Source organism: Ectothiorhodospira lacustris (assembly GCF_022227785.1).
GTDB classification, from domain to species: Bacteria; Pseudomonadota; Gammaproteobacteria; order Ectothiorhodospirales; family Ectothiorhodospiraceae; genus Ectothiorhodospira; species Ectothiorhodospira lacustris.
Genome location: NZ_JAJNQM010000012.1, coordinates 1 through 56,589 on the forward strand (window position 1 = coordinate 1; position 56,589 = coordinate 56,589).

The 56,589-nt window shown below is 62.6% G+C and carries 42 protein-coding genes and 1 tRNA gene; 21 read left to right on the plus strand and 22 right to left on the minus strand.

From position 1 onward, the window contains the following. A partial coding sequence (locus LQ952_RS03940; protein ID WP_238621360.1) for an MOFRL family protein occupies positions 1-923 on the plus strand: 923 nt, incomplete at its 5' end. A 64-nt stretch (positions 924-987) separates the two neighbouring features. Next, positions 988-2,445: an HDOD domain-containing protein gene (locus tag LQ952_RS03945; protein WP_238621361.1), complete on the plus strand. Its 1,458-nt coding sequence runs from the start codon at positions 988-990 to the stop codon at positions 2,443-2,445. Positions 2,446-2,486: 41 nt separating this feature from the next. On the opposite strand, the gene LQ952_RS03950 is transcribed toward LQ952_RS03945, so the two are convergent. Then, on the minus strand, positions 2,487-3,206 hold the full coding sequence (locus LQ952_RS03950; RefSeq protein ID WP_238621362.1) for a UDP-2,3-diacylglucosamine diphosphatase: 720 nt from the start codon (positions 3,204-3,206) through the stop codon (positions 2,487-2,489). Between the two features lie 10 nt (positions 3,207-3,216). After that, the gene (locus LQ952_RS03955) at positions 3,217-3,789 is read right to left on the minus strand and encodes a peptidylprolyl isomerase (protein WP_238621397.1); all 573 of its coding nucleotides are present in this window, start codon (positions 3,787-3,789) and stop codon (positions 3,217-3,219) included. A 151-nt stretch (positions 3,790-3,940) separates the two neighbouring features. Here LQ952_RS03955 and cysS point away from each other — a divergent pair, with 151 nt between their 5' ends. Continuing rightward, a complete protein-coding gene (gene cysS / locus LQ952_RS03960) occupies positions 3,941-5,323 on the plus strand; it encodes a cysteine--tRNA ligase (protein ID WP_238621398.1) in 1,383 nt (460 codons plus the stop codon). 174 nt (positions 5,324-5,497) lie between these two features. Here the strand turns inward: cysS and folD are convergent, their stop codons facing one another. Further along, a complete protein-coding gene (gene folD / locus LQ952_RS03965; protein ID WP_238621363.1) occupies positions 5,498-6,373 on the minus strand; it encodes a bifunctional methylenetetrahydrofolate dehydrogenase/methenyltetrahydrofolate cyclohydrolase FolD in 876 nt (291 codons plus the stop codon). 505 nt (positions 6,374-6,878) lie between these two features. On the opposite strand from folD, the gene LQ952_RS03970 reads away from it, so the two are divergent. The 4 genes from LQ952_RS03970 to LQ952_RS03985 all read left to right on the plus strand — a co-directional run bounded on the left by LQ952_RS03970 (position 6,879) and on the right by LQ952_RS03985 (position 11,461). Beyond that, entirely contained in the window at positions 6,879-8,429 is a 1,551-nt protein-coding gene (locus LQ952_RS03970) for a 2-isopropylmalate synthase (protein ID WP_238621364.1), read from the plus strand. A gap of 6 nt (positions 8,430-8,435) precedes the next feature. Further along, the gene (locus tag LQ952_RS03975; RefSeq protein WP_238621365.1) at positions 8,436-9,164 is read left to right on the plus strand and encodes a uracil-DNA glycosylase; all 729 of its coding nucleotides are present in this window, start codon (positions 8,436-8,438) and stop codon (positions 9,162-9,164) included. Positions 9,165-9,181: 17 nt separating this feature from the next. After that, entirely contained in the window at positions 9,182-9,649 is a 468-nt protein-coding gene (gene rimI, locus LQ952_RS03980) for a ribosomal protein S18-alanine N-acetyltransferase (protein WP_238621366.1), read from the plus strand. Between the two features lie 108 nt (positions 9,650-9,757). Next, complete coding sequence (locus LQ952_RS03985; RefSeq protein WP_238621367.1) at positions 9,758-11,461, plus strand: PAS domain-containing hybrid sensor histidine kinase/response regulator; 1,704 nt, start codon at positions 9,758-9,760, stop codon at positions 11,459-11,461. Here the strand turns inward: LQ952_RS03985 and LQ952_RS03990 are convergent. Next, positions 11,416-14,553: an ATP-binding protein gene (locus tag LQ952_RS03990; protein ID WP_238621368.1), complete on the minus strand. Its 3,138-nt coding sequence runs from the start codon at positions 14,551-14,553 to the stop codon at positions 11,416-11,418. The two genes, LQ952_RS03985 and LQ952_RS03990, sit on opposite strands and share 46 nt — an antisense overlap. A gap of 191 nt (positions 14,554-14,744) precedes the next feature. Between LQ952_RS03990 and LQ952_RS03995 the strand changes: the two genes are divergently transcribed. The 5 genes from LQ952_RS03995 (at position 14,745) to LQ952_RS04015 (ending at position 18,535) form a co-directional block, all read left to right on the plus strand. Then, positions 14,745-15,287 carry a hypothetical protein gene (locus LQ952_RS03995; protein WP_238621369.1) on the plus strand — a complete coding sequence of 181 codons (543 nt, stop codon included), beginning with the start codon at positions 14,745-14,747 and terminating at the stop codon, positions 15,285-15,287. A 43-nt stretch (positions 15,288-15,330) separates the two neighbouring features. Further along, on the plus strand, positions 15,331-15,936 hold the full coding sequence (locus LQ952_RS04000; RefSeq protein ID WP_238621370.1) for an RNA polymerase sigma factor: 606 nt from the start codon (positions 15,331-15,333) through the stop codon (positions 15,934-15,936). After that, entirely contained in the window at positions 15,933-16,319 is a 387-nt protein-coding gene (locus LQ952_RS04005; protein ID WP_238621371.1) for a hypothetical protein, read from the plus strand. Before LQ952_RS04000 ends, LQ952_RS04005 begins: the two co-directional genes overlap by 4 nt. Next, positions 16,316-16,864: a DUF3106 domain-containing protein gene (locus tag LQ952_RS04010; protein WP_238621372.1), complete on the plus strand. Its 549-nt coding sequence runs from the start codon at positions 16,316-16,318 to the stop codon at positions 16,862-16,864. Before LQ952_RS04005 ends, LQ952_RS04010 begins: the two co-directional genes overlap by 4 nt. Positions 16,865-16,939: 75 nt before the next feature. After that, positions 16,940-18,535: a peptide chain release factor 3 gene (locus tag LQ952_RS04015; protein ID WP_238621373.1), complete on the plus strand. Its 1,596-nt coding sequence runs from the start codon at positions 16,940-16,942 to the stop codon at positions 18,533-18,535. Here LQ952_RS04015 and LQ952_RS04020 read toward each other — a convergent pair. Next, on the minus strand, positions 18,525-19,433 hold the full coding sequence (locus LQ952_RS04020) for a diguanylate cyclase (protein WP_238621399.1): 909 nt from the start codon (positions 19,431-19,433) through the stop codon (positions 18,525-18,527). The two genes, LQ952_RS04015 and LQ952_RS04020, sit on opposite strands and share 11 nt — an antisense overlap. Positions 19,434-19,466: 33 nt before the next feature. Beyond that, positions 19,467-25,217 (minus strand): PAS domain S-box protein, encoded by a 5,751-nt coding sequence (locus LQ952_RS04025; protein WP_238621374.1) that lies wholly within the window; start codon positions 25,215-25,217, stop codon positions 19,467-19,469. 156 nt (positions 25,218-25,373) lie between these two features. Between LQ952_RS04025 and LQ952_RS04030 the strand changes: the two genes are divergently transcribed. Beyond that, positions 25,374-25,643, plus strand: coding sequence for an Lrp/AsnC family transcriptional regulator (locus tag LQ952_RS04030; protein ID WP_238617601.1), 270 nt, complete (start codon positions 25,374-25,376; stop codon positions 25,641-25,643). Between the two features lie 66 nt (positions 25,644-25,709). On the opposite strand, the gene LQ952_RS04035 is transcribed toward LQ952_RS04030, so the two are convergent. Then, on the minus strand, positions 25,710-25,907 hold the full coding sequence (locus LQ952_RS04035) for a YjfB family protein (protein ID WP_238621375.1): 198 nt from the start codon (positions 25,905-25,907) through the stop codon (positions 25,710-25,712). A 171-nt stretch (positions 25,908-26,078) separates the two neighbouring features. Between LQ952_RS04035 and arfB the strand changes: the two genes are divergently transcribed. Next, positions 26,079-26,492, plus strand: a complete 414-nt coding sequence (gene arfB / locus LQ952_RS04040; protein WP_238621376.1) for an alternative ribosome rescue aminoacyl-tRNA hydrolase ArfB — start codon at positions 26,079-26,081, stop codon at positions 26,490-26,492. Between the two features lie 7 nt (positions 26,493-26,499). On the opposite strand, the gene LQ952_RS04045 is transcribed toward arfB, so the two are convergent. Further along, complete coding sequence (locus tag LQ952_RS04045) at positions 26,500-26,805, minus strand: hypothetical protein (RefSeq protein ID WP_238621377.1); 306 nt, start codon at positions 26,803-26,805, stop codon at positions 26,500-26,502. A 102-nt stretch (positions 26,806-26,907) separates the two neighbouring features. Here LQ952_RS04045 and LQ952_RS04050 point away from each other — a divergent pair, with 102 nt between their 5' ends. Further along, a complete protein-coding gene (locus tag LQ952_RS04050) occupies positions 26,908-27,501 on the plus strand; it encodes an NUDIX domain-containing protein (RefSeq protein WP_238621378.1) in 594 nt (197 codons plus the stop codon). A 45-nt stretch (positions 27,502-27,546) separates the two neighbouring features. On the opposite strand, the gene acs is transcribed toward LQ952_RS04050, so the two are convergent. From acs to dksA, 10 genes are all read right to left on the minus strand, one after another. Continuing rightward, a complete protein-coding gene (gene acs / locus LQ952_RS04055) occupies positions 27,547-29,490 on the minus strand; it encodes an acetate--CoA ligase (RefSeq protein ID WP_238621379.1) in 1,944 nt (647 codons plus the stop codon). Between the two features lie 215 nt (positions 29,491-29,705). Beyond that, on the minus strand, positions 29,706-30,746 hold the full coding sequence (locus LQ952_RS04060) for a DUF294 nucleotidyltransferase-like domain-containing protein (protein WP_238621380.1): 1,041 nt from the start codon (positions 30,744-30,746) through the stop codon (positions 29,706-29,708). Between the two features lie 199 nt (positions 30,747-30,945). Beyond that, the gene (locus LQ952_RS04065) at positions 30,946-32,712 is read right to left on the minus strand and encodes a sodium:solute symporter family protein (RefSeq protein WP_238621381.1); all 1,767 of its coding nucleotides are present in this window, start codon (positions 32,710-32,712) and stop codon (positions 30,946-30,948) included. Between the two features lie 21 nt (positions 32,713-32,733). After that, positions 32,734-32,988, minus strand: a complete 255-nt coding sequence (locus LQ952_RS04070; RefSeq protein ID WP_238621400.1) for a DUF4212 domain-containing protein — start codon at positions 32,986-32,988, stop codon at positions 32,734-32,736. Between the two features lie 276 nt (positions 32,989-33,264). Then, a complete protein-coding gene (locus LQ952_RS04075) occupies positions 33,265-35,193 on the minus strand; it encodes a putative nucleotidyltransferase substrate binding domain-containing protein (RefSeq protein WP_238621382.1) in 1,929 nt (642 codons plus the stop codon). Between the two features lie 149 nt (positions 35,194-35,342). Further along, on the minus strand, positions 35,343-36,665 hold the full coding sequence (locus LQ952_RS04080; RefSeq protein ID WP_238621383.1) for a sigma-54-dependent transcriptional regulator: 1,323 nt from the start codon (positions 36,663-36,665) through the stop codon (positions 35,343-35,345). Further along, positions 36,662-39,625 carry an ATP-binding protein gene (locus tag LQ952_RS04085; RefSeq protein WP_238621384.1) on the minus strand — a complete coding sequence of 988 codons (2,964 nt, stop codon included), beginning with the start codon at positions 39,623-39,625 and terminating at the stop codon, positions 36,662-36,664. Before LQ952_RS04085 ends, LQ952_RS04080 begins: the two co-directional genes overlap by 4 nt. After that, positions 39,615-39,794: a hypothetical protein gene (locus LQ952_RS04090; RefSeq protein WP_238621385.1), complete on the minus strand. Its 180-nt coding sequence runs from the start codon at positions 39,792-39,794 to the stop codon at positions 39,615-39,617. The genes LQ952_RS04085 and LQ952_RS04090 overlap by 11 nt, the downstream gene beginning before the upstream one ends. Before the next feature lie 67 nt (positions 39,795-39,861). Then, positions 39,862-40,722, minus strand: coding sequence for a tRNA glutamyl-Q(34) synthetase GluQRS (gene gluQRS / locus LQ952_RS04095; protein WP_238621386.1), 861 nt, complete (start codon positions 40,720-40,722; stop codon positions 39,862-39,864). 95 nt (positions 40,723-40,817) lie between these two features. Next, positions 40,818-41,273 (minus strand): RNA polymerase-binding protein DksA, encoded by a 456-nt coding sequence (dksA, locus tag LQ952_RS04100; protein ID WP_238621387.1) that lies wholly within the window; start codon positions 41,271-41,273, stop codon positions 40,818-40,820. Between the two features lie 126 nt (positions 41,274-41,399). Between dksA and LQ952_RS04105 the strand changes: the two genes are divergently transcribed. Then, positions 41,400-42,176 carry an HAD family hydrolase gene (locus tag LQ952_RS04105; protein WP_238621388.1) on the plus strand — a complete coding sequence of 259 codons (777 nt, stop codon included), beginning with the start codon at positions 41,400-41,402 and terminating at the stop codon, positions 42,174-42,176. Positions 42,177-42,354: 178 nt separating this feature from the next. Here LQ952_RS04105 and xseA read toward each other — a convergent pair whose 3' ends face one another. Further along, on the minus strand, positions 42,355-43,689 hold the full coding sequence (gene xseA / locus LQ952_RS04110) for an exodeoxyribonuclease VII large subunit (protein ID WP_238621389.1): 1,335 nt from the start codon (positions 43,687-43,689) through the stop codon (positions 42,355-42,357). Between the two features lie 152 nt (positions 43,690-43,841). On the opposite strand from xseA, the gene guaB reads away from it, so the two are divergent. Beyond that, complete coding sequence (guaB, locus tag LQ952_RS04115; protein ID WP_238621390.1) at positions 43,842-45,302, plus strand: IMP dehydrogenase; 1,461 nt, start codon at positions 43,842-43,844, stop codon at positions 45,300-45,302. A 5-nt stretch (positions 45,303-45,307) separates the two neighbouring features. After that, entirely contained in the window at positions 45,308-46,894 is a 1,587-nt protein-coding gene (gene guaA / locus LQ952_RS04120) for a glutamine-hydrolyzing GMP synthase (RefSeq protein ID WP_238621391.1), read from the plus strand. A gap of 21 nt (positions 46,895-46,915) precedes the next feature. Here guaA and LQ952_RS04125 read toward each other — a convergent pair whose 3' ends face one another. Then, the gene (locus tag LQ952_RS04125) at positions 46,916-47,779 is read right to left on the minus strand and encodes an HDOD domain-containing protein (RefSeq protein WP_238621392.1); all 864 of its coding nucleotides are present in this window, start codon (positions 47,777-47,779) and stop codon (positions 46,916-46,918) included. Positions 47,780-47,852: 73 nt separating this feature from the next. On the opposite strand from LQ952_RS04125, the gene tadA reads away from it, so the two are divergent. Further along, positions 47,853-48,350, plus strand: coding sequence for a tRNA adenosine(34) deaminase TadA (tadA, locus tag LQ952_RS04130; protein ID WP_255722475.1), 498 nt, complete (start codon positions 47,853-47,855; stop codon positions 48,348-48,350). Here tadA and mltF read toward each other — a convergent pair. Continuing rightward, on the minus strand, positions 48,333-49,805 hold the full coding sequence (mltF, locus tag LQ952_RS04135; RefSeq protein ID WP_238621394.1) for a membrane-bound lytic murein transglycosylase MltF: 1,473 nt from the start codon (positions 49,803-49,805) through the stop codon (positions 48,333-48,335). The genes tadA and mltF overlap by 18 nt on opposite strands. 99 nt (positions 49,806-49,904) lie before the next feature. Here mltF and LQ952_RS04140 point away from each other — a divergent pair. Further along, positions 49,905-49,994 (plus strand) — tRNA-Ser (locus tag LQ952_RS04140). A gap of 175 nt (positions 49,995-50,169) precedes the next feature. Continuing rightward, positions 50,170-53,295, plus strand: coding sequence for a chemotaxis protein CheB (locus tag LQ952_RS04145; RefSeq protein ID WP_238621395.1), 3,126 nt, complete (start codon positions 50,170-50,172; stop codon positions 53,293-53,295). A gap of 8 nt (positions 53,296-53,303) precedes the next feature. Here LQ952_RS04145 and LQ952_RS04150 read toward each other — a convergent pair. Continuing rightward, a partial coding sequence (locus LQ952_RS04150) for an EAL domain-containing protein (RefSeq protein WP_238621396.1) occupies positions 53,304-56,589 on the minus strand: 3,286 nt, incomplete at its 5' end.

Here is a 56,589-nt window from a genome sequence, read left to right on the forward strand (position 1 = left end):
TCATCCGGCTGACCCCCGAGCAGGGACATCTGGTATTTCTCATCAGCGGTGGTGCCTCCAGTTTGGTGGAGGTTCTGCCGCCGGGGGCAGGGCTGGGAGAACTGCAGCGCATCAACGGTTGGTTGCTGGGCTCCGGTCTGGATATCGTGGCCATGAACCGGGTGCGCACGGCGATTTCCTGCATCAAGGGCGGGCGCCTGCGAAGCCGACTGGGGCAGCGGCGTACCGAGGCCTATCTGATCTCGGATGTGCCGGGGGATGATCCGGCGGTGATCGGCTCCGGTCTGCTGGTGCCGCCTTCGGTGCTGCGCCCTCTGCCCGAGCTGCCGTCGGGCATCCGTGAGTGGGTGACCTCGATGGCGGCCCGGGTGCCGGATTGCGCCGATGCCCCGGTGGTCCCCGTCCCTGTCCATGTGATCGCCACCTTGCGGGATGCCTGTCAGGGTGCCGCGGCCGCAGCCGAACGTTGCGGCATGGACGTGACATTGCATGGGGAGTTCCTCTGCGGAGAGGCTGCGGTCTGTGGCGAGCGCCTGGCCCGGGAACTACTGGCCGGGCCGCCGGGCATCCATATCTGGGGTGGCGAGACCACGGTCACCCTGCCGGCCGATCCGGGACAGGGTGGGCGCAACCAGCATCTGGCCCTGGCGGCGGCCCGGGTGCTGGAGGGGCATCCCGGCGTGACTTTGCTGGCCGCCGGTACCGATGGTTCCGACGGCAACACCCAGGCGGCCGGTGCCCTGGTGGATGCCGGGACGGTGGCCCGTGCCCGCGCCCTGGGGCTGGACCTGGAGCAGGCCCTGGCCGGTGCCAACGCCCACGCGCTGCTCAAGGCCTGTGGTGATCTGGTGACCACGGGGCCGACCGGGACCAATGTGATGGACCTGATGATCGGTATCAGGCAATCTTGGACGGATTCTTGACGAAGACATGCAGCGGCTGCTCTTCCGTGCCGTTGCGCATCCCCCTGCCATGACCTGATGCCGCATGAATAATAACCTCGCTGTTCCCCCTGCTGCAGACCCCACCACGCTGGAGGACTGGACACACATGCTGCGGGAACAGGAGATGCCGATCTTCTCCAGTACCGTTCAGACCATCCATGACATCATCGGAGACGAGCGCAAGGGTGCCATGGATCTGGCCACCGCGATACTTCAGGACCCCAACCTGACGGCCAAGCTACTGAAGCTGAGCAACAGCCTCTATTACAACCCCTATCGCAAGAAGATCGTCACGGTCAGTCGCGCCATCGTCATCCTGGGGATCGACGTCATCCGTGAGTTGGTACTGGCCTGCTCGTTTTTTGAGGCCATCCTCTCCCCGAGGAACAAGCGCCGGGCCCACGAGGAGATCGCGCAGGCCATTCATGCCGCGGTTCACGCCAAAGCAATCGCCATTGCCGCCGGAGATGCCCATCCCGAGGAAGTGTTCATTGCGGCCTTGCTGCAGAACATCGGCCGTATCGCCTTTTGGTGTTTCTGTCGGGATCAAGGCGAGCGTCTGGAAGGCCTGCTGCAAGAGGGCCATATTCCCCAGGATGCGGCGGAGCGCCAGGTGCTGGGGTTCCGGCTGGCGGAGTTGGATGTATCTCTGTGCAAGAGCTGGAACCTGAAAGGCCTGATCGAAGAGGCCATTCGCAAGAGTCCGAAGGTCTTCGACCCCCGGATGCGAATCGTCAACCTGGGTTGTGAGGTGGTCGTCATCCTGAAGGAGACGACCGGATCGCAGCCCTATAATGCCTGTCTGGACCGGATTGGTGAGATCACGGGTCAGACACGGGATGAGGTCAAGCAAGGCCTGCGGGCCAATACCGATGCCGCTGCCCGCATTGCGCGTCAGTTTGGTGCCGTGGAGGCAGCCGAGCTGATTCAGCACAAGGCGCGGCAACTGGATGCGGAGGAAGAATCCGCGGCCATCGCGGTGCCGGACCGGAAGGAGTTACAGTTTCAGATCCTGCAGGAGATTTCGGGGATGCTCAGCGGCGGCAAGCTGGACATCAGTTGCCTGCTGGAGATGATCCTGGAGGGTATACAGCGTGGCATCGGTATGGACCGGACCATTTTCACGATGCTGTCCACGGACAGGGGCCTGTTGCGGGAGAAGGTGGCGCTGGGCTGGCGCAGGAATGATCCTTCGCGGGCGATTTCCTTCCCGCTGAGTCAGTCACCGCCCAATCTGTTCCATCAGGCCCTCTATAGCCGTGAGGGGTACTGGATCACCGGCCACGACAGCCGCCTGCACACCGCCCACGATGTGGCGGTGGTGGGCCGGCATCCCTGTTTTCTCATGTCCATTTATTCCGAGGGCAAGCCCATCGGGCTCATCTACTGTGATCGTGCTTATACCGGGATGCCGCTGACCGAGGAGGATTTTCGCGCCTTCCGGCATTTCGTTCAGCAGGCCAACATCGGCCTGTCCCTGTACCGTCTGCAGGAGCGATAGCCCTCGGTTCACCGGCGGGACGGCGTCTCCCACGGATCGGCTCAGAGGTTTTCCAGGGACATCCCATCCGGGCGGCACACCAGCAGTCCCCCGGTGTCGTACCAGTCGGGCAGGACGATGCGCCGGGCGGGGCGTCCTGCCACGGTGAGGTCATGGATGGCGGGGCGGTGGGTGTGGCCGTGAATCAGGGTCTGGACACCATGGCGGCGCAGGGCGTCCGTCACGGCCCGGGCATTCACGTCGGTGATCTCGGCGGACTTGTTGCGGGTGGACGAACGGCTCCGGGCGCGGGCCGCCTCCGCCTCGGCGTGGCGCCGGTCCAGGGGGCGGGCGAGAAACGCGGCCTGCCACTGCGGGTCGCGGACCAGGGTGCGAAAGGCCATGTAGTCCACGTCGTCCGTGCACAGACTGTCGCCGTGCATGATCAGGGCGGCCGTGCCGTAGAGTTCCACCACGGTCTCCGTCTCCAGCAGCTGGCAGCCGCAGCGCCGGGCAAAGGTCTCACCTACCAGGAAATCACGGTTGCCGTGAACGAAGAACAGGGACATGCCCTGCTCGCTGAGGGCGCTGAGCAGGTCGAAGGCCCGGTCCAGGTGAGGGGCTGGATCGTCGTCTCCGACCCAGTACTCAAACAGGTCACCCAGGATATAGAGGGCGTCCGCACCGGGGACACGGGTTTGCAGGAAGCGCTCGAAGAGTCGAAGGCTGTGTGGACGTTCCTTGTCCAGATGCAGATCCGATATGAATAGCGTCTCGCTCACAGCCGTGAAATCACTCTGCGCTGACGCGGGTCATGATGACGGGTTCACGGGGAACATCCTGATGCATGCCGTGGTTGCCGGTGCTCACACCAACGATGCTTTCCACCACGTCCATGCCTTCCACCACCTTGCCGAACACGGCGTAGCCCCAGCCCTGGGGGGTCTCGGCGGTGAAGTCCAGAAAACGGTTGTGCTGGACATTGATGAAAAACTGGGCCGTGGCGGAGTGAGGATTCGGGGTGCGGGCCATGGCCACGGTACCCACTTCGTTGCTCAGGCCGTTGTTGGCCTCGTTGCGAATCGGGTCCTTGGTGGGTTTTTGCTGCATGTCCTGGGTGAACCCGCCACCCTGGACCATGAAGCCGGGAATCACCCGGTGGAAGATGGTGCCGTCATAAAAGCCTTCGCCGGCGTAGGCCAGGAAGTTGGCGACGGTCTCGGGGGCCTTGTCGGCGTAGAGTTCAAGGACGATGGTGCCTTTGTTGGTCTCGAGGGTGACCCTGGGGGCAGTGTTTTCGGCCATGACTTGAGTTCCCGTGGTTGCAGACAGCAGGGTGAGGCAAAGGGCAAGCTGTCGAATCATTGATTTCATTGGTGGATGTCCGTCGGTGATACGGTTGACGAGCTGCGATGATAGCCGCTGAGGCGTGGGCGGGCAAAGTCCGGGGTGATGGCCCCGTACCCCCTGGCTTGATAAGATCCTGCTACTGATGAACCAGACCGAAGAATCCTCGATGCTCCATATCTACAACACCCTCACCCGCCGCAAGGACCCGTTCCAGTCCATGGAACCCGGCAAGGTGCGCATGTATGTCTGCGGCATGACGGTGTACGACTACTGTCATCTGGGTCATGCCCGGGTGCTGGTGGTGTTCGATGTGGTTTACCGCTACCTCAAGGCCCTGGGCTACGAGGTGACCTATGTGCGCAACATCACCGACATCGATGACAAGATCATCCGCCGGGCGGCGGAAAACGGTGAATCCATCGAGGCCCTGACCGACCGTTTTATCCAGGCCATGCACGAGGATGCCGATGCCCTGGGGGTGGCGCGGCCCAGCTTCGAGCCCAGGGCCACCGCTCATATCCACGACATCCTGCACCTGATCGATACCTTGCTCAAGCGAGGCTATGCCTATGTGGGGGACAACCGGGACGTGTACTACAGCGTCCCCCTGTTCGAGGGCTATGGCAAGTTGTCGGGCAAACGGATTGAGGACCTGAGGGCCGGCGAACGGGTGGCCCCGGACGAGTCCAAGCGGGATCCGCTGGATTTCGTGCTCTGGAAGGCGGCCAAGCCGGGTGAGCCGGCCTGGGATTCCCCCTGGGGGCCGGGGCGTCCCGGCTGGCATATTGAATGCTCGGCCATGTCCACCCATTACCTGGGACATCATTTCGACATCCATGGGGGCGGCCAGGACCTGCAGTTTCCCCACCATGAGAACGAGATCGCCCAGAGCGAGGCGGCCTCCTGCGAGCATTATGTGAATTACTGGATGCACAACGGGTTTGTGCGGGTGAATGAGGAGAAGATGTCCAAGTCCCTGGGCAACTTCTTCACCGTGCGCCAGGTGCTGGAACATTATCAGCCTGAGGAAGTGCGGTATTTCATCCTGGGTAGCCACTATCGCAGTCCGCTCAATTACAGTGACGAGCCGCTCAACAATGCCCGTGCCGCCCTGAACCGGTTGTATACGGCGATGCGTGGGATCAATCTCCTGCCGCCGGAAGGGGAGGGGACTCGGTTCCGTGCACGATTCGATGCCGCCATGCAGGATGACTTCAACACGCCGGTGGCGCTGGCGGTGCTGTTCGACATCGCTCATGAGGTGAATCGTCTGCGGGAGGCTGAACCGGAAGCGGCCGGCCGTCTGGCCGGGGTGCTCAGGGAACTGGGGGGTGCGCTGGGGATTCTGGGGGCGGACCCGGATGCCTACCTACAGGGGGGGGACGGCCAGGGGCCGGACGAGGCCGAGATCCAGACCTTGATCGAGGCCCGGCTGGAGGCGCGTCGGCGCAAGGACTTTGCCGAGGCGGACCGGATTCGGGATACCCTCAAGGGGCAGGGCGTCGTGCTGGAGGATGGTCCGGGCGGCACCACCTGGCGGCGCGGCTGAGGGAATAGCCCCGGCGGTGGGGTGGGGCATCCCCCTCATCCCCGGCCCTTCTCCCCCGAGGGGAGAAGGGAGGCTTCCAAGCCCTGGGGTTGAGGCAAAGGCAAGCTTTCAAGCCCCTCTCCCCTTGTGGGAGAGGGGTTGGGGTGAGGGGGGAAAGCCAGCGAGGAAAGAGGCCTACGGCAAAAAGCAGCTGGCCACCCGCTCCGCATCCTCGCAGGCTTGCAGGGTATTCTTCATCAGCATCGCCACGGTCATCGGCCCCACGCCGCCGGGCACCGGGGTGATCCAGGCGGCCCGTTCCGCTGCCGCCTCGAATTCCACGTCTCCCGCCAGACTGCCGTCCTCCAGCCGATTGATGCCCACGTCGATCACGGTAGCCCCCGGTTTGATCCAGTCCCCGCGCACCAGTCCCGGCTTGCCTGCGGCGGCCACCACGATGTCCGCACGCCCCACATGCTGCGGGGTGTCGGTGCTGAAACGATGGCAGATCGTGACCGTGGCACCCGCCAGCATCAGTTCCAGGGCCATGGGCCGACCCACGATGTTGGAGGCGCCGACGATCACCGCATGGCGTCCCTTGTAGGTTTCCCCCGTGGTTTCCAGCAGTCGCAGCACGCCATAGGGAGTACACGGACGCAGCCGGGGCAGGCGCAAGGCCAGTCGACCCATGTTGTAGGGATGAAATCCGTCCACGTCCTTGGCCGGGTCCATCCGCTCCACCACCTGCTCGGTGTCGATGTGCCTGGGCAGCGGCTGCTGGACCAGGATGCCGTCCACGGAGGGATCGGCGTTGAGCTCGTCGATCACATCCAGCAAGTCCCCCAGGGAGACATTGTCCGGCAGGTCCACGGAGCGAGACTCCATGCCGATGGCTTCGCAGGTGCGGCGCTTGTTGCGGACATAGACATGGGACGCCGGGTCGTCTCCCACCAGCACCACGGCCAGTCCGGGCGCCCGCTTGCCCGAGGCAAGGCGGGCCTGCACTGCCTGGCGGACTTCCTGTTGAACGGTCTGTGCAATGGCGCGGCCATCGATGAGTCGGGCGGGCATGGGCGAGGTCCTGACAGAGGGGGCGGGTGTCTTTGGAATGGGCGGTATTTTCCCATTGAATCTCCTGATCGTCCAATCGTCCGTGGCCAACGGTGGATTTTGCCGGCAGGCCGGGCCCCACCGGGGGGGCACGGCCCTCGGAGCGAACCGTGGTTCAATGCAGGCGCGCGCTGGTTGAAGGTTGCAGCAGGCTTTGCATCCTGGGGCGGGCTTTGTTAGAGTCAAGACCAAGTCCAGAAATCAGGCCTCCATGACCAATCTGCTCGCACAGCATGGTTTCATCCAGGGCCCGCCCTCAAGGTGCGGTATCCGGATGCGTGCGTCCCGCATTGCCCGTCTGCTATCCCTGCTGCGACTGCCGCGCTAGCGGCACACTCTCTCATGCCTGGCGAGGCCAAACGCGTCCGTTGATCCCATGACATCCGCCCCAGGCCGGGTGCGGGTCATGTAGAATTTCCCCAGAGAGCAAGCGACCGGATCCCTCCGGTGGCAGAGGTCAGAGACAATGGCAGGCAAAGACAAACTCTTCATCTTCGATACCACCTTGCGCGACGGCGAGCAGAGCCCCGGCGCCTCCATGACCCGGGAAGAAAAGGTCCGTATCGCCAAGGCCCTGGAAAAGATGCGGGTGGACATCATCGAGGCCGGTTTCCCCGCCGCCAGCCCCGGTGACTTCGAGTCCGTGCGTGCAGTGGCCCGTGCCGTGCAGGACAGCACCGTCTGCGGCCTGGCCCGAGCCAAGGATGTGGACATTGATCGTGCCGGTGAGGCCCTCAAAGAGGCCAATTCCGCCCGCATCCACACCTTCCTCGCCACCTCGCCCATTCACATGCAGTACAAGCTGAAGATGTCCCCCGACGAGGTGCTTACTCAGGCGGTGGCCGCCGTCAAGCGGGCTCGGCAGTGGACCGATAACGTGGAATTCTCCCCTGAGGACGCCGGCCGTTCCGAACTGGATTTCCTCTGCCGGGTGATCGAGGCGGTGATCGACGCCGGTGCCAGGACCATCAACATCCCCGACACCGTGGGTTACAACATCCCCCAGCAGTTCGGCGAGTTGATGAAGAATCTCATCGAGCGGGTGCCCAATTCGGACAAGGCCGTGTTCTCGGTCCATTGTCACAATGACCTGGGCGTGGCCGTGGCCAACTCCCTGGCCGCCGTGCTCAACGGCGCCCGCCAGGTGGAGTGCACCATCAACGGTCTGGGTGAACGGGCGGGCAACGCAGCCCTGGAGGAGATCGTCATGGCGGTGCGAACCCGTCAGGATGTCTTCCCCTGCGACACCACCCTGGATACCACCCATATCGTGCCCTGCTCCCGCCTGGTGTCCAGCATCACCGGCTTCCCGGTGCAGCCCAACAAGGCCATCGTGGGTGTCAACGCCTTTGCTCATGAGTCCGGCATCCATCAGGACGGGGTGCTCAAGCATCGGGATACCTATGAGATCATGCGGGCGCAGGATGTGGGGTGGTCGGAAAACCGTATCGTGCTGGGCAAGCATTCCGGTCGCAATGCCTTCCGCACCCGCCTCAAGGATCTGGGGATCGAGTTCACGGCCGAGGAGGAACTGAACGAGGCCTTTGCCCGCTTCAAGGAACTGGCGGACAAGAAGCATGAGATCTTCGATGAGGACCTTCAGGCCCTGGTATCGGAGGCCACCATGGCCATGGACAGCGAGCAGCTCAAACTGGTATCCATGCGGGTCTGCTCCGAGACGGGGGAGACGCCGGTGGCCAATGTCACCCTCAGTGTGGACGGCGCCGAGCGCAGCGGCCGGGCCGAGGGCAGCGGCCCGGTGGATGCAGCCTTCAAGGCCATCGAGACCATTGTGCCCAGCGGCACACAGTTGCTGCTCTACTCGGTGAACAACATCACCAGCGGCACCGATGCCCAGGGCGAGGTGACGGTCCGGCTGGAAAGAGGTGGGCGCATCGTCAATGGCCAGGGGGCGGATACGGACATCGTGATCGCCTCCGCCAAGGCCTATCTCAATGCCCTGAACCGTCTGGTGATGCCGGATCGTCGTGCCCATCCCCAGCGCGGCGACGTCTGATCCGGCATGGAAGAGGGCTTGCGGCGTCGTTATCTTGAGGCCATGGGCATCCCGCAGTGGGTGCCCCGTGCCCCCTGTGTGGAAACACCTGCGTGGGAGCGGCCCTCGGCCGCGAAAGCAGCACCCGTTCCCCGGCAGGCCGACTCCCTGGGCGACAGGGTACCTGACTGGGAAACCCTGACACGGCAGGTCGAAACCTGTACCCGCTGCACCGAACTGGCGGCAAGCCGCACCCGGACCGTCTTCGGGGTCGGCGATCGCCAGGCCCCCTGGTTGTTTATCGGCGAGGCCCCGGGGGTGGACGAGGACCGCCGTGGCGAGCCCTTCGTGGGCCGGGCCGGCAAGCTGCTGGACAGCATGCTGGCCGCCCTGGGTCTGGCGCGGGGGGAGGGCGTCTACATCGCCAATATCCTCAAGTGCCGTCCGCCCGGCAATCGTGATCCGAAGCCGGAAGAGGCCCGGGCCTGTCGGGCCTTTCTGGATGGCCAGATTGCCCTGATCCGACCCCGGGTCATCGTTGCCCTGGGACGTATTGCGGCGCAGAATCTGCTGGATACGGATGCGGCCCTGGGGAGCCTGCGTGGACGGCCCCGGGATTACCAGGGCATCCCTGTGGTGGTCACCTATCACCCGGCCTATCTGCTGAGAAAACCCTTGGACAAGCGCAAGGCCTGGGAGGATCTGTGCGTGGCCCGCCGCTTGATGATCAGGTCGCCTGATAAACCGGTCGCATAGCGGCAATCATCCCTCCCATGGACGCCGTGATCGCCATTCCATTGCAGCTTCGCCCCATGCGTGCCGATGACCTTCAGGCCGTCATGGAGGTTGAGCCCAGGGCCTATGACTTTTGCTGGTCGGAAGGGATCTTTCGTGACTGTCTGCGGGTGGGGTATTCCTGCTGGGTTCTGACGTCCGGGGACGGCGGCGAACTGATCGGCTACGGAGTGATGTCCCTGGGGGTGGGTGAGTGCCATGTACTCAATCTCACCATTCGCCCCGAATGCCAGGGTCAGGGGTTCGGGCGTCACTTGCTCAATGCCATGCTGAATATCGCCAGAGAGCGTCAGGCCGAGACGGTTTTTCTGGAAGTGCGCCCATCCAACACCCCTGCGGTTGGTCTCTACCGTACTCTGGGATTCAATGAAGTGGGTATCCGCAAGCGATATTACCCCGCCGGCCGAGGCCGGGAAGATGCCTTGGTCCTGGCCATGCAACTGTAGCCAGCACCATGACTCTTACTGCCCGCTGCTTGGAAATCCAGGCATAAGCCTATAGCATCAGTAGTGATGGCATCAGTAGTCATTGTCGACAGGACTCTTGATATCTTTATGGAACGCGAAGCATATCCAGTGACCTCGGCATCACCTCCCGTCCCGACTGAGGAGCTATCCATCGTCAATCAGGAACTGCAGGACAATGCAGAGATGCTCGGGGTTCACCGAGGCCTGCGGGAGAGCGAGTCCCGGCTGAGGCAGATCATGGACAAGTCCCCCCTGTGGGCCTACGTCAAGGACCGGGCCGGTTCCTACCAGATGGTGAGTCATCGTTTCCTGGTCGGCCTGGGTGTGGCGCTGGACCAGGTGGTCGGGCATGTGGACGAACAATGCCTGCCTGATGCCGTGGCACGGCTGTTCCGACAGGCGGATCATGAAGCCATGTGCCGGGACGACGTGGTGGAGCGGGAGCACCACCTGAGTCTCGAGACAGGTGAAGTGATCTTGCTGGCGCAGCATTTTGCCCTGCGGGATGAGAAGGGGCTGGCCTATGCCGCCTGCATGAAGGCACTGGATATCACCCGGCGCAAGCGGGATGAATACCGTCTTGCCAAGGCGCGGGACGAGGCGGAGCGGGCCAATCGGGCCAAGAACGAATTCCTGTCCCACATGAGCCACGAGCTACGTACCCCGCTCAATGCCATTCTGGGTTTCAGCCAGATTCTGGAACACGAGCACGCCGAAGATCCTGCCGTGAGCGAGCCGATTGGCGAGATCCTGCGGGCCGGCTGGCATCTGCTGGCCCTGATCAACGATATTCTGGACCTCTCCATGCTGGAAAGCGGACGTCTGCATGTGCAGGCGGACTCCGTCAGCGTGGATGCCGTCATTCAGGAGTGTGTGGCTACCCTGCGGCAGGCGGCCCAGGCCAAGGAAATCACGGTGACCGTTGTTTCAGGGCCGGAATGGCTGGTTCGTGCCGACCCTACCCGATTGCGCCAGGTACTGATCAATCTGCTCTCCAATGCCATCAAGTACAATCATCCCGGGGGGACGGTACGGGTCTCCGTTGCCCGGCAACGGGAACGGCTACTGATCAGCGTCGAGGATGACGGTCTGGGCATGACTCCGGAACAGATCGCCAACCTGTTCCGGCCGTTCGTGCGCATGAGTCGTGAGGTTTGCTCCGAGGACGGTATTGGGATTGGTCTGTCCCTGTCCCTGCGTCTGATGCAGATGATGGGGGGCGAGATCCGTGTGGAGAGCGCACCGGATCAGGGCAGCGTCTTTACTCTGGACCTGCTGCGGGCATCCACTGATGAGCCTGCCCTGAAGGATGCGCCTCTCGGCTTCGCCGGGAGTGAGGAAGAGGTCGGATTACAGGACGACCGTGATGTATCAGGCTGTACGCGGGTGCTCAAAGTGCTCTATGTGGAGGACAACCCGGCCAACCTGCGTCTGGTGCGCCGCATGCTGGTCCACCGCCCCGGGATTCGGCTGTTGGAGGCGGTGGATGGGCAGTCCGGTCTGGCGCGGGCGGGCGCCGAACGGCCGGGCCTGATCCTGCTGGATCTTGGTCTGCCCGACATCCATGGCTTCGAGGTGTTGCGACGGCTGCGGGCGGACAGGGGCACGGCGGGCATCCCCGTGGTGGCCGTCAGTGCCGATGCCGGGGAGTTGCGGGTCACCGAGGCCCTGGAGCGGGGTTTTTACACCTATATCGAGAAGCCTTTCCGGCTGGAAGTCCTGGATGAACTGCTGTCGGCCTTCGGTCAGTGCCGGGGGGGCGCGGGCAAGGGTGCGTCGCCTGTGGCCTGAGCCAGCAGCTTTTCCAGGATCTGCAGGAACTGGGGTACATCAAGGGGCTTGGTGAGATAGGCATTGAAACCTTCCGAACGACCTCGCTCCATGTCCCTGTGAGTGGCAAAGGCGGTCAATGCCATGACGGGTATGCCGGCCGTGGCAGGGTTGGCCCGCAGTCTTCTGAGGACCTGGTAGCCGTCCAGGTCGGGCATGTTGATGTCCAGCAGGATCAGGTCAGGCTGGTGCGCACCGGCCAGTTCCAGGCCGAATCTGGGGTTGGGTGAGTTGAGCAGCCGCAGGTGACCGCGACGCCGGAGGATCTGTGCGACCAGCCGGATATTGGCCGGATTGTCATCGATATGCAGGATGGTGCGCGGTGGTTGCTGTCGGGCCGGGTCCCGGCTCATCGGGCCATCCTGGTGGGGTAGCAGGGTGCTGTCGTCGATCCACTCCCCCCGCGGCAGGTGCACCCGAAAGGTGCTGCCCGTGTCCGTCCGGCTGTCCACGTCGATACTGCCGCCCATGACCTCGGCCAGACGCCGGGAAATGGCGAGCCCGATGCCTGTCCCTTCGGTCTCCAGCGCATTCGCGTCCAGCCGGTTGAAGGGTTCGAACAGTTCCGCCAGGCGGTCAGGGGCGATACCGCGGCCGGTATCCGTGACACTGATGGTGACGCCCCCCCCTTGCGGCTGATCTTCACCGCTGATTTCCAGCAGGCCGGCATGGCGGTTGTACTTGATGCCGTTGGAGAGCAGATTGATCAGGATCTGCTTCAGGCGCATGCGGTCGGCAAGGGCCACGCAGTAGGGTGGGCAGCGGCTGTGGATGCGGATCTGGCGTTCCTGGGCCAGGGGACGTACCAGCATGATGCATTCGTCCATGAGTTCCCGCAGGGGGACGTTTTCCAGTGACAGCTCGATGCGGCCCGACTCCACGGTGGCCAGGTCCAGTACCTGGTTGATCAGTTGCAGCAGGTGCCGGCCGCCCCGGAGTATTTCCTGAACGTATTCCTGTTGCTCCTGATTCAGCGTCAGATCGATTTCCATGAGCTGGGCAAATCCCAGCACCGCGTTCATGGGGGTGCGAAGCTCGTGGCTCATGCTGGAGAGGAACTCGGACTTGGCCCGGTTGGCCCGCTCGGCCTCTTCCTTGGCCACCACCAGGGCGACCTCGTTGCGCTTGATATCGCTGATATCCTGATGACTGATCACCAGATGACGCTGTCGCACCGAGGTGTTGTCCAGGGGGGTGACCCGGATCATGTGGGTCTGTGGATCAAGGCGGTATTCATCTTCGTAGACCTCAAGGTCTCCGGCGATGACACGGCGGATACCTTCCACGATGCGGCGCGCATCCTCATCACCCTGCGCGGCTGCCCGGTCGCAGACCTCAAGATAGTTGACGCCCTGGGACACCCGCTCTTCCCGGGCCTGTCCCTTGCGGCCGTATTCCCGCCAGGAGCGATTGACGGCGACAATGGTTCCCGATGCATCCAGCACGCAGATGTTGGCGATGAGGGAGTCGATGATGGCCTGAGTGAAGGCCCGGGTCTCGCTCTCCTGTTTTTGAAATTCCGCTTCCTTGGCCTTGCGTTGCCGCTCCCGGGCCATTTGCCTCAGGGCATGGGACAGATCCTCCATGACGCCTTTGAGCAGGTCGATGACCTGGGGCGTGAAGTGGTCGGGCTCGGCGGCAAGGAAACTGGCAACGGCCACCAATTCGTCACCGACGAAGAGGGGGAAATGTCCGCAGCTTTGGATTTGCTCGTTAATGGCCCATGATCGCCACCGGGCGGGCACGTGGATATCGGGGTGGTTGCAGTTGCTGCAGATCAGGGGGTGCTCGTTGATGAAGGTCCAGGTGTGCTTCCGGATGGACTCCCAGAGCGCGTCTGTCGGGATAACGGCCAACTGTGCTGATGACAGGCCGTGGGAGGCCCATATCCTTGACGGCTGCCCCGGGCGTGCCTTTGTGGTGAAAATGCAGGCGCTGAAGCCTCCCTGTTTCACCGCAACACGTGCCGTGGTTTTCAGCAGGCGTACTTCATCTTCGAGGCGGGTGATGGCCTGATTGACGGCGGTGCGGGTGCTGTAGAGCCGGGTGAGATGGGCCACCTGGGTTTCAGCCTTCCTGCGGGCCGTAATGTCACGATTGACGCCCCGTCGTCCCAGATACCTGCCATCCCTGTCCACGATGCCTAGACATTGGTGCTCAATGTGCCGTAGTTCCCCATCGGCACGGCGAATGCTGAACTCCATGCACACATGCGGGCTTTCAGAGCCTTCCTTCACTTCCTGCAGGTGTCTTTGCCAATGCTCGACATGCTCGGGGATGAGCAGGCGCTCCATGAGCAGCGGATCATCTTTGAAGGCTTTGGGGGGATAACCGCTGATGTCCTGACATCCGGGAGAGACATAGACGTACCTGCCTTCCGGGTGGAACCAGTAATCCCAGTCGGGGGAGTGATCGGCGGCGATGCGGTAGCAGATCTCCTGTTCACGGAGCTGTTCATGGGCGATACGCAGCGCCTCCTCGTGGCGCGCCTGTTCGGTGAGATCCACGACGGCACAGGAAAACTCGCAGGGGCCATCCTCTCGTCCCGGGAGACGGGCGATATGCAATTCCGCCGGAAACGGTTTGCCTCGTCCCCGCCCGGACAGCAGCGTGATCTGATGCGCGCTGGCATGGCCCTCGGCCTGCGCCTGCAGCAGGGTCTGGTTGAACTTTGTTTCATCCTCGGGATGGACCAGGCGTCGCAGCAAGACGTGGCGGCTTGAGTGCAGTCTGAAATCAAAACGTGCTTCGGCCGCCGGGTTGGCCTGGAGGACGAGGCCGTAGCGATCCACCACCAGGGCGGCGATGGGCAGGCCGCCCAGGAACGCGGCGTAATTATCCAGCAGCCGCTGGTTCAGGTTCTGGGACTCTCTCAGCTCTCGGTTCTGCAGTTCCAGCTCGCTCTGGTAGACCCGCAAGGTCTCCAGCAGCCCGGGTAGGTCGAGCCGGTTTTCTTCCATGAGTTGCTGAACCAGTTCGATATCTCCCTCCTTGACGGCCTTGGCCGCGCGTGCGCGCGTATCTGATGATTGGGGGAGTGTATCTTCAGGCATGGCGCCTTCATGCAAATGATGGGACGGGTAGGGAGCGATCCGGATGGATTCTATCAATTCACGGATATGGCTGCAGTCATCTCTGCCTATGGGGTTGATTGTTGTTGTCATGCCGGGTCAACCGATGTCCGGGCCGTGCGTATTGCGGGTTGAAGGCCGGATGATGAGGCCGGCATAACCAGGAGACGATCATGAAACCATCCCAACCGCACTTCCCCCGCCGCGCCCTGGGCGCTTCCATGTTGGCCGGCGCCGTTGTCCTGTCCCTGTCTCTGGGGGGCCTGGCTGTTGCGGGTAGTCCCGGCGCCGTGGACCGGGATAATGCGCCCCGGCAGGCCTGCCGGGATCTGACGGGCGAAGTCAGGGCTGCCTGCCGCGAGGGTATGCAGGCCACCCGTGCCGAGCGTCGTGAACAGTACCTGACAACGGCGGAAGGCAAGCCCGGGGAACGTTCGTGGCGAGAGGATCGCCGGGCTGAATCCAGGCAAGACAAGGCCGAGGGTCCCCGGATGACGGATGAAGAACGACAGGCGTTTCGTGCCCAGCGTGAAGAGCGGCGCGCGGCTTGGGAGGCCATGAGCCCGGAAGAACGCCAGTCAATGCGGGATAATATGCGCAGCATGCGTGAACAAATGCGCAGCCTGGACCCGCAGGAACGTCTTGAACTGCGGGAAAGATTGCGGGACATGACACCGGATGAACGCCGCGCCTGGTTCGAACGGCAACGCGGCTGAATACCATGACAAGGAGCCTTGATGCCGAGCCGGAGTCACTGTGATGCCAGGTCTTGCCTTGCGAACGGAGGTGTGTGTGGATGATGCCGAGGTGCATGCCGCCACGCCCGCCGAGGCGGCATCACCCGCGACCCTGGATCAATTCCTGGCACAGGTGCAGGGGCGCGGAGTGCGGATGGCGGCCCTGGCCCTGGGCGATCGGGAGGCAGCGCTGGACGTGGTGCAGGATGCCATGACCGCGCTGATCTCCCGTTATCGCGACCGGCCGGCAGAAGCTTGGGAACCCCTGTTTTGGCGCATCCTGCAGACCCGGATCCGGGATGTTTACCGACGTCGGCGCGTCCGGCAGCGGGTGATGGCCGTACTGGGTCTCGGGGATGAACCCCAGGAGGACCCCATGCTGACACTGCCGGATACCTTCACGCCCGAGCCCGATCGATCCCTGGAGGATGGCCGTTTTGCCGTGGACCTGGAATCGGCCCTGAGACAACTACCCCTTCGCCAGCAGCAGGCCTTCCTGCTGCGTCACTGGGAGGGGCTTGATACCGCCGCCACGGCGGCGGCCCTGGGCGTCAGCGAGGGCAGTGTGAAGACCCATCTGCACCGCGCCCTGCAGACTTTGCGACAGCACCTGGAGGCCTACCGATGAGTCCCGAAGATCGCGAGATGGAACCGTGGTTGGCCCAGGCCCGCCGGACCCTTGACCGGCAGGCCGGCCTGTCCCTGCAGGAGGCGATGCGTCTGCAAAGTGCCCGCCGGGAAGCCTTTGCAAAGGCGGGTGCCGCGGCACGGCCCCGGCCGGTGTCGGGGAGTGGAAAGAGGCGCGGGTGGATGCCGTTGGGGGGCCTTGCGGCGGCGGCTTCGGTGATGCTGGCGGTGGTGATGGTGTTCAATCTGGAGACCATGCAGCACCCGCCCTTACCGGTGGTCCTGGCGGAGTTGGATGACATCGAATGGGTGCTGGAGCTGGATGAGGGTTTCTGGATGGATGATCCGGCGTTTCTGCAATGGGTGATGGAGGAGATGGGATGAGTCGGTATCTGCCTGGATTGATGGTGGCGTTGCTGTTGTGTCTGCCGGGCGTGGCCCCGGGGGCGCCGCCCGAGCGAGGCCTGGGTCCTTTTCCTGAGCGGGGGCCGGGAGATCCCGGGCGCGGCGAGCGCATGATGGCGCCGGTGGCCGAATCCGCGCCGGAGTGGTCGGCACTGAGCCGAGCCGAACGCGCCGTACTGGCGCCGTTGGCGGAGCAATGGGATGATCTGTCCCCGCGTCGTCGCCTGCACCTGCTGCGTGTCGCCGATCGCTGGCAGGACATGAGCCCGGAACAGCGGGACCGTTTCAGTAGTGATCTGCGGCGCCTTGAGTCTTTGTCGCCCGAGGAGCGCCGGCAGCTGCGTGACCAGCGTCGTCGGCTTGAGGCCCTGCCCGAGGATGAGCGTCGATTGCATCGGGAACGGCTGGAACACTTCCAGCGCCTGTCGCCGGAGGAGCGTGAGCACCTGCGGGAGCGCTGGTTGCAGATGAGTCCGGAGGAGCGGCGGGCGATCCGGGAGCGGGGCAGAGTGTCCGGGGACTGAATCTGCCCCGCAATCCTTGGGCCATCCCCCCATCTGGCGTAAAATACACGGTTTTACCCACAGGCCGTGCCGCTCATGCCCTCCAGCTACACCACCGAAACCGCCCGTCGCCGCACCTTCGCCATCATTTCGCACCCGGACGCCGGCAAGACCACAGTGACCGAAAAGCTGCTGCTGTTCGGCGGTGCGATCCAGCAGGCGGGCACCGTGAAGGGCCGCAAGGCCGCCCGGCACGCCACTTCCGACTGGATGGAACTGGAAAAGCAGCGCGGTATTTCCGTCACATCCTCGGTGATGCAATTCCCCTACAAGGACCGCATCGTCAACCTGCTGGACACCCCTGGCCACCAGGACTTCTCCGAGGACACCTATCGCACCCTCACTGCGGTGGACTCGGCGCTGATGGTCATCGACGTGGCCAAGGGTGTCGAGGAACGCACCATCAAGTTGATGGAGGTCTGCCGTCTGCGCGATACCCCCATCATGACCTTCATCAACAAGCTGGACCGGGAAGGGCGCGAGCCCATCGAACTGCTGGATGAAGTGGAAGATGTGCTCAAGATCCAGTGTGCTCCGGTGACCTGGCCCATCGGCATGGGCAAGCGCTTCAAGGGGGTATATCACCTCAAGCGGGATGCCGTGCACCTGTTCTCGCCCACCCACGGCGGCAAGATCCAGCAGGGTGAGGTCATCCAAGGGCTGGACAACCCCCGGCTCGACGAGGTGCTGGGCTCTCAGGCGGCAGAACTGCGGGAAGAACTGGAACTGGTCATGGGCGCTTCCCATGAGTTCGACAAGGATGAATACCTGGCCGGGCGCCAGACGCCGGTGTTTTTCGGTTCCGCCATCAACAACTTCGGCATCCAGGAGCTGTTGGACGATTTCGTGGAATTCGCTCCCGCCCCTCAGCCCCGCCCCACTGATGTGCGGAAAGTGTCACCCGAGGAAGAGACCTTTTCCGGTTTTGTCTTCAAGATCCAGGCGAACATGGACCCCCAGCACCGGGATCGTATTGCTTTCATGCGTATCTGCTCCGGCACCTTCACCAAGGGCATGAAGCTCAATCATGTCCGGATCAAGCGGGATGTACGCATCTCCGATGCCCTGACGTTCCTGGCCTCGGACCGGGAACACCTGGAAGAGGCCTATCCCGGGGATATCATCGGTCTGCACAACCACGGCACCATCCGCATCGGGGATACCTTCACCCAGGGAGAAGCCTTATCCTTCACGGGGATTCCCAACTTTGCGCCGGAACTGTTCCGCCGTGCCCAGCTGCGGGATCCCCTGAAGATGAAGCAGCTGACCAAGGGGTTGCAGCAGCTTTGCGAGGAGGGGGCGACCCAGCTGTATCGGCCGATCACCAACAATGATCTGATCCTGGGGGCGGTCGGGGTATTGCAGTTCGATGTGGTGGCCCACCGCCTGAAGTCCGAGTACAACGTGGATGCGGCCTTCGAGAATGTGTCGGTGCAGACCGCCCGCTGGGTGACCTGTGACGATGAACGCAAGTTGGAACAGTTCAAGGACAAGGCGGCGAGCAATCTGGCCATCGATCACGGGGGTGATCTGGTGTACATCGCACCGACCCGGGTGAATCTGCAGATGGCCGTGGAGAAGTGGCCGGATATCACCTTCAGCGCCACCCGGGAGCACGGGATCAGTCAATAGGCGAGAGGTCTTCGCATTCCCATTGATACCGATTGCGCCCGGCCTGCTTGGCCCGGTAAAGGGCGTCGTCGGCGGCTTTTTTCAGGGTTTCCGGGTCGGGTTTGGCGGTCTGCCCCCCATGGGTGGCACCGCCGATGCTGATGGTGACGTGAGGGGCTGCATCGGAATGTGCGTGGGGAATGTTCAGGGATCTTGCTGCCTCAAGCAGATTTTTGGCCACATGCCGGCAACCCGTTTCATCGGTGCCCGGTAACAGGGCCACGAATTCCTCGCCCCCATAGCGGGCCAGCAGGTCGGGGGTTCTGGACAATGCTCCGGTCATCGCCTGGGCCACCCGCTTGAGGCAGTCATCTCCGGCGCCGTGGCCGCAATGGTCGTTATAGGGCTTGAATTGGTCGATATCGATCATCAGCAATGACAGGGGCTGACCATCCCGCCGTGCCCGACCCCATTCCTCGGCGAATTTCTGATCAAAACTGCGCCGATTGGGGATTTCCGTCAGACCATCCTGAAGAGAGATTTTCTCCAGCATGTCGGTCTTGAGCTTGAGGGCCACCTGATTGCGGACTCTGGCGCGCACGATGGCCGGACTGAAGGGCTTGGAAATGTAATCCGCGGCGCCTAGATTCAGCCCCCGTTCCTCGTCATCCACATGGTCCAGGGCGCTGACGAAAATCACCGGAATGGACCGGGTAGCCTCGTCGTCCTTGAGTTGGCGGCAGGTATCGTAGCCACCCATGTCGGGCATGACGATATCCAGCAGGATCAGGTCCGGGGGGGCGTCACCCTGGGCCAGTGCCAGTGCCTTGTTGCCACTGGTGGCGGTCAGGATGCGGTAATCCGCCTTGAGCAGGGAAGCCAGGGCGTGGATGTTGGTGGGCTGATCGTCCACGATCATCACGGTTGCTTTTTTTTCCGGCACAGCCAAACCTCATGAAAATTCGATGCCGGCCTGCCTGGCCAGCCTTTCAAGCCATTCCACCGCACCATCATGGTCGAAACGGTCCACCCGTTCCAGCAGTTCCCGGGCCGCCTGCGGGTCAATGTGCTGTCCCAGGTACCGGACAACCCGGGCCAGTTGGTCCTCATCCACCAGTTCACCCGAGGCCAGGGATTGACGCAGGGAGTGTACGTCGTTGGCCAGGGTCTGTGGGTCTGAGGTCTGTGGATCGGCCGCGGGGCAGGTGACCGGCGTCTGTTCCTCTTTGGACAGGGTGGCCAACTGTTCCCGAACCTGCTTGAGTACTCCGAGGAAACTCCGGGTATTGGTCTGGGAAAGGGGCTGGCCGGTTTTGAGGATCTGTTCCAGCTGTTCGGTTTCTCTGGCCAGTGCATGGGCGCCGACCATGGCCGCCAGCCCCTTGAGGGTATGCAGCATACGCCCCAATGCAGGATCTTGCGACCGGTCCTCCTGGCTCAGTTCGGCCAGTTCCGTATCAAGCTGTCCGGCAAAGCGGCCCAGGGTACGCAGATACAGGGCCTTGTCCCCATCGAACCGCTTGAGCCCCGTGATCATGTCGAAGCCATCCAGCCGCACCGGCCAGTCCGGTGCTTCCTCTGCCCGGGTTTCGGTGCGGACGCCGTCGCTTTGCAGCCACCGTTCCATTATACTCAGCAGCGCCCGGCTGTCGATGGGCTTGGTCAGGTGATCGTTCATGCCGGCGGCCCTGGCCCGGTGTCGGTCATCTTCCATCACCGCCGCCGACAGGGCAATGATGGGCAGATCGGGAAACTGCTGGCGTATCCGGCTGGCCGCCTCGAACCCGTCCATGACCGGCATCTGCAGGTCCATCAGCACCAGATCCACCGGATATTGGGTCACCTGTGTCAATGCCTCACGGCCATCATTGGCCAGGAGTACCCGAATCCCGGTCTTGTTGAGGATGCCCCTGGCCACTTCCTGATTCAGGGCATTGTCCTCCACCAGCAGGACGGTGCGCCCCTCAAAGCAGGGGAGCGTGTGGCGGTTGGTATTTTTTGCCGGAGCCGTGTCCGTCTGCTCCGCCACGGCCCGTCCCATGGCCTCCAGCAGGGTTCTCGGCGTGACCGGCTTGCTCAAAAAGGCGCTGAAGCGATCTGCATAGGGGGCCAGATCCTCCTGGCTATAGGCGCTGACGATCAGTGCCGGCACCGGCATGGGGTTCAGTGCCCCCTGCTTGCGCAGCCTGTCCAACTGGTCCAGGGCTTGCACCCCATCCAGACCGCCGGGCATCTTCCAGTCCATCAGGACCAGCTCAAAGGGGGTGCCGGCCTGTTCCGCGGCCTTGACCGCATCGATGGCCGCCTCGCCGCTATCGGCCTGCTGGGTCTGGAAGCCGTGGTTTTCGAGCATGTTGACGAGCACGGTGCGGGCCGCTTCATGATCATCCACAACCAGAACCCGGGCGCCGGGCTGGAGGAGTTCATGGACAGCCGCCGGGTGCTGATCCGGCGCCAGGGGCAGGGTCAACTCGAAATTGAAGGTGCTACCGGTGTCGGGTATGGATTCCAGCTTCAGATCGGCGCCCATTTTCTCCAGCAGCTTGCGGCAGATGACCAGCCCCAGCCCGGTACCGCCATATTTGCGGGTGGTGGAGGTATCGGCCTGGGAGAAGGGCTGGAACAGTCTGGACTGTTGTTCGGCGTTGATCCCGATGCCCGTGTCACTCACCTGGAAGTGCAGGTGCAGATGGTCGTCGGTGCGGCCCAGTTGGCGGATGGACAGCACTACCTGCCCCTGCTCCGTAAACTTGATGGCATTGCTGAGCAGATTGGTGAGTATCTGTCCCAGACGCAGGGCGTCTCCCTCAACCGTGACCGGTTCCTGGATCTCCAACTCGAATACCAGTTCGATGCCCGCGCCGTCGGCCACCGAGGCAAACAGGGTTCGCATCTGCTCCAGCAGATCCTCGATGCGAAAGCCATGGCGCTCCAGTTCCAGCTTGTCGGCCTCGATCTTGGAAAAATCCAGAATGTCGTTGATGATGCCAAGGAGCATGCGGGAGGAGTCCCGGATCTTGCCCAGATAATCCCGTTGCTTGTCGCTCAGGGGGGTGTCCAGCAGCAGTTCACTCAGGCCGATCACCGCATTCATGGGGGTGCGAATCTCGTGGCTCATGTTGGCCAGGAACTGGCTCTTGGCCTGATTGGCCCGCTCGGCGGTTTCCTGGGCCTGTTTGATGTGGGTAAGATCGTTGTAGACGGCGACCACTTCGCCGGAGGAGAGCTTGAACAGGGTGTTCTCGCGCCAGGCCTTGAGTTCGCCGTCGTTATAGAAGGAAATCGGCAGGTAGGCGCTGTCTCCGGTGCGGGCCACTTGGCGCAGGGCCTCCAGCAATCCCATGTCTTCAACACCGGGAAAACATGCCGTGACCCGGCGACCGATGATATCTTCCCGCCGGGTCTGATCCATTCGCTCGGCGGTGGGATTGTAATCGGTGAAGATGAAATCCTGTCCATTATCGGTCGGCTCAAACACGGCGACGCCACTGCCGGTTTGTTCGAAGATACCCCTGAAGCGCTCCCGCTCGTGTTCCAGGGCCTGTCTGGCATGGGTGGCCTCGGTGACGTCCATGTCACTGCCCCGGTAACCCAGGAGGGCGCCGTTTTCATCCACCAGGGGGAATGCATGGGTGGACATCCACAGGGTGTGTCCCTGCTTGTGGACCACGGGATTGAGATATCCCCGGAATATTTCACGGCGGCCGAGGGCTTGAAACGATTCTACCTTGAAAGCTTCCCGGACCGGTTCCGGATGCAGGTCGTAAAAGTGGACCCGTTCCATCAGTTCTTCCGGGGCATAGCCCCAGACGGTCTCCGCCACCGGGCTCACATAGACATAAAGGCCTTGCGTATCCACCTCCCAGGTGACGCTGCGGCTCTGGGCGGCCAGTTGCTGAAGACGTTCCTCCCGATCCCTGATCTCCTGCTGGGCCTGCTTGAGGGGGGAGATGTCCTGGACGATGGACCAGATGACTTCCCGGCCCTCGGGCGTGGTGGTCTTGAAGCCGTTGAGCAGCACCGGATAGCGACTGCCGTCCTTGCGGATGTATTCCTTTTCGAAGGGGCCGTAGCGCCCGGTCGTGTTCATGGACTCCAGTATCCGCTGCTCGTCGGGCAGGTATTTCTCCGGTGTCAGTTCCCAGTAACTGAGCTGGCGAAATTCTTCGGGGGTATAGTGGGCCGGTTCATTGATGGCCCGATTGAATTCCAGAAATTCCCCGGTGTGGAAGTCGTTCATGGCAATCCCCACCGGTGACAGTTCGAACAGTGTGCGGAACTTGATTTCTTCCGCGGCCAGCTTGCGTTGGGCCAGAATGCGGTCGGTGATGTCCTCATTGACGCCCACCACGCGCACGGCCCGGCCCTGGGCGTCACGGATCACCCGGGCCATGCCCCGCAGGGTGCGAATCGCACCGTCGGACGGGCCGCGGATCTGTATCTGTGCATCAAACGGGGTGTCTCGTCGGATCAGGTCCTGGAAGGCGGCCTGGATCGCGGGCAGGGCCTCGGGCAGGACCAGGGTCTCCCAGTCGGCAAACCTACCCTTGAATGTCTCAGGATCGACGCCGTAGAGGTGGTGCATGCGCGGATCCCAGAGCAGACAGTCGTGCTTGATGTCGTAATCCCAGATACCCAGTCCGGCGGCTTCCGTGGCCAGTTGCAAACGATATTGATTGTCCTGCAGACGGCTTTCCGCCAGTTTCTCCCGGGTGATGTCACGAAACACTGCCAGCATGCAGGGTCGATCGGCAAAGGAGAGCAGCGTGACGCTGACCTGGACGTCGATGAGGGTGCCATCCTTGCGTCGGTGGCGGGTTTCAAAGTTGTCTCGCCCCTGACTCATGATTTTTTCCACATGTCGGGCCACTTCGTCAGGGGATTCGAGGGCCTCGTAGTCGGCAATGCGCAGACGGACAAACTCCTCGGCGGTATAGCCCAGTTGCCGGTGGGCCATGGCGTTGAACTCCAGTGTGCTGCCGTCGTCCGGATCAATCAGTAGCGTGGCATTGGGATAGAGTTCGAACAGGGTCCGGAACCGCTTTTCCTGCTGTTCCAGGGCATGGCGGATTTCCAGCTGTTCCGTCTGGTCCACCAGATAGCCCCGCAGACTCGTGAGGCGACCCTGATCGTCATAATCGGCAAAGCTGTAGTCATAGAAGCGCCGGTATTCACCATCCTTCTTCCTCAAACGATACTGGTGTTCCAGCACCGTGGCCTGGTGGGCCAGGTAGTCCTTGACTTCCCGATCAAGCCGGTCGACATCTTCGGGATGGGTCAGTGCCTTGAAACCGGATGGATCGGCCAGCAGTTCTTCCGGGGTATATCCCAGAATGTCGGTCACATTGGGGGAGATGTACTGGAGCGGCCAATGGGATTCTGGTAACCAGATACAGGCCATGACCGGCCCTTGGGTGAACAGATCCAGTTCCTGCTTCAACTGGTGGACATGGAGGTCCGTCTCGTTGACGGTCTGCAGGAACAGAAAAAAACCACCCTGTGGCGCCAGGGGCTTGGCCTTGAGGTCCACCACCACCGGCCTGCCTTCCCGATGGATCATGACCTCACGCCCCTCATGGGGCTGACCTTCCTTCAGGGCCTTGAGTACATGGCAATGCGCCATCGGAATCCAGCGTCGTTCATGGTCACAGTGGCGTTGGCCATCCTGGCCACCGTGGTGGGTACAGCAGAACAGGTCCAGTGCCCGATGCCCCACCACGTCGGTGTGGGTATAACCGAGCATGTCGCTGAATGCCTGGTTGATGCGGGTGACAATGCCGTCGTTGTCGATGATCATCAGGCCGGCCGGTACTTCTTCGGTGAGGCCGGAGAGGGTTCGGTTGGCCTGGAGCAGTTCCTGGTTGACGCGATCCAGTTGTTGTTGATGTTCCTTGAGCAGGTTGAACCAGCGGTTGTAATACAGGCTGACCAGATCCCGTTGTCCCACCAGACCGATGAAGCGGTTGTCCTCATCCACCACCACGACCCGCTTGATACTCTGTCGGCGGCAGAAGCGTAGCGCCTGGGAGATGGTGGCGTCCTGGCCAAGGGTCTGTAACGGCGTGGTCATGCAGGTGCCGATGGGCTGATTCAGATCGGCACCGGTCTCGATCAGATGGATCACGTCCCGTTGGGTGAGGATGCCCACGGGAGTGTCCTTTCGGATCACGATGGTGGCGCTGAAACGTCCCTGGTCCATCCGCTGCATCACCTCCCGCACGGACTGGTTTTCCTCGGCGGTGAGGGGCTGCATGCCCTGAATCAGTTGCCCCAGGCTTTGACTTTCGGCCAGTACTTCCGGGTCCAGGCTGCCGGCCAGATCGCTGTAGCTGACAATCCCTTCCAGGTTGCCTTTCCTGCTGACCAGGCAGATATGCTCGGCTTCGTTGCGGATGGCTTTGAATCCCTCCAGCACACTTTCCTCCGGGGGCAGGATGGCCGGTTCCGGCAGATCCAGTTGATTCAGAGGCGTGGTCAGGGGGACATTTTGAATCCGTAGTCGCAGCAGCAGGCTGGAGATCAGCAGTCGATAGCCTTGGTCGTGGATGACCACAATGGCGCGGATATTGTGCCTGTGCATATCCTGGGTGGCCTGGGCCAGGGTGGCGCTGGCCGGCAGGGTGATCACCCGCGGGGTGGCGATGCTGCGAAGTTTGGGGAAGAACATCCTCGCCTCGGTGAGATCATCAATGCATGTTTGCATGTTAACCAAACCAGTGCCGCTTGTGCCCGGAAATTGCGTGATGCCGCGCCGGATCAGCGGCAGATGCCCGACGGGTTATCACTGGGCATGGACCTGCCGGGCGGTTCGGGTTAGCCTGCTTCGGATCACCAAACAACCCAGCAGGAGCCAGTCAGCATGGTCACAGCCATCATCCTCATGAATGTGGAACGCAGCCGGATCAACGCGATCGCGGATCGTCTGGCGGACATGAAGGAGATATCCGAGGTGTTCTCGGTGAGCGGCAATTACGACCTCATCGCCATCGTCCGCGTCCCGCGCAACGATGACCTGGCCGAGTTGGTGACCCACCATTTGCTGACTATCGAGGGACTGGAGAAGACCAATACCCTGCTGGCCTTCAAGGCCTACTCCAGGCATGACCTTGAGGCGATGTTCTCGGTATAGGGGGAAAGCGTGTGTTTAACCCCCGTGGAGACCCATGACGGATCTCCGCGGGGCCTGACATGCGGCTCAGGCCGTGGTATTGATGATGGTACCTACGTTGGTGGGGAGTGCGGCACTGCTCACGTCCGGCAATGCCTCCACCAGGGCCAGGGCACCCTGGGCCTGCGTGTCGATGGCCTTTTTGAGCACCGCCGTGCCGACGTCCTGAGCGAGCTGCTGCTGGGACATCCGGGTGGCCAGACTGGCGATTGCGTTGACGTCCATAATGAACACCTTTGGGTTTTGCGTGAATGTCCGAGGCGCCTGCAAGGCTCCTCAGTCAGTAGATCGGCTGATTGGGCGCAGACTTTAATTTAAATTTTCTGAACAATGCCGTTCGATAACCGCCGGGGTGGGCTTGGCAAGGCATCGCCCGGCTTATCTCGGGGATGAATCGTGTTGCAGATATCCAGTAGTGTGGCCCTGGGCGAGTGGGAAATCGAACTGACTCAGATCCGGGCCCAGGGTGCCGGGGGGCAGAACGTAAACAAGGTGTCCTCCGCCGTACATCTTCGTTTTGACATCCCCGGATCCAGCTTGCCAAGGGTGTACAAGGACCGGCTGTTGCAACGCGCCGATCAGCGGATCAGCAAGGAGGGGGTGGTGATCATCAAGGCGCAGCGTTTTCGCACCCTGGAGCAGAACCGGGAAGATGCCCTCGCCCGTCTGAAGGATCTGATCCTGGACGTCATGAAGCCGGTCAAGATACGCAAGGCGACGCGGCCCACTCTGGCCTCAAAGCGGCGGCGTCTGGAGGGCAAGATTCAGCGTGGCAGGACCAAGGCCCTGCGGGGCAAGGTGGGGCCTTAGAGGCTGCTCAGGGCAGCCGGTGCTGTTCCAGCAGGGCCTCGCGGATCCGGCCCGACAGGGGGGCGCCCGCCATGGTCATGATGACGGGGTGGATGTCCGTGGCTTCGTCATTGAGTACCGGCAGGGTGAAGGTGCGCAGCACCCGTCGGTGGGGCTCGCCATGCTGGTCCGGCTGGATCACATGTTCGCCATCCATCTGGCCCACCACCACCCGGGGGCCGGCCTCCAGGATCTCGATCACTTCGCAGTGAATGCCGTCCACCATGGCCTCGCGGCCGATCAGGGATTCCAGAAGTTTGAGCAGGTCTTTCATGGCGGTCAGTATACTCGATGTCAGGGGCCGGCCCGAGGGTCCGGCCCGGCGTCATGATGTGGTAGGCGTACGACACCCTTGCCGTTCATAGGTGATCATTGCATGAAATGGGAAATACTCAAGCTCCAGGACCTGTATCGGGGTTTCTTTCACCTGCGGCATCTGCGTCTGTCCCATGGCCGCTTTGAAGGCGGGGAACCGATGGTCGTCGATCGGGAGCTCCTGGATCGGGGCCATGCCGCCGGGGTCTTGCCCTATGATCCGGTGCGCGACGAGGTGTTGCTGGTGGAGCAGTTCCGGGTGGGTGCGATTGAGTCGCCCCATGGCCCCTGGCTGATGGAGATCATCGCTGGTTTGATCGATGCGGGTGAACGGGCCGAATCAGTGGCGCGGCGGGAGGCCCTGGAAGAGGCGGGTTGTCATCTGGACGAACTGGTGCATGTGCACGACTATTACGCCACACCGGGTAGTTCCACGGAGCGGATTTCCCTGTTCGTGGCGCGGGCGGATCTGTCCGGCGCCGGGGGGATTCATGGTCTGGCCCATGAGGGAGAGGAGATCCGGGTGCATGTGCTGCCCGCGGAAGAGGCCTTTGACCAGCTGGATCGGATGCAGGTGGACACCGCCATGACCATCATCGCACTGCAGTGGCTGCGACTGAACCGGGAGGGCCTGCGGGAGCGCTGGGGCGGGTAGGAAGCCGCCCTTCTCCTGTTGCGGGAGAAGGGCGGGGATGCCTGCTTACTTGTTCAGGCGGCTGTCGATCAGCACGTTCACCACCTCTGGATCGGCCAGGGTGGAGGTGTCACCCAGGCTCTCCAGTTCGTTGGCTGCGATCTTGCGCAGGATGCGGCGCATGATCTTGCCCGAGCGGGTCTTGGGCAGGCCGGCGGCGAACTGGATCAGATTGATCTTGGCGATGGGGCCGATCTCGGTGCGGACCAGCTTGACCAGTTCATCGGCCAGTTCCTTGCTGCCTTCCTCGCCCGCCATGAGGGTGACGTAGGCGTAGATGCCCTGGCCGGTGATGTCGTGGGGATAGCCCACCACTGCGGCCTCGGCCACCTTGGGATGCAGCACCAGGGCGGATTCGATCTCGGCGGTGCCCAGGCGATGACCGGAAACATTGAGCACGTCGTCCACGCGACCGGTGATCCAGTAGTAACCGTCCTCGTCACGGCGGGCACCGTCACCGGTGAAGTACAGACCCGGGTACATCTTGAAATAGGTCTCGACGAAGCGCTTGTGGTCACCCCACAGGCTGCGCATCATGCTCGGCCAGGGGTTTCTGAGGCACAGGTTGCCTTCCGCCGGGGTCTCGGTGATCTCGTTGCCCTGATCGTCCACCAGCAGGGGTTCCACGCCGAAGAAGGGCTTGGTGGCGGAACCGGGCTTCATGTCCACGGCACCCGGCAGGTTGACGATCATGTGGGCGCCGGTCTCGGTCTGCCACCAGGTGTCGACGATGGGGCAGCGGCCGTCACCCACCACCCGATGGTACCACTCCCAGGCCTCGGGGTTGATGGGCTCGCCCACGGTGCCCAGCAGGCGCAGGGTGGAGCGCTTGTGCTTGGTGACGAACTCGTCCCCGACACCCATGAGCATGCGGATGGCGGTGGGGGCGGTATAGAAGATGGACACGTTGTGCTTGTCGCACACCTGCCAGAAACGGCCGTTGTCCGGGTAGTTGGGCACGCCTTCGAACATCAGGCTCTTGGCGCCGTTGGCCAGCGGGCCATAGATGATGTAGCTGTGGCCGGTGACCCAGCCCACGTCGGCGGTGCACCAGTAGACTTCGCCGTCCTTGTAGTCGAACACCAGCTTGTGGGTCATGGCCGCTTGCAGCAGGTAGCCGCCGGTGGTGTGCATGACGCCCTTGGGCTTGCCGGTGGAGCCGGAGGTGTAGAGGATGAACAGCGGGTCTTCGGCGTCCATCGGCTCGGCCGGGCACTCGGCACTGGCGGCGGCTACTTCCTCGTGGTACCAGACATCACGGCCTTCCTTCCATTCCACCGGCTCGCCGCCGCGCTTGACCACCACCATGGTGGTGATGGTGGGGCACTGGGCGGCAGCCTTGTCGGCATTGCCCTTCAGGGGCACCTTGCGGCCACCGCGCAGACTCTGGTCGGAGGTGATGACCACCTTGGCCTCGGCGTCCTGGATACGGTCACGCAGGGCGTCGGGGGAGAAACCGCCGAACACGATGGAGTGCACGGCGCCGATGCGGGCGCAGGCCAGCATGGCCACGGCGGCTTCGGGGATCATGGGCAGGTAGATGGAGACCCGGTCACCCTTGCTCACACCCTTGGACTTGAGCACGTTGGCGAACTTGCAGACCTCGGTGTGCAGTTCCCGGTAGGTGATGGTGCGGTCTTCGGCAGGATCGTCGCCTTCCCAGATGATGGCGGCTTGATCGCCCCGGGTGTCCAGATGACGGTCCAGGCAGTTGTGGGCGACGTTCAGCTTGCCGCCCTTGAACCAGGTGACCCGGGCTTCACCGTCGAAGCTGCCTTCCAGGACGGAGTCCCAGGGCTGGAACCAGTCCAGGTAGGTCTTGGCCTGTTCGGCCCAGAAGCCGTCGGGATCCTGCACCGACTGCCGGTACATGGATTCGTATTGCTCCAGATTGACATGGGCGCTGGCGGCAAAGTCTTTCGGTACTTCGTGAATCTTCACTTCCGACATGGGTTCCTCCTCAAAAAGACATTTGAAACATCGCCAACCGCCATCGGGGTCGGCAGAAATCCTGTTCCCGGGTCTCTACGGACTGTGCTGTCTGTGTCTTGTCGCTGTGTGTCGACCCTGGATGCCTGGTTCCGGTCACGGCCTGCAACGGCGCTATTTATTCCAGAATAACCCGAGCTTATTGTTGCTGCCACATTCCTGTGCGGTTGCGCACCTTATTGGAGCAAAAAACCGGCGACGCGCCGGCCCGTCGTGCTCTGGATGATCCGCACCATCTTGAATGCCTCCCGCAACCGTTGCCGATCTTCCTGCGACAACGTGTCGACAGCGACCCGGTTATCTGCCTTTCGGCCCTGTTCCAGGCAGCGCACTTGGTGCTGGGCCCGCAACAAGGTAATGCAGTCCCAAGCCGCCGTCAGGTCCCGCCCGCCGGCCTCGCTGAGGCGTCCCGAGTCGACGGCCGCCTGGAGTCGTTCCCGTGTACCCAGCACCATCACTCCGTCCGCCAGGGCCAGCAGGCGGGCCAGGCTGACGATGGGCAAGATGCCGACACGCTTGATATTCAGCAGCGGCGCTTGTCGGGTTAGTACCGTCAGCCAGTCGCCGGGTAGCCGGCGCGGCGGGCGATCGTGCAGGGCTTCCACGGCCAGTGCCGCCATGAATCCGGCGTTGTGCCGGGTCAAGGCCAGGATGCGGCGGCGCAAACGCTCAAGCAGATCGGCTTCCCCATGAATACAGCGCAGATCCAGGAAGTTTTGCGCCAGCATCACGGATTTTCGTTCCGGTTGTTCGATCCACTGCTTGAAGTCGCTCTCCCAGGTATCCAGCGGCTGGCGCCACTTCGGGTTGCGGGCCATCACTTCTCCCGAGCAGAGGACGAAGCCGCAAGCATCCAGCCCCGTGGTCACCTGTTCCGCCAACTGGTCGAAATACCCTGACACTCCCCGGTCGGCAGGTCCGGACAGGATCAGGGCATTGTCCTGATCCGTGTGTACGGTCTGTTCCCGTCGCCCCTGTGATCCGCAGGCCACCCAGGCGTAGGGCATGGGGGCCGGACCCAGGGAGACCTCTGCCAGATGGATGAAACGTCCCGTGAAGGCATCTGCCAGGTCCGAGATGATGTGTCCCAGTTCGTCGGCGTTCACGCCGGCGCGGATCAGCTGTATCTGCAATGCCGGGAGCCGACGGCCTAGTTGCTCAAGGTCATGTCGTGTCTCAGCCTCCTTGACCTGGCTGATCAGGGTCTGTACGTCCATCCGTCTCGTCTTCCGGGCTGGTGCGGGGAAACCCCGTATCATGCCCATCCGACGTCATTCTGGCCATCAGTCCGGCCAGGCTTTCAACAAGGAATCTGTGCTGGAGTCACGCCTTACGGAATGATTCCAGCGCAGACATCTTGATCCGGTTTCGGTGCGAAGGGGACCCGCGGCGCGGGTCCCCCGGTTGGTTACAAGATCAGGCGGTGTCGGCACGCGGTACGCGCACGCTCTCCACCAGGGCCTGGATTTCCTTCGGCGGCGGGGCCGTCAGTTTGCAGACGATCAGCGCCACGGTGACGTTGAGCACCGCACCGATGGTACCGAAGCCCTGGGGCGAGATGCCCAGGATCCAGCCGCTGGCGTTGTCGGCCAGCAGGTTGGTGCCCGGAATGAAGAACCAGCCTTTGTACAGGAAGATGTAGACCAGGGTGCTGATCAGGCCGGTGAGCATGCCGGCGATGGCGCCTTCCTTGTTCATCCGCTTGTAGAAGATGCCCATCATCAGCACGGGGAACAGGGAGGAGGCCGCCAGACCGAAGGCCAGCGCCACCACCTCGGCCGCAAAGCCCGGCGGATTAAGCCCCAGGTAGCCGGCCAGGAGGATGGCGCCCGCCATGGAGATGCGTCCCGCCATGAGCTCGTTCTTCTCCGAGATCTTGGGCATGAACACCCCCTTGAGCAGGTCATGGGAGATGGCCGAGGAGATGGCCAGCAACAGACCCGCCGCAGTAGACAAGGCCGCCGCGATACCACCGGCCGCCACCAGTGCGATCACCCAGTTGGGCAGACTGGCGATTTCCGGGTTGGCCAGCACCATGATGTCACGGTCCAGGCGTACCAGTTCATTGCCCTGCAGGTTGTCTTCGGTTGCGAAGGCCGGCGGGTTGCCCTGATTGTAGTACTGGATACGGCCGTCATCGTTCTTGTCTTCGAACACCAAAAGGCCGGTGTTTTCCCAGGTGCGCATCCATTCCGGACGCTCGTCGTAGACCATGGCCTCGCTGGTATTGCCCACCCCGCCGGGGTAGAGGGTGTTCACCAGGTTGTACATGGCCATGGCACCCACGGCCGGAGCGGTGGTGTAGAGCAGGGCGATGAAGATCAGGGCCCAACCGGCGGACTTACGGGCGTCACGCACGCGGGGTACGGTGAAGAAACGGATGATGACGTGGGGCAGACCGGCGGTACCGATCATCAGCGCCATGGTCAGCAGGAACATGTTGAGGGTACTGAAGGTGGCGTTGGTGGTGTACTCGGCAAAGCCCAGATCCACCATCATGCCGTCCAGTGCCTGCAGCAGGTAACGGCTGTCGTCACCGGAGAGGGTGGCGCCCAGACCGGTCTGAGGCAGGAAGTGGCCGGTGAGTTGGATGGAGATGAACACCGCAGGCACGGTGTAGGCGAAGATCAGCACCACGTACTGGGCGATCTGGGTATAGGTGATCCCCTTCATGCCGCCGAGTACGGCGTACACGAACACGATACTCATACCGGCGATCAGGCCCCAGAGGATGTCCACTTCCAAAAAGCGCGAGAAGGCGATACCCACACCGCGCATCTGCCCGATCACGTAGGTGATGGAGATGATGAGCAGGCAGATCACCGCCACGATGCGCGCGCCGTTGGAGTAGAAGCGATCACCCACGAACTGGGGCACCGTGAACTTGCCGAACTTGCGCAGATACGGTGCCAGCAGCAGGGCCATCAGCACGTAGCCGCCGGTCCAGCCCATCAGATAGACCGAGCCGCTGTAGCCCAAGAAGGCGATCAGACCCGCCATGGAGATGAAGGAGGCCGCGGACATCCAGTCGGCCGCCGTGGCCATGCCGTTGGCGATCGGGTTGACGCCCTTGCCGGCCACGTAGAACTCCCCGGTGCTGCCCGCCCGGGCCCAGATGGCGATGCCTATATACAGCGCAAAGGTGGCACCAACCACCAGGTAGATCATTAATTTAAGATCCATAGGATTATCCCCCAGTCGTTATCATTCTTCGTGGACGTCGAACTTCTTGTCCAGGCGGTTCATCCACCAGGCGTAGAAGAAGATCAGTACCAGGAAGGTGTAGATGGCGCCCTGCTGTGCCATCCAGAAGCCCAGCGGATAACCGCCGATGGACATGGTGTTGAGTGCATCCACCATAAAGATGGGGAGCAGGAAGCCGGCAATGAACCACACCGCCAGACACCAGCCGAGGATGCTCAGATTGGCCTTCCAGTAGGCCGTCCTCTGCTCGGCGATGCCGCCGGCGGTCGCGGTACCGGCCAGGGTCTGCCGAATCTGCTCCTTGGTCCTGTCGCTGATGCTGTTTTCTTCCGCCAGGATCTTTTTGAGAAGATCTCTCATTTTTTCACTCATAATTGACTCCTCCGATCAAATCGGTATGCCGGGTTAGGGTCGGACTGCATGCTGTCTTGCCTCCATCTTTAATTCATGAACCAAAGGGTTGCCGTCCTTTGTCCTGTTGTGGGTGACGGGCTCTGTATTCCCTTGGGCCCGGGCTCTACCTTGATGTGCTTACAGCTGATATTCCAGCGCCAGGCGTGACTGCAGCTTGCGGATCTGTCGGAAGGACTCCTTGAGGATCCGCTGCTCCAGTTCATCCAGACGTTCGGGGTTGATGAAGTTGCTCAGGGGCTGGCCGGCCTGGGCCTGCTCATGGTGATTGCGCATGCGCAGCAGCAGGATGTAGTGATAGGCATTGAGCCAGGCCGCCACGTCTTCCCGCTTCATGACGCCGGCCTCGGCACAGGCCTCGAAGCGGCGGGTGGTGTTGCTGTCGGGCATCTCCAGCGCCAGGGCGAAGATGCGGGCCACGTCCACGAAGGGGGTGGTGCCATTGACCTTCAGATCAAGGCTGCGTGGGTGACGCCCGCTGCCGGAACTCACCTTGAAGTCACCGAACAGCCCCAGAGGGGGGCGCAGGCGCAGGGCGTTTTCCGCCATCTGACGGCGGAACCGGCTGTTTTTGGAAGTCTTTTCCAGGAACCAGGCGCGCAGTTCGGCACCCGGCTGCTCACCGCCGTACAGGACGCGGAAATCGAAGTAGATGTTGGCCTTGAGCAGATGTTCGGGGGTGCCCTGTTCGATCCAGCGGGAGAAGCGGGTGCGCCATTCTTCCAGGCTCAGGCAGCACTCCGGGTTGCCGGCCATGACCCGTCCCCGGCACAGGGGAAAACCGCAGATCCGGAGGGCTTCGTTGATCTGCTCCGCCAGGGGCAGCAGCCGGGCACGGATCTGGTCCGCGGTCATGCCGTCCTGGGGCAGGAACAGCATGCCGTTGTCCTGGTCGGTCTTGAGGGTCTGTTCCTGGCGGCCTTCGCTGCCGAAGGAGAGCCAGTCGAATTCGGGGATGTCGCCGTCGGCCTCGTGCAGGCAGAGGGTGATGATGCGGCGGGTGAGCTGGTCGTTGAGCATGGCGATGATCTGGGTGATCTGGTCCACCCGTACCCCCTGGGCGATCATCTGGCCGATCAGCAGGTGGACATCGGTGCCCAGGCGGGCCAGGGCATTGATGTCTTCGGCCTGGCTCATGGAGCGGCTCAGATTGGCCAGGCTGACCCGCTGCAGGGAGAACAGGTCGCCTTCGGAGATCACGCCCCGCAGCCGGCCCCGGTCGACGATACACAGGTGATGGAAGCCGTGACTGGCCATCAGCATGGCGGCCTCGAAGGCAAAGGCGCTGGAGGGCAGGGTGACCGGGTCGGGGGTCATCACGGCGCTGATGGGCTGATCCAGGCCGATCTCGGGCAGGGCCACGCGCTTGAGCAGATCGTGCAGGGTGAATACGCCTAAGGGTCTTTGTTCTGCGTCCGTGATGATGACGCTGCCGATGCGTTCATCCTGCATGGCCTGCAGGGCTTGGCGAATGGGGGCGTCGGGGCGGAGGGTGACGGGTTCGCGTTGGAGGCGTTCGCCGACGGTGGTGTTGAGGGAGGTATCGCCGCCCAGCCCCGAGGCGGTACTGAACTGCACATGGCGCTGGACGGTGTCCAGCAGGCTGGCCAGGCGGCGGGTGCAGAAATCATGGAACTCGGGACACATCTTGAGCAGATGGTTGAAGTCGTCCCGGTCCATCTCGAAGCAGAAGGTGTCCTCGGCCGCCCGATAACGGGTCTTCACCGGCCGTCGGGCCAGCAGGGCACCGATGGGAAAGCATTCCCCCGGTGCCAGGACCCAGGCGGTACTGACGGGGTTGCCGTTGGGGTCAAGGGACTCCCCCAGCACCCGACCCTGCTTGACGATGAAGAAGCGGTCGGCGGGCCCGGACTTGGGGGTCAGGATCTGCTCGTCACGGGTATAGAAAACCAGACGCAGGCGCTTGGCGAGGAATTCCAGATGGACCGGGTCCATCCGGGCAAAGGGCTCGTGGCGGCCCAGAAATTCCATCACGGGAATGAGGACCCCCCGTTGCCGGTCTGCGCTGTTGCCTGGATCTGTCTGCATGGTATCCATGGATGGCCGTGGTCTTGGCGATCATGGATGCAGAAGGTGTGCCAGGTTTTTGTTCCCTGTGGAAACAAGGAGTTGGGATATGGGTGCGCCTGGGGGGTGTTACCTTGGGTAACAGGTGTTACCCAAGGTAACACCCAAGCTCAGATCTTGGGGCGGGGGATGCCCATGCGGTTGCGTCGTTCCCAGAGGGCCTTGCGACTGATGCCCAGTCGCCGGGCCAGTTCCGTTTCGGTCATCTGGGCCTGGTTTTCCAGTACGAAGCGGCGGAAATAGTCTTCCAGGCTGGTATCCGGGCTCTCCTCCTGGGCCGGTCCGGGGGACAGGCCCAGGTGTTCGGCGGTGATCCGGTCGCCGTCGGCGAGGATCACCGCTCGCTCCAGGGCGTTTTCCAGTTCCCGTACGTTGCCGGGCCAGCGATGGGCCTGCATGGCCGCCAGGGCCGTCGGATCCATCTGTGCCGGCGCCTGCTTGAGACGGCGGCAGGCCTTTTCCAGCAGGAAGTCCGCCAGGCGGGGCAGGTCTTCCAGCCGCTCGCGCAGCGACGGCAGGCTGATTTCCATGACCTTGAGCCGGTAGTAGAGGTCTTCGCGGAAGCTGCCTTCGCGCACCATCTGTTCCAGGTCCCGGTGGGTGGCTGTCAGCAGGCGCACGTCCACCTTGCGGCTGCTGTTGGCGCCCACCCGGCGAATCTCGCCGTCCTGCAGCACCCGCAGCAGCCGTGACTGGGCGGCCGGGGTCAGTTCGCCGATCTCGTCCAGGAACAGGGTGCCCCCGTCGGCGGCCTCCGCCAATCCCTGGCGGCTCTGGGCGGCCCCGGTGAAGGCCCCCTTTTCGTGACCGAACAGTTCCGATTCCAGCAGACCCTCGGGTATGGCGGCACAGTTGACCGAGACCAGGGGAGCCCGGGCGCGCCGACTTTTTTTGTGAATGGCCCGTGCCACCAGCTCCTTGCCGGTGCCGGATTCTCCCCGGATCAGTACCGTGGCATCGGTGGGGGCCACTTTCTCCAGGGTCCTGCACACTTGCTGCATGGCGGGTGACTCTCCCACCATGCCTTCCACCGGATAGGCCTGGCCGAGTTGGGACTGTAGCTGGGCATTTTCCTGTTCCAGTTGTCGCTGCTTGAGGATGCGGGCCACGCACAACAGCATCTCGTCATGGTCGAAGGGTTTGGCGATATAGTCCGTTGCCCCCTGTTTCATGGCCTCCACCGCAGAGCGCACACTGGCATAGCTGGTCATGATGAGCGCCGGGGTGTCGCCGCAGTGGGCGAGCATCTCAATGCCTTCCCCGTCGGGCAGACGCAGGTCGCAGATCAGCAGGTCGAAGCGGGCTTCCCCGCACAGACGGCGGGCGTCGGCGATACAGGCCGCCTCTTCGATGCGATAGCCTTCGTGTTCCAGAAGACGCCGCAGGGCGCGGCGGATCACCGCCTCGTCTTCCAGGATCAGGATTCGGTTCAAGCCAGGGTCTCCTCTTCGACGGCCGGCAGCCGGATGTGGAAACGGGTCCCGCCCTCGGGCAGGTTGTCCGCGTAGACCATGCCGCCGTGGTCCTGAATGATGCTGTATACCACCGACAGCCCCAGGCCGGTGCCTTCGCCCGGTGGCTTGGTGGTGAAGAAGGGTTCGAAGATCCGGTCCAGCACGGACTCCGGGATGCCGCTGCCCTCATCTTCCACCTGGATCTCCACGCTGCCGAGGACGTATCCCCCGCGGATGACGATGCGGTCACCGGGTCGGCTGGCCTGCAGGGCGTTGTTGATCAGGTTGACGAAGACCTGCAGCAGTCGCTGGGCGTTGCCGCGGGCGATGAGGCTGTCGGGCACAGCGTTGAAGCAGCCCATATCCCGGCCGCTGTCGCTCAACTGTACCAGGTGGATGGCCTCGTCCACGCAGGCCCGCATGTTCACCGGGGCCGGGCGCAGTCGGGGGACCTCGCCGGCATGGCTGAAGGTGATCAGGGACTGGACGATGTCGTTGATGCGCCGGGTCTGTTCCAGGATCTGCCGGGCGGTCAGGTCCACTTCCGCCGGGTCCTTTTCGTAACGCAGGTTCTGGGCCAGAGAGGCAATGCCGGTGAGCGGATTGCCGATTTCGTGGGCCACCCCGGCGGCGAGGCGGCCGATGGAGGCCAGGCGATCATTGTGGGCTACCTCGCTTTCCAGATTGTGCAGCTCCGTCAGGTCCTCCACCAGCACCACCATCCCCCCCAGCCCATGGGCCACGGAGCTGCCCAGCCCCGAGGATTCGATGGCGGCCTTGTGCAGGTTCAGGCGGCGTTGGCGGCCGTCCACGGTGAGTTGCAGCTTGTAGAGATGCCGATCATCACCGTTGATGAAGGTGCGCAGCACCCCGTCCCAGGGATCCTTGAGTCCGTCCAGGGTTTGTCCCACCGCAAAGGATGAGGAGATGCCCGAGATGGCGGCCATGGTGTTGTTCCAGATCAGGATGTCGCCGCCCGAGGCGATGGAGCAGACCCCCAGCGGCAGTTCATGGAGTACCTGGCGGTGATAGCGGCGCAGGGTGTCCAGCTCCGCCGCCAGTCCCTTGAGCCGCACGGTGGAGTGTTCTAGCTGTTCCTCCACGAAGCGCAGGCTGTCCGCCAGGGCGACCTGGGTCTGGGGCGGTACTTCCAGTCGGTTGTCCACGATCATGCGCGCCAGCAGCGGCCCCATGAGGCCGGACAGATTGCGTTCCAGGCGTGCCCGCAGCTTGCGCAGTTCATTGGGGCGCTGTTCACGGAGATCCAGCTTCAGGTCGCCCAGGGCGCGCTGGATCTCCAGGGTGGCGGTTTGTGGGCCGATGACCTGGGACAGATTGGTTTGCAGCTGCTCGACGTTGCGAATCTCTCCATCCCCCAGCAACCGGCTCGGGGTGAGTTGTTCACGGCGGCAGCTCTGGGAGGCTTCCAGCTCCTCCCGGGTAGGGCGGGTGAGCAGGGAGCCGGCGACGAACAGCAGGCTGTTGAGGGTGAGTGACCAGAAGGTGGCGAAGGCCCAGCGGTTTTCCTCCTCGGCCCCCATCCATCGCATCAGGTTGAAGTCCACCATCGGCAGGCCGGAATCGTGAATCAGCGGGACGATCAGGGCCAGCAGCCACACCACGATGCCGCCCATGAGTCCGGCAATGAATCCCACCCGGTTGGCGCGGGGCCAGAACAGCAGAGCCAGGATGCCGGGCAGGAACTGGGCCACGGCCACGAAGGAGATGAGGCCGATCTGGGCCAGGCCCTGGTTGAATTCCAGCAGCCAGTAAAAGCCGTAGCCCATGCCGATGATGAGCAGGATCAGGACCCGCCGACCCCACAACAGCCAGCCGTAGAGATTGTTCCGGGGCAGGGATTGCTGGCGATAATGGGCCGGCAGGATCAGGTGATTCAGGCACATGGCGGCCAGGGCCAGGGTGGTCACGATCATCATGGCGCTGGCGGCGGAAATCCCGCCGATGAAGGTGAACAGGGCCAGCCAACTCTGGTCTGCCGCCACCGGCAGCCCCAGTACGTAGTAATCAGGGGCGGTCTGCAGGCTGGTGGCCTGACCGGCCCAGAGGATCAGGGGGATCGGCAGGTTGAGCAGCAGCAGGAACAAGGGGAAGGCCCAAGTGGCCACCTGCAGGGAGCGGGGGTTCATGTTTTCCACGAAGGTCATGTGGAACTGGCGAGGCAGCAGGAAGGCGGCGGCAAATGCCAGCACCATAAGCGTCATCCATGGGCCTTCACGCACCGGTTCGTACAGGGCCTCCAGGGCTTCCGGGTGGGCGGTCAGCCACGCATCCAGTCCGCCGAAACCGCCGAAGATCCCGAACAGCGCGAAGCCGCCCACGGCCAGCAGGGCCAGCAGCTTGACGGCGGACTCGAAGGCGATGGCCACCACCAGGCCCTCATGCTTTTCCCGGGGGGTGATGTGACGGGCGCCGAAGAGGATGGCGAACAGCATCAGGGTGGCGCAGAAGCCCAGGGCCAGGAGATGGGGCGTGTCCTGCTGGGTGAGCACGGAGACGGATTCGGTGACCGCTTTGATCTGTAGGGCGATGTAGGGAAGGATGCCCGCCAGCATGAACAGGGTGACGATGACCCCGGTCCACTGGCTGCGATAGCGGAAGGCAAACAGGTCGGCCAGGGACGTCAGTTGATATTCCCTCACCAGACGCAGCAGGGGGGCCAGCAGCAGGGGGGCCAGCAGGAAGGCAAGGGTGACCCCGAGATAGATGGTGAGGAATTGATAACCCTCGTTCTTGGCAAAGCCTACGCTGCCGTAAAAGCTCCAGGAAGTGGCATAGACCCCCAGCGACAGGGTGTAGACCAGCGGGTGATGTACCAGCCGGGCGGGCAGCCAGCCCTTTTCCGCCGCATGGGCGATGAAGAACAGCATTGCCAGATAGGCGACCCCGACCCCGTAGAGCAGACCGATCTCAGAAATCATGGCGGCCTCGTCGCCATTGCACCAGCCAGGCCAGGCCGATGACCAGGCCCCAGAGCAGGTACGGGAGGTACCAGGGCATGCCCGGCCGGGTCCACCACGCCACCAGCGGCGAAGCGAACAGCAGTACGCCGAGCAGGAACAGCAGAAGCGTCTTGTCCTGGGATGACATGGAATGGAGCCTGATGTTGATCCTTCAAACCCGCAAGGATGCAGCATCCGACGGGCTCAGGCCAGCATCAGGCCCGGAACGGCCAGTGCGCCAAGGCATGTTCCAGTAGTGCGGTCGGGGTAGCATCCCGCCAATCCACGGGCAGGGGCAGATCCAGAAAATCCATGACGGCGGCCAGGTTGGTCAGGGGTGTGGTGTCATCTGCCGCCGGGGCGTGAGTCTGCTTGGAGAGCTTGTCGCCGGTGCCGTTCAGGACCAGGGGGTGATGCAGATAGGTCGGTGAGGACAGTCCCAGCAGTCGCTGCAGGTGGAGCTGGCGGGGAGTGGAGTCCAGCAGGTCGCTGCCCCGTACCACATGGGTGATGTCCTGGAAGGCATCATCCACCACTACCGCCAGCTGATAGGCGGTGAGTCCGTCAGCGCGACGGATCACGAAGTCACCGATTTCCCGGCTCAGGCGCTGGCTGACGAGGCCGTGGTGACGATCGTGGAAGCCGATGGGATCGTCATGGGTGCATACCCGCAGGGCACGGGGAGACCGTCCGGGTGCCAGTCCCTGCCGACAGGTACCCGGATAGACCGGGCCTTCCAGTCCGGTGCGGCCGATGGCGGCGATCTCCCTGCGGGTACAGCCACAGTCGTAGGCTTGCCCGCGATCGCGCAACGCCGTCATGGCCTCGGCATAGGCATCAAGGCGGGTACTCTGGTAGAGGATGTCCCCGTCCCAGTACAGGGCATGGGCTTCCAGGGTGCGCAGAATGGCGTCGGCGGCGCCGGGCTGTTCCCGGGGTGGGTCCAGGTCTTCGATGCGCACCCGCCAGGTGCCCTGGTGGGCGCGGGCATCCAGAAAGGAGAAGACAGCGGCGACCAGGGAACCCTGGTGCAGGGGGCCGGTGGGGGAGGGGGCGAAACGGCCGACGTATGTCATGGGTGGCCGGTCGGCGAATCAGGCCGCCCCGTGGCAGGGCAGCGTCTGCTCACGGGGCAAGGGTTGCAGCCGCGGTTCGCCGACCGGCCGCTCCATCAGGCCATCTGCTTTTCCTTGATCTCCTGCAATGTCTTGCAGTCGATGCACAGGGTGGCGGTGGGGCGGGCTTCCAGGCGACGGACACCGATTTCCACGCCGCAGGCCTCGCAGTATCCATAGTCGCCGCTTTCGATGTCCTTGAGGGCTTCATCGATCTTGCGGATCAGTTTGCGCTCCCGGTCGCGGGTGCGCAGTTCCAGGCTGAATTCTTCCTCCTGGGTGGCGCGGTCCGCCGGGTCGGCAAAGTTGGCGGCGTCTTCCTTCATGTGGCCCACAGTGCGGTCCACTTCTTCCATCAGGTCCTGCTTCCAGGCCAGCAGAATGGCGCGAAAGTGATCCTTCTGGGGCTTGCACATGTACTCCTCGCCCTCGGCCGGCTGGTAGGGGGCGATACCCTGACCGTACTGGGAAAGACTGCCGGAACCGTTTGGCGTACTCTTGCTGGAGGCCATCGCTCGCAAACTCCTGAGTGTCAAAAGGCGAGTCTAGATACCAGAGAATCGGGTCGGGTGCAAGCAAAAGGCCGAGCGTCCGCCCGGCAGAGTCCACCAAAACGATGATTACCACGAGGAGGCGGTATGTCTGATCTGAAGGCCCTGATATTCGATGTGGACGGCACCCTGGCGGATACGGAGCAGGATGGACATCGGCCTGCCTTCAATGCCGCTTTCCGGGAGATGGGACTGGACTGGGACTGGACCGTGCCCCTCTATGGGCAGTTGTTGCAGGTGGCTGGCGGCAAGGAGCGGATTCGCCATTACCTGGACGAATTTGCGCCGGGGTTCACACCGCCCGGCGACCTGGACCGGTTCATCGGCGATCTGCATGCCTGCAAGACCCAGCACTTCGTGGACATGCTGGAGCGGGGCGAGATCCCTCTGCGGCCGGGGGTCTGCCGGCTCATTCACGAAGCCCGGTCGGCGGGGTTGATGCTGGCAATCGCCACCACCACGTCGCTGACCAACGTGAAATCGTTGCTTAGAGCCAACCTGGGGGAGGCATCGGTACGGTGGTTCCGGGTGATCGGTGCCGGTGACGTGGTGCCGGCGAAGAAGCCGGCATCGGATATCTACCACTATGTTCTGGAACATTTGGACCTGCCAGCCCGGGCCTGCGTGGCCATTGAGGACTCCGCCCAGGGGCTGCGGGCCTCGCGGGGGGCCGCGATTACCACGGTCATCACCGTGAGTGGGTATACGGTGGAGGATGATTTTTCCGGCGCCGCCGCGGTGCTGGAGCATCTGGGGGAGCCGGGGATGCCCGGGCGGGTTGTTCGGGGACGAGGGCCGGGAAACGGGGTTGTTGATGTCCGTTATCTGGATTCCCTGCTTCCCTCGCGTCATCCCGGCGTCTAGCCCGTCATTTCCGTATCCAACCCCGTCATTTCCACATCCAGCCCTATCATTCCCATGCCCACCAGCCGCTGGATTCCCGCGCACGCGGGAATCCAGCGGCTGGATCCTGGCCGTGATCGTCGAGGTGGGCGTCATTCCCGCGCACGCGGGAATCCAGTCACGGACTGATTTCCTGGGCTCATTCCACCCGGCACCACAGTCGGCCTTGGGCCAAGTGGGCTTCCAGGCGCTCGCCGGACTTGACCTGCTCCGGCGCGCGCACCGCTCGGCCCTCGGCGCTGAGCAGGATGCTGTAACCCCGCCCCAGGGTAGCCAGGGGGCTCACCGCGTGCAGGGTGCGGGCCTGCAGGGATACCCGCGCATCCAGGCGTTCCAGACGCAGGGCCATGGCCCGTTCCATGCGCAGGGACAGATCCCGCCGCTGCTGCGCCATGTCGGTTATCCGGGCTTGGGGAGAACATCGCCCCAGACGGGTCCAGAGATGAGCCAGTTCGGCGCGCTGTTCCCGCATCCGCCGTGCCAGGGCCTGGCGCAGTCTTGATTCCAACTCATCCAGGCGCTGGGCGCGGGCCCGCAGGCGCCGCTCGGGATGCTGGTGCCGCAGCCGTTGTTCCAGGGCCTGCAGTTGCTGGCTGCGTGCCTGCAGTCGGCGGGAAAAACGTTCACTCAGCAGCCGCTCCAGCTGATTCACCCGCTGCAGCAGTTCACGGCCGTCGGGGCTGACCAGTTCGGCGGCCACCGACGGGGTGGGGGCACGTTGATCGGCGGCAAAATCGGCGATGGTGATATCCGTTTCATGGCCGATGCCGCTGACCACGGGGATGGTGCAGGTGCGAATGGCGCGGGCCACGATCTCCTCGTTGAAGGCCCAAAGGTCCTCCAGGGAGCCGCCGCCCCGGGCCAGGATCAGCACGTCACAGTCCCCCCGTGCGGAGGCCGCTTCCAGGGCCGCGGCAATACGCGGTGCTGCCTCGCTCCCTTGTACGGGCACCGGGTAGATCATCACCGGCAGGGCCGGGAAGCGGCGCTTGAGGACCGCCAGGATATCCCTGACCGCCGCGCCAGTGGCGGACGTGATGACCCCCACGCGCCGGGGAAACCGGGGCAGGGGGCGTTTGAGGGCGGTATCGAACAACCCTTCCGCCTCAAGCTTGCGGTGCAGGGCCTCGAAGGACCGTCGCAGGGCGCCGTCACCGGCTTCCTCCAGATGCTCGACGATGAGCTGATAGTCACCCCGTGGGACATAGAGGCTGATCCTGGCACGGGCCAGTACCTGCATGCCGTCCCGGGGGCGGAATCGCACCCCCTGGGCCCGGTTGCGAAACAGGGCACAGCGCACCTGGGCCCCTGCGTCCTTGAGAGAAAAATACCAGTGTCCGGAGGCGGGGCGCGCCAGATTGGACAGTTCGCCTTCCACCCACAACAAGGCAAAACCGCTTTCAAGGTGCTCCTGCACCGTCTGGTTCAGGCGGGAGACACTGTAAATCTCTGGTTCCGGGACCTGGTCAGGCAAGGGCAGGCGCTCCGTGGTTGAGGAAAATAACCGGGAACCATGCCACGGAAACCGGCATCATATCTAGTCCCCACAGGCCTGGTCGGGTTTACCCCACCCGGGTGCCCCTCTATAATCGTCCGATTAACCAATACCTCCCCCCGAGAAATATCATGCGCATCGTCCAGGAAGCCCTCACCTTCGACGACGTCCTCCTGGTCCCCGCCCATTCGGCGGTGCTTCCCAGAGACGTGGACCTCTCCACTCGCCTCACCCGCGACATCACCCTGAACATCCCTCTGGTTTCCGCTGCCATGGATACGGTCACCGAGGCCCGCCTGGCCATCGCCATCGCCCAGGAGGGGGGCATCGGTATCGTGCACAAGAACATGAGCATCGATGCCCAGGCCCAGCAGGTGCGTCTGGTCAAGAAATATGAAAGCGGCGTCATCAGCGACCCCATCACCGTCACCCCGGACACCAGCATCCGTGATGTGCTGGCCATCACCCGCGCCAACTCCATCTCCGGTGTCCCCGTGGTCAAGGGGGTCGATCTGGTGGGTATCGTCACCAGTCGCGACCTGCGCTTCGAGACCCGCATGGATTCCCCGGTATCCGAGATCATGACGCCCAAGGACCGCCTGGTCACCGTCCGTGAAGGGGCCGGCAGGGAAGAGGTCCAGAATTTGCTGCACAAGCACCGCATCGAGAAGGTGCTGGTGGTGAACGATGCGTTCCACCTGCGGGGCATGATCACCGTCAAGGACATCCAGAAATCCACCGACTTCCCCAGTGCCTGCAAGGACGATCGGGGTCGTCTGCGGGTGGGGGCGGCCCTGGGCGTGGGTGCCGGTACCGAGGAGCGCTGTGCCGCGTTGGTGGAAGCCGGGGTGGACGTGGTCGTGGTGGATACCGCCCACGGCCATTCCCAGGGCGTGCTCGACCGGGTGGCCTGGGTGAAGAAAACCTATCCGGACGTCCAGGTCATCGGTGGCAACATCGCCACAGCCGAGGCCGCCCGTGCCTTGGTGGCAGCGGGCGCGGATGCCGTGAAGGTGGGTATCGGGCCTGGTTCCATCTGCACCACCCGCATCGTCGCCGGCGTGGGTGTGCCCCAGATGACCGCCATCGACAACGTGCGTCAGGCCCTGGAAGGCACGGGGGTACCCCTGATCGCCGATGGCGGCGTGCGCTTCTCCGGTGACTTTGCCAAGGCCATCGCCGGCGGCGCCCACTGCGTCATGCTGGGCAGCCTGTTTGCCGGTACCGAGGAGGCCCCTGGTGAAGTCGAACTCTATCAGGGCCGTTCCTACAAGTCCTACCGGGGCATGGGCTCCCTGGGTGCCATGCAGCAGGGCTCCTCGGATCGTTACTTCCAGGAAAGCAGCGGCGTGGTGGACAAGCTGGTGCCGGAAGGCATCGAGGGCCGCGTCCCCTACAAGGGCACCATCGTGGCCATCATCCATCAGCTGGTGGGCGGGCTGCGTTCCTCCATGGGCTATGTGGGTTGCAGCAACATCGAGGAAATGCGAACCCGTCCCGGTTTCGTGCGGGTCACCTCGGCGGGGATGCGTGAGAGTCACGTCCATGACGTGACCATCACCAAGGAAGCCCCCAACTACCGGATGGATTGAAAAAGATGCCCCTGTCTGCCCCGGATATTCACGCCCATCGTATTCTCATCATCGATTTCGGCTCCCAGTACACCCAGCTCATCGCCCGGCGGGTGCGTGAGTCCGGGGTCTATTCCGAGATTCACCCCTGGGACATGGACGCCGCCGCCGTGCGCGACTTCAACCCCAGCGGCATCATCCTCTCCGGTGGTCCGGAGTCCGTCATCGAAAGTGACCCGCCGCGAGCCCCCCAGTGCGTGTTCGAACTGGGGGTGCCGGTGCTGGGCATCTGTTACGGCATGCAGACCATGGCGGCCCAGCTTGGCGGGCGTGTGGAAAGCTCCGACCACCGGGAATTCGGCTATGCCCAGGTCCGGGCCCATGGTCATACCCGCCTGCTCACGGACATCGAGGACCATACCAGCCCGGAGGGCCACGGCCTGCTGGATGTCTGGATGTCTCATGGTGACCGGGTCTGCGCCTTGCCTGAAGGCTTTTCCCTGATGGCCTCCACGGACTCGGCCCCCATGGCCGGCATGGCCGATGAGGCGCGCCGCTTCTACGGCGTCCAGTTCCATCCCGAGGTGACCCATACCCGTCAGGGACAGCGCATCCTGTCCCGGTTCGTTCATGAGATCTGCGGTTGCGAGAACCTCTGGACCGCCAGCAACATCATTGACGACATGACTCAACGGGTGCGGGAACAGGTGGGCACCGACGAGGTCATCCTGGGCCTGTCCGGCGGCGTGGATTCCTCCGTGGTGGGTGCTTTGCTGCACAAGGCCATCGGCGACCAGCTCACCTGCGTGTTCGTCGATACCGGCCTTTTGCGTCTCCATGAAGGGGATCAGGTCATGGCCACCTTTGCCCGTCACATGGGCGTGCGGGTGATCCGGGTGGACGCGGAAGCACGTTTCCTCAAGGCCCTGGCGGGGGAGTCGGACCCCGAGGCCAAGCGCAAGATCATCGGGCGTCTGTTCGTGGAGGTCTTTGACGAAGAGGCCGCCAAGCTCAAGAATGCCCGCTGGCTGGCCCAGGGCACCATCTATCCCGATGTGATCGAGTCCGCCGGTTCCAAGACCGGCAAGGCCCATGTGATCAAATCTCACCACAACGTGGGCGGCCTGCCGGAGACCATGAAGATGGGTCTGGTGGAGCCGTTGCGGGAACTGTTCAAGGACGAGGTGCGCCGCATCGGCGTGGAGTTGGGACTGCCGTCCGAGATGGTCTATCGGCATCCCTTCCCGGGGCCGGGCCTGGGGGTACGCATCCTGGGCGAAGTGAGCAAGCCCTACGCGGACCTGCTGCGCCAGGCGGATCACATCTTCATTGAGGAGCTGCGCGGTGCCGGCCTGTATGACCAGGTTTCCCAGGCCTTCGCGGTCTTTTTGCCGGTGAAATCCGTCGGTGTGATGGGGGACGGTCGCCGCTATGACTATGTGGTGGCCCTGCGCGCCGTTGAGACCATCGACTTCATGACCGCCCGCTGGGCGCACCTGCCCTACGAGTTCCTGGACAAGGTCTCGCGGCGCATCATCAATGAAGTGAAGGGCATTTCCCGCGTGGTTTACGACATCTCCGGCAAGCCGCCGGCGACGATTGAGTGGGAGTGATTCCGCGGAAAGGGCCGGGTCCTACATGAAGATCCGGCTCACCTGCTCCATGGCCGCCTGATCGGCGTCCCAGTGCAGGGTGGGATCTTCGGGGGTGCAGCCCAGGCGCCTGAGTGATGGGACACTCAGGCGATCGACCTTGGCCAGGCGATGGCCGGTAGACTGGTAGCTTTCGATATTGGCGGCCTGGACGATGTCCACATAGTCGATGGGGACGTCGTCACCGGGGTCCCGTTTCAGGTTGTCGTGTTCGGCCGCCACGTCGATCATCTGCTGGTCAAAGTTCCAGGCCTTGAGGATGGCGCGGCCCACGCTCATGTGCAGGCTGGAAATGATCATGTCCAGGTACTTTTCGTTTTCCACGATCACGTCGATATTCTTGGCCTTATTGAGGATCGGGATGATACCCACGTCATGGACCAGTCCTGCCAGCAGGGCCACTTCCTGATCCAGATGGCGGTGTTGCCAGGCCAGCAGGGAACTGATGATGGCCACCTCCACGCTGTGACTCCACAGTGTTTCCATGCGGCTGCGAATGCCCCGGTGTCCGGTGTTGAAGACGTCACGCATGGCCAGGGTCAATACCACATTCTTGGTCTTCTCAAGGCCTAACCGGGTGATGGCCGACTTGATGGTGGTGCAGCGGCTCAGTCCCCGGTAGATGGGACTGTTGGCGTAACGGATCAGTCGGGCGGCCATGGCGGTGTCCCGGGCCACCACGGCGGTGATTTCGTCGATGGAGCTGTCGTCCCGGTTGATAGTGAACAGTGCCTGAATGGAAATGTCTGGCAAGGTGGGGATCTGTATCCCGTTGTTCTGCAGGTCCTGGCGCAGATCGCTGATGAACTCGTCAACGATTTCTTTGGGGTCGAGACGCTTGTTCACGTGGGGCAGGCGGAGGAGAGTGACAAGGGATTCCAGTATGACATAACTGCGCTCCAGGCGCGTGTGGGGTGATATGGTCTTAAAGCAGGATCAATACTGGATGGCACGGGCGCTGGCGCTGGCCGAACAGTCCGCCGATGAGGGAGAAGTCCCCGTCGGTGCCGTGCTGGTCAAGGACGGACAGGTGCTGGGAGAGGGCAGGAATCGTCCTATCGCCCTGTGCGATCCCACAGCTCATGCGGAGATCCAGGCCTTGCGGGCCGCTGCCGCGGCAGCGGGTAATTACCGTCTACCCGGAACGACCCTGTATGTGACCCTGGAACCCTGCATCATGTGTCTGGGGGCGATGGTGCATGCCCGGGTGGGGCGGGTGGTGTTCGGTGCCCACGATCCCAAGACCGGGGCGCTCGGGGGGGCTGCCGATGCGCTGGATCTACCCCTTTACAACCATGCGATGGCGGTGACGGGTGGTGTGATGGCGGAAGTCTGCGGTGAGTGCCTCAGGTCTTTTTTTCGTGCCCGCAGAAACGGGAATGGGACAGATAGATCAGGATCACAGTCCGAGGGGTAATATCTCCAGGGGATCCGGCGGGTGAGTGGCGGGCGGGGCAGAGTCCGATGGTGGCCTCTGCTCGCGGCTCTGTTCCGGCGTGGTGAACCAGGTGAGGATGTCGTAGAACCCGCGGATGTTCTGCACGTACTGCACCGGCTCCCAGCCCCTGGCATAGCCATAGCGGGTATTGCTGTACCAGTTCGGCTGGCTCAGCAGGGGCAGATGCTCCATGACATCGATCCATCGGTCCGGGTCCTTGTCCTGTGCGCGGGTGATGCGCCTGGCGTCATGCAGATGGCCCATGCCGACGTTATAGGCTGCCAGGGCCATCCAGGTGCGATCCGGCTCGCTAATGCCCATGGGCAGGCGCTCATGGAGATTCATGAAATATTCGGCGCCGCCGAACACCGATTCCCTGGGGTCGGTCCGGTCCTGGACACCGAGCTGGCCTGCGGTGGCCTGGGTCAGCATCATGAGGCCCCGTACCCCGGTTCTGGAAACAGCGTTGGGGTTCCAGTGGGATTCCTGGTAACTGATGGCGGCCAGCAGTCTCCAGTCCACGTCATAGTACTCGGCCGCCTCGCGAAACAAGGGCTCGTGGCGGGGCAGGCGCTCGCGAATGCGATTCATGAACGTGAGGATGCCCGGATAGTCCAGCACCTCCATGTGGCCGTAGTGACGTTCCAGCAGCTGGGCCAGCCGGCCGTCGGCGGCATATGCTTCGAAGAATCGTTCTGCGGCCTGGATCAGGGTCCGATCCTTGTGTCTGGGGAAGGCCCAGGCCAGAAAGTGGGGTTCGGACAGGTCCATGGCGGCGCGTAGCTCCGGATAGAATCGGCGCATGGAGGCCAGCTCAATGGAGTCGGCGACGGCCAGTGCCACCTTGCCTTCCCAGACCTGCCTGAGCAGTTCCTCGGGGGTGATGCCCGCCAGTTCTTCCCACTGTAGGTCGGGGTATTGGCGTCTGAGCATCGCCAGGGTTTCCACATGACTGCTGCCGGCAATGACGGTCAGTGGATGCTGTTGCAACTCGTCCAGTGACTCGGGAGCAGGTTCGCCGCTGCGATAGACCACCTGTTCCGTGACCTGATGGTAGGCAGGGCCGAACCGGACCTCCCCGAGACGGGCGCGCGTCATCGTGATGCCGGCCGCAGCCATGTCTACCCGGCCGCCGGCGACCATGGGCAGGATCTCATCGAATCGTCCAGGGACGACCAGTTTGAGGCGCACGCCCAGGCTGTCGGCAAAGGCGGTGGTCAGATCATACTCCAGCCCGTCGGAACCTTCGGACCATGGCTGGTAGGTGGTGGTACTGATGCGGGTGGCCACCACCAGTTCGCCGCGCACGAGCGTCCGCTCCAGTTCCGTCATCGGCCGCATGAAGGTAAATAGCAGGATCAGCGTCAGCATCAGCACAAAGGCGAGGGCTTCCAGGCGCTGGTTCAGCGTCCATCGGGGGCGTCGACGTTTCAAGGGCTTAAAAAAAATATTGGAATCGGCTATGATAGCCCACTTTACCGTCAGGCCGCATGGTGATGTTCCTGCGCCTTATCGGTAACTTTTCGACCTATTGGAGAGGTGCCGGAGTGGTCGAACGGGGCGGTCTCGAAAACCGTTGTACTCGCAAGAGTACCGAGGGTTCGAATCCCTCCCTCTCCGCCAGATAAATGTTCATCACCCGGCAAGGCCTTCATGTGTACGGCCTTGCCGGGTTTTTTTTTGCGTTTTGCCAACGCCTCCCCCGTTTCTTGCTTTCCTCCCGGCCCGGCGGTTCTGAAGTCGTGCTGCCATGCACTACAATCCCCCATGAGTCCTCCCGATCCTGCAAAGGAACCCCATGACCCGGAACAAAGACGCCTTGCCGGATTCTCTATCCGCGGATACCGGCAGCGAGCATGACGATGATGTTGCGGATGCGGAGATGGGCATGGCGGAGGTGTTGCAGAACAAGATGCCGAATGCCAGTGACCAGGATGGGCGGGAGGACGATCCTGAAGCGCGCGAGGGCTCCGGGGAGCCGGCAGTGATCCGGAGCGATTTCTCCGGCCATGTGGTCGGTATCGGGGCGTCAGCCGGCGGCCTGGAAGCCCTGGAACAGCTCTTTGACGCCATGCCCACGGGGACGGGGGCCGCTTTTGTGGTGGTGCAGCATCTCTCTCCCGACCACAAGAGCCTGATGGCCAACCTGCTGGCCCGCCATACCAGCATGCCGGTGGTGACTGTTCGGGATGCCATGGAGATCGAGGCGGAAACCATCTATCTGATCCCGCCGGGCAATCTGATGACCATTTCCGAGGGGCAGTTGCGACTGAGCCCGAAGAATCCCAAGGCGCTGTCTCTGCCCATCGACCTGTTTTTCTCCTCCCTGGCCCGGGAGTTTCGGGATTGTTGCATCGGCGTGATCCTCTCCGGTACGGGTTCGGACGGGACACGCGGATCGGTGGCCATCAATGATGCCGGCGGCCTGCTGCTGGCCCAGGACCCGGAAAGCGCCAAGTTCGACGGCATGCCCCGCAGTGTCATTGCCACCGGGCTGGTGGATGAGATCCTGCCGGCGGAAACCCTGGGGCGACGGATCAAGGACCACATCCTGCAAAAGCCGGAAACCCGAGTGGGTCCCCCTCCCAGGATGGCCACGGACCTGGATAACAGCTCGGCCCTGGAAGGCATCTTTCACCTCCTGCATAACCATGGCGGCGTGAATTTTCGGGAGTACAAGCCGGCCACGGTACTCAGGCGCATCGAGCGCCGCATGCAGGTCCGTCACGTGCCGGATTTCGAGCGTTACCTGGAACTGCTGGAGAACGATGCCGGTGAGGTATCGGTGCTGCGCCGTGAGATCCTCATCCCGGTGACCAACTTTTTCCGTGATCCGGAGGCCTTTGATACCATCGCCTCCAAGGCGGTGGAGCAGATCGTGCAGCAGGCTTCCACCTCTCATCCCATCCGGGTGTGGGTAGCGGGGATGTCCACCGGTGAAGAGGCCTATTCCATCGCCATCCTGTTTGCCGAGGCCTTTGATCGCGCTCGGCGCTGGCCGGATATCAAGATCTTCGCCACGGATGTAGAACAGAAAAATGTGGACGCCGCCAGTGCCGGCACCTTTTCCGAGGCCATCATGGCCGAAGTGTCTCCCGAACGGTTGGAGCGTTTCTTCATCAAGCGTGGCAGCCATTTCGTGGTCAAGCCCGATCTGCGGCAGACGCTGGTCTTTGCCCGCCACAATCTGCTGGAAGACCCGCCGTTCACACGCATGGATATGGTGTCCTGCCGTAATGTCCTGATCTATTTCGTGCCCGGAGCCCAGGAACGCGCCCTGCGCCGCTTCCAGTATGCCCTGGCTCCCGGCGGGTATCTGTTCCTGGGCAGCAGTGAATCTCTGGCGGGCCTGAGTTCGGATTTCACCCCGGTGAACAGCAAACACAAGTTATTCCAGATGCTGCGCAGTACCACCTTGCCGCTGGAATCCCATTCCGGTTCCTCGCTCCTGAGTTCGCGCCGGCCATCGTCGAGCCGGGGACGGCGCCTGGTGGGTGCCCAGGTGGGACAGAGCCTGGATGCCTCTGCCATCGATGCGGCCCAGCAGCAGCTGCTGCGCGATCATGCACCGCCAAGCATCCTGCTGTCCGAGACCATGGAGTTGGTCCATATCTTCGGTTTGGCTCAGCGCTATCTGCACTTTCCCTCCGGTAGCATTTCGTTGGAGATATCCAAGTTGTTGCCAAGCGGTATCGTGCCGGTGGCTCAGGCGTTGTTGCGGCGCGCTGCCAAGAGTCGTGAGCCGGTCCGCTCCGAGGCCAGTACCTTCAGGCTGCCTGACGGGTCATCGCAGCGATTGTGCATCTCAGCCCAGCCGCTGGTGGGCGATGATCGCAGTGCTGTGTTCATGCTGTTGTCCTTTGAGCCCCTGGATACCGGCAATGCCAACCTGTCGGATGGTGCCCCGCCCCTGGATGTGAATGCGGAAGCGATGGAACGTATCCAGTCCCTGGAGCAGGAGCTGGCAGCGACCCGGGAAAGCCTCCAGGCCACCATCGAGGAGTTGGAAGCGTCCAATGAGGAGCTCCAGGCCACCAACGAGGAGATGATGGCCGCCAATGAGGAGTTGCAAAGTTCCAACGAAGAACTTCAGTCCGTCAACGAAGAGCTCTATACGGTCAACGCGGAAAACCAGGAAAAGATCCAGATACTCAACCGGCTCAATGCCGACCTGGACGGCATGGCCAAGGCGGCATCCATCGCCACCTTATTCCTGGATGAGTCCATGCGCATTACCCGTTTCACCCCGGAGGCGACGCAGATCTTCAAGATCCGGGACGGGGATGTAGGGCGGCCCATCGATGATTTCACCCATTCCCTGCATTACCCGGGGCTCATGCATGACCTGCGCACCAGCCTGCGTGAAGGCGGAATGCAGGAGCACGAGGTCAACTCGGAATCGGGGCGCCATTACCTGCTTCGTATTCTGCCTTACACGCTGCAGGGGGCTTCCACCCGGGGAGCCGTGATCACTCTGGTGGATATTACGTCCGTCCGGGATGTGGCCCTGTTGCAGGCCGTGCTGGACTCTCTCGATCACCAGGTGGCCGTGATCGACAATGACGGGATCGTTTTGATGATCAACAAGGCCTGGCACACCTTTGCGGAAAGGCACGATGACCGGACGCTCAGGGCTTTCGGAGTGGGCGCCAATTATCTGGATGCCTGCAAGATGGCGGATGATGTGGGCGGTCAGGAGGCGTTCTATGCCCGCAAGGCACTGCAAGGTTTGCAGGGGTTGCTCAAAGGCAAACTGGAAGGTTTCGGTTTCGAGTATCCCTGCCATTCACTGGATAGGCAACGCTGGTTTCTGATGCATGCCGGTAAGCTGCGTCATCCGGACGGCGGGGCGATTGTCAGCCATTTGGAGATTACGGACTGGATAGTCGGGCGGGAGGAGGATTCTGCGGAAACGCAGGGGTAGCAATGGCGTCAGTGTGGCTGGGTGCCCTGAGTCGGGATCCGGTCTCTCCACTGCAGGATCAGGGCTTCGGCGGACAGGGGCCTGCTGAACAAGTAGCCTTGGCCTGCCAGGCATCCTTCCTTGAGCAGGAAGTTCAGCTGACGTTCCTCCTCGATGCCTTCCGCCACGGTCTCCAGTCCCAGGCTCCTGCCCAGGCCGATGATGGCCCGGACGATGGTTTCGTCATTGGTGTCACGCCCTACGTCATGGACGAAGGACTGGTCGATCTTGATCCGGTCCAGGGGCAGACGCTTCAGATATGACAGGCATGAATAACCGATGCCGAAGTCATCAACCGCCAGTTTGACCCCAAGCGACTTGAGTTCCTGTAATACGCTCAGGGTCTTTTCAGGGGCTCGCATGATCAGGGATTCCGTGACTTCCAGTTCCAGGCATTGGGCCGGGAGATCAAAGTCAGCCAATGCTTGCTTGACCTGGGTCACCAGAGCGTCCCGTTCCAGTTGTTGGACAGACAGGTTGACGGCGACCTGAGGTACGTCAATGCCTTCCCTGCGCCACAGGCTCATTTGTCGGCAGGCATTTCTCAGGACCCAGTTGCCGATCTCGCCGATGATGCCGATATCTTCCGCCAGTGGGATGAAGTCCGCAGGACCCGTCATGCCCAGGCTGGGGTGGTGCCATCGCACCAGTGCTTCAACACCCAGGAAGCCTTGAGTGTTAAGTTCAATCTGCGGCTGATAATGAAGGATCAGTTCGTTGCGGGAACAGGCGCCGCGCAGGGCGGCCTCCAGTTTCAGCCTTTCCAGGACGCCCGCCGAGAGGTTGGGGGCAAAGAAGTGGTAGTCATTGCGTCCGTCGCTCTTGGCCTGATACATGGCCAGGTCTGCGTGCTTGAGCAGGGTGTCCGCATCCCGCCCATCTTCCGGATAGACCGCAACGCCGATGCTGGCGGTGACGATCACTTCGTGTTCATCCAGTTTGATGGGGACTGCCAGCACGCCGAGAATTTTCTGGCACAGGGTCTGGATGTTGGCCATGGAGGCATCGTTTTCCAGGAGCAGCACGAATTCATCTCCCCCCAGTCGTGCCAGCGTGTCCGAGGCGCGCACGTTATCGGCCATGCGCTTGGCAACGGTCTGCAACAGACGATCCCCCAGGCTATGTCCCAGGGTGTCGTTGATGGTCTTGAATCGATCCAGATCGATGAACAGCAGGGCCAGGGTATTGCCCTGGCGCTGCGCTCTGAGCAGACTGTGGCTCAGGCGATCCTTGAGCAGGACCCGATTGGCCAAGCCGGTAAGAGGATCGAAATGGGCCATGAACTCCAGCTGTTTCTGGGCTTCCTTGACCTGACCGATATCGCTGAACACACCCACATAGTGGGTGATCTCGCCCTGGTCATCCCTGACTGCGCTGATGGTCAGCCATTCGGGGTAGAGCGTACCGTCCTTACGTTTGTTCCAGACTTCTCCCCGCCAGGTGCCGGAGTCATGCAGTTGCCGCATGAGGGCTTCGTAGAAGCCTTCGTCATGTTTGCCCGATTTGAGCAAGGCCGGTGTATGGCCGAGGGCTTCCTGCTCCGAATAGCCGGTGATCTCGGTGAAGGCGGGGTTGACCGCCACGATGCGCCGTTGCACATCCGTGACCATGATGCCTTCTGCTGCCGCCTGAAACACTCGATCTGCCAGTCGCAGGCGCTCTTCGATGCGGATTCTTTCGGTAATATCATGTACGACGGCATGGAGCAGATTCCTGCCTTTGACCTGAATCATCCCGGTATAGATCTCGACCTGCCGCAGTTCCCCGCAGGCCAGGCGATGGGTATCTCTTAAATGCTCCTGTTTTTCCAGGGACAGGTGAGCCGGCTGAATCCTGGTTTCCCCGGGGGCTTGGGTCGTGATGTCGGTAAAGCACTTTTTCGAGAGGGCTGCTCGGTCCCAGCCGTAGAACTGGCAGGCACCGGGATTGGCATCCACGATACGTCCGTCTTCAGGATCGATCAGCAGCATGACGGAGTGGCTGTTTTCGAACAGGCTGCGGTAGCGGGATTCGCTTTCCTGCAAAGCGGCTTCGGTGGCCCGCCGCTTCTGTTCCAGAGCCAGATGCTGCAGGGCATAGGAAAAATCTTCAGTGATGTCCTGTACCAGGCGGTCGATCTGTGGGGTAAAACTCTCCGCCGTGTCCGACATGAAACTGGCGATGCCGACCAAGCGGTATTCCCGCATGAGCGGGTAATGCCCGAAGGTGTGGACACCGTTGAGCTGGGCCCAGGCTCGCCACTGGGGCGGGGCGTCCGGGTCATCGCGGTGGGCGTAGACGTAAGGCTGGCGGTTGATGGTGCGCCAAGCCTCCATGAGCGGCATGGAGCGGCATTGCTGCGGTGTTAAACCGTTGAAGGACTTGGGCACCGGATCTGCCCCGGGTTCCGGACACAGGCTGATGACACAGGCATTGAAACGGCCGTAATCCACGGCGATACGGGTCAGATTATCCAGCAGCAGCTGTTCGTCCTCGATGCGCACGATGGCCTGATTGACCGCGCTCAGGGTGGCATAGAGCATGCTGATCTGAGCCACTTGCATTTCTGCCCGCTTGCGTTCGGTAATATCCCGATTGACGCCTCTTCTACCCTGATATTGGCCATCCTCGCCGATGACGGGCTGGCATTCGTGCTCGATCCAGCGGATGTCTCCGTCGGCATGGCGAATGCGCAGTTCCATGTTGCAGGCGGAGACCCGTCCCTGTGAATGCCTGATATTTGCCTGATGGGCAATCCAGCGGGAAAGATCGGAAGGGATCAGGATCTGATCCATCATGCGGGGATTTTTCATGAAGACTTCGGGCTGATAGCCGCTGATCTCAAGGCATCCCGGGGATACATAACGGTAGCGGCCGTCCGCTCCCAGCCAGTAATCCCATACCGGAGAGTAGTCTGCCAGGATCTTGTAGCGGGCTTCACTTTTGCGCAGTTCGTCATGGGCCAGAGAGATTTCCATCTCGTGACGGACATGTTCCGTCAGGTCCACCACGGCGCAGACGAACTCATGGGTATTGCCGTCCCGGCCGGGGAGTCGCGCAAGGTGGAGTTCCGCCATGAAGGAGTCACCCTCCGGGCGGATAAAGTCCATGTGTTCAACGATATGGTGACCCTTTTCTTCAGCGCGAAGCAGGGCCTGATGGAGGCTGCGTTCTTCCTCTTTGGGGATCAGCCGACGCAGGAAATAGCGACGCAGCTGGTTGGTCCGCAAGCCCAGTAGTCGATGCGCCTGGTCGTTGGAGTCCAGAATCAGGCCA

Coding starts and splice junctions, on each gene's coding strand:
- LQ952_RS03945 (WP_238621361.1), top strand. CDS start 988: ATGAATAATAACCTCGCTGTTCCCCCTGCTGCAGACCCCACCACGCTG.
- LQ952_RS03955 (WP_238621397.1), bottom strand. CDS start 3,789: ATGATTCGACAGCTTGCCCTTTGCCTCACCCTGCTGTCTGCAACCACG.
- cysS (WP_238621398.1), top strand. CDS start 3,941: ATGCTCCATATCTACAACACCCTCACCCGCCGCAAGGACCCGTTCCAG.
- folD (WP_238621363.1), bottom strand. CDS start 6,373: ATGCCCGCCCGACTCATCGATGGCCGCGCCATTGCACAGACCGTTCAA.
- LQ952_RS03970 (WP_238621364.1), top strand. CDS start 6,879: ATGGCAGGCAAAGACAAACTCTTCATCTTCGATACCACCTTGCGCGAC.
- LQ952_RS03975 (WP_238621365.1), top strand. CDS start 8,436: ATGGAAGAGGGCTTGCGGCGTCGTTATCTTGAGGCCATGGGCATCCCG.
- rimI (WP_238621366.1), top strand. CDS start 9,182: ATGGACGCCGTGATCGCCATTCCATTGCAGCTTCGCCCCATGCGTGCC.
- LQ952_RS03985 (WP_238621367.1), top strand. CDS start 9,758: ATGGAACGCGAAGCATATCCAGTGACCTCGGCATCACCTCCCGTCCCG.
- LQ952_RS03990 (WP_238621368.1), bottom strand. CDS start 14,553: ATGCCTGAAGATACACTCCCCCAATCATCAGATACGCGCGCACGCGCG.
- LQ952_RS03995 (WP_238621369.1), top strand. CDS start 14,745: ATGAAACCATCCCAACCGCACTTCCCCCGCCGCGCCCTGGGCGCTTCC.
- LQ952_RS04000 (WP_238621370.1), top strand. CDS start 15,331: ATGCCAGGTCTTGCCTTGCGAACGGAGGTGTGTGTGGATGATGCCGAG.
- LQ952_RS04005 (WP_238621371.1), top strand. CDS start 15,933: ATGAGTCCCGAAGATCGCGAGATGGAACCGTGGTTGGCCCAGGCCCGC.
- LQ952_RS04010 (WP_238621372.1), top strand. CDS start 16,316: ATGAGTCGGTATCTGCCTGGATTGATGGTGGCGTTGCTGTTGTGTCTG.
- LQ952_RS04015 (WP_238621373.1), top strand. CDS start 16,940: ATGCCCTCCAGCTACACCACCGAAACCGCCCGTCGCCGCACCTTCGCC.
- LQ952_RS04020 (WP_238621399.1), bottom strand. CDS start 19,433: ATGATCGTGGACGATCAGCCCACCAACATCCACGCCCTGGCTTCCCTG.
- LQ952_RS04025 (WP_238621374.1), bottom strand. CDS start 25,217: ATGCAAACATGCATTGATGATCTCACCGAGGCGAGGATGTTCTTCCCC.
- LQ952_RS04030 (WP_238617601.1), top strand. CDS start 25,374: ATGGTCACAGCCATCATCCTCATGAATGTGGAACGCAGCCGGATCAAC.
- LQ952_RS04035 (WP_238621375.1), bottom strand. CDS start 25,907: ATGGACGTCAACGCAATCGCCAGTCTGGCCACCCGGATGTCCCAGCAG.
- LQ952_RS04045 (WP_238621377.1), bottom strand. CDS start 26,805: ATGAAAGACCTGCTCAAACTTCTGGAATCCCTGATCGGCCGCGAGGCC.
- LQ952_RS04050 (WP_238621378.1), top strand. CDS start 26,908: ATGAAATGGGAAATACTCAAGCTCCAGGACCTGTATCGGGGTTTCTTT.
- acs (WP_238621379.1), bottom strand. CDS start 29,490: ATGTCGGAAGTGAAGATTCACGAAGTACCGAAAGACTTTGCCGCCAGC.
- LQ952_RS04060 (WP_238621380.1), bottom strand. CDS start 30,746: ATGGACGTACAGACCCTGATCAGCCAGGTCAAGGAGGCTGAGACACGA.
- LQ952_RS04065 (WP_238621381.1), bottom strand. CDS start 32,712: ATGGATCTTAAATTAATGATCTACCTGGTGGTTGGTGCCACCTTTGCG.
- LQ952_RS04075 (WP_238621382.1), bottom strand. CDS start 35,193: ATGCAGACAGATCCAGGCAACAGCGCAGACCGGCAACGGGGGGTCCTC.
- LQ952_RS04085 (WP_238621384.1), bottom strand. CDS start 39,625: ATGATTTCTGAGATCGGTCTGCTCTACGGGGTCGGGGTCGCCTATCTG.
- LQ952_RS04090 (WP_238621385.1), bottom strand. CDS start 39,794: ATGTCATCCCAGGACAAGACGCTTCTGCTGTTCCTGCTCGGCGTACTG.
- gluQRS (WP_238621386.1), bottom strand. CDS start 40,722: ATGACATACGTCGGCCGTTTCGCCCCCTCCCCCACCGGCCCCCTGCAC.
- dksA (WP_238621387.1), bottom strand. CDS start 41,273: ATGGCCTCCAGCAAGAGTACGCCAAACGGTTCCGGCAGTCTTTCCCAG.
- LQ952_RS04105 (WP_238621388.1), top strand. CDS start 41,400: ATGTCTGATCTGAAGGCCCTGATATTCGATGTGGACGGCACCCTGGCG.
- guaB (WP_238621390.1), top strand. CDS start 43,842: ATGCGCATCGTCCAGGAAGCCCTCACCTTCGACGACGTCCTCCTGGTC.
- guaA (WP_238621391.1), top strand. CDS start 45,308: ATGCCCCTGTCTGCCCCGGATATTCACGCCCATCGTATTCTCATCATC.
- tadA (WP_255722475.1), top strand. CDS start 47,853: ATGGTCTTAAAGCAGGATCAATACTGGATGGCACGGGCGCTGGCGCTG.
- LQ952_RS04145 (WP_238621395.1), top strand. CDS start 50,170: ATGACCCGGAACAAAGACGCCTTGCCGGATTCTCTATCCGCGGATACC.